The following is a 41403-nucleotide window of genomic DNA, read 5'->3' on the forward strand; positions in this document are numbered from 1 at the left end:
AAGCCGCGGCGTCATCAAGAACCGTCAGGTCAGCGGCCAGCGGCGTCTTCACCGCCCGCCGGTAAAAGTCGACCGTCGCTCCCCGGTCCGTCAGCTGGTTAAATAAACGCTGCTGCTTGCTGAACGGTACTAAGACATGGACGCCTTGCAGTGGCCACTGAACGTTCAATTGGGCACTCAACTTCACGACATCCCCGACCACGATCAGGGCCGGCGAGGAAAGGTGCTGTTCTTCAACAATTTGATTGATGGTCGTCAGGTCACCGATCGCCATCCTTTGCCGCCATTGCGTCGCCCATTGAATAATCGCCACCGGAGTCTGCGGGTCTTTACCATGCGCCACCAGCTGCTGACAGATCGTCGGGAACTGGGCCATCCCCATCAAGAAGACCAGCGTGCCCTCCTGGTGGGCAATGTTTTCCCAGTCAAGCTGCTTTTGACCATCTTGTTTGTGATGACCGGTAATGATGTGAAAGCTGGATGCAAAGTCCCGATGGGTGATCGGAATGCCGACCGCGGCCAAGCCCGCAATTGCACTCGTGATGCCGGGGATGACTTCAAAGTTGACACCCGCCTTTTCAAGGACCTGGGCCTCTTCGCCACCGCGGCCAAAGACATAGGGATCCCCGGCCTTGAGCCGGACCACCTTTTGACCTTGCTGGGCATAGTCTACCAGCATCCGGTTAATCTCTGATTGCTTAACCTTGTGGTGCTGGGGAAGCTTGCCGACATCGATCAGCTTGGCCTGGTCGTTGGTAAACGCCAGTAATGATGGGTCGATCAGACGATCATATAAGACAACATCGGCCTCACTTAAACGGCGGCGACCAATTAACGTCAACAATTCGGGATCGCCGGGACCGGCACCTAAAAGGGTTACTCTACCATTCATCGTTTTCCTCCAAGTAAGCTTTCAATTCTTCTAAACTAGAAACGACCTGCGGATAATCAATCTGGGGACGGCGAATAATCACGCACGGAATCGCGAGCTTTTCACAGGCCGCGATTTTTTCTTGCAAGCCGCCCCGCCGGCCACTTTCCTTCGTGACCACGATGTCCGCGCCGGCATGCCGAAACAGTTCAACATTCAGCGCTACCGAGAAGGGTCCCTGCAAGGCGTCAATCTGGGAGGCGACAAAGCCTGCCGCCGTCAAATTCGTCATTACCCGCGTGGTTGGCAAAACTCGGACGTGTAGCCGATCAACACCTAGGCTTTGGGCATAGTCAGGTGCGGTCTTGCTGCCGGTCGACAGGTAGACCTTTCCGGAAACCGTTTTGAGGTAGGCACAGGCTTCTGTCGTGGAGTCCACCATCTTCAAAGTGATCGCGGCCTTCAGCGCACTCGACCGTTCAAAGCGCAAATACGGGATCGCCAGTTTGCTGGCCTGATCAATTGCCAGCTGTGAAATCACCCGGGCAAAGGGGTGGGTCGCATCAAGGATCAGGTTAATCTGATGTTGACGACAAAAGGCAGGAAAATTCTCCTCAGTAAAGGTCGTCTTCACCACCGCTGGGGCGTGCTGCTTTGCCAACTCCTCCCCGTAGTCACTAATTACCGAAACGACAAAGGGAAGCTGGTGCTTGGCGAGAACATCTGCAACCGCCAGACTTTCGCTTGTCCCACCGAGCAATAAAATCATAGCGTGTAACCCCGCGGCGTGATCATCCGACCATCCTTAACGTAGGTGTTCTTGTTGCCGACAATAACGATCGAAGTCATGTTAATCTCGGTTTCGTCCAGGTCCTTGATGGTCGTAATCTTATCAATTTCCTTTGGCCGGGCAACATCCTTACCAATTCCTACAACCGTGTCTGGTGACTTGTACTTCAGGATAATGTCCAAGGCTTTCCGTAAGTGGTGCGGACGACCCTTGCTCCGTGGATTGTACAGGCAAATTACAAAATCAGCCTTTGCAGCGGCGTCCACCCGCTTCGTAATGACTTCCCAAGGCGTCATTAAGTCGCTCAGACTAATGTGGCAGAAGTCGTTCATCAACGGTGCACCGAGGTGCGCGGCAGCTGCAATGCTGGCCGTAACCCCCGGGATAACCTTGACATCCACGTGCTGGTCCATTTTGCCGGCCAGTTCGAGGATCAAGCCGGCCATGCCGTAGATTCCGGCGTCCCCACTGGAGATGATGGCCACGTCTTTGCCGGTTGCGGCAATTTCAAGGGCCTTCTTGCAGCGCTCGATTTCGCCCCGCATCCCGGTAACGATCAATTCTTTGCCTTCAATCATGTCTTCAATCAGCCGGACGTAGGTCGCATAGCCGACGATCGTGTGGGTGTCTTTAATCACCTGCCGGGCTTCTTCGGTCATTAATTCCTTGGATCCAGGTCCGAGTCCAACTACATATAACATTTGTTTTCCTCCTAAATTTCGTTCAAACGGCTCATCGCCATCGTAATTTCATGGTTCGCGTAACGCTTGGTCACCGTCCGCGCCCCGCTCGCAAAATCGGCGGCCGCGCAGGCAACGTTACCCACCCCAACTGTCTTCAAGACAAAGGGCGAGGCGGGATAATGGGTGCTGGCCTCCTGCAATTGCTGGGCGGTAAAGAATTCCAGCTCAGCGTTTAACGTTGTCGCCAGGTATTGGAGCGCGCCTTCCTTGCGTTTCAGCTCGATCGAAGCTAGCTGACCGATCGACCGCCATAAGAGCTGGTGTTCGGTACAAAATTCGGTCAGAGCCTGTTGCATCATTCCGTTGGTGACGCCCTTTCGGCAGCCCACCCCGAGGACATTGACCCGGGGAACAACCTGAACTGCATCCGCATTCTTGGCAAAGTGCGAATGATCGGAAACAATCACCAGGGGCGTGCCTACCTGATGTTGCGCGGGCGTCTCCAAGACCGTGAACCCCGCCAGCGAACCCACGTACTTGGTCAGGTAGGGTTCGATAAAGAGTTCCACCGGTTTCTTTTCCGCCAGCAGCCGATTAAAGCGTTTCGTGTTGATCTTAAAGTTGGGGTACCAGCCGTTTAGATGCTTGGCCAGCATGTCCAGCGACTGAACATGCTCCGTATCGGTCGCCGTCGTAATTACCGGCTCGGTCTGGAGCAGGCGTGCCACTAAGCGGGTCCATTCATTGGCCCCGCCGACGTGGCCGGAGAGCAGGCTAATCACGTGGTTAGCCTGTTCGTCCATCACGATCACCGCCGGATCAACCGTCTTATCGATAATCACCCCCGTCAGGGAACGCACGACAATCCCGGTCGCCATAATGCAGACTACACAGTCATATTCCTTAAACAGGCGGTGCATTGTCGCCGTAAATTCACCCCGTCGGTAGTAATTCTCGCCATTTTGCGCCAAACGCTGCGGAAAATATCGGTCTACCGTCAGCGGCTGGGCTTGCAGCGCCGTAGCCAGGCGGCGGGCAGTCGCGGCGCCCGTACTCGTTAGGGCAATAATCGCAAACCGTTTCATCGCTGACTACTTGCTCTTCTTCCGGAACATGGTGCTGAAGCCGGCATCGTAAAGGTGGGAGTAATTGTACTCGTCACCCAGGAATTTGCCGACCATGATCAGGGCCGTCCGCCGAATATCGGCATCGTGAACTTTTTCGGCAATGTCCTTCAGCGTTCCCCGAACTTCTTTTTCATCCGGCCAGGTAGCCTTGTAGATAACTGCTGCGGGGGTATCTTCTGGGTAGCCCCCCTCTTCCAGCTGTTCCACAACCTTCTTGATTCCCTGAACGGACAGGAAGATGACCATTGAGGTCTGGTGTTGGGCCAGGGACTTCAGGGATTCCTTTTCTGGAACCGGGGTCCGGCCGGCCATCCGGGTAATGATGACACTCTGGGCAACTTCGGGCACGGTGTATTCAACCCCCATGCTGGAAGCGGCGCCTAAGAAGGAGCTGACACCGGGAACGCACTGGTATTCAATTCCCCGCTTCTTCATTTCCTCAATCTGTTCACGAATCGAACCGTAGATTGAGAAGTCACCGGTCTGCAAACGAACCACGGACTTATCTGCCTTGACCGCTTCTTCCATCCGGTCAACGATGTCATCCAAAGTCATCTTGGCACTGTCGTATAATTCGGCGCCCTCCTTGCAGTAGTTCAGCAGATCCTTGTTGATCAATGAACCGGCATAGATCACAACGTCGGCCTCGGCCAGCAGCTTGTAACCCTTCAACGTAATTAAATCTGTTTCACCAGGACCTGCACCTACAAAACTTACAATTGCCATTTTAATCATCCTTTCTATTTACTAGCACTAACAATAATGGTGGGATTGTTGGGCTTGAAGAAGTGCCCCTTCCCGAGCTGGTGCCATCTCAAGACACCAACTTCAACCATTTCAATCTGCTTAAAATTGGCTTTTTCTAACAACTCTTCAACCTGCATGGCGTTTTCAAACAGGATAAAGTTCAACACGATCGTTCCGCCCGCCGTTAAGTGTTCACTGGCATAATCAATGATCTGCTCAAGTTGCGAGCCGCTGCCCCCAACAAAGATGGCATCAAACTTGCGATCCGGGAGGTCAGCGGGGGCCATTCCCTTAATCAGTTCAATATTGGTTAAACCAAACTTCGCGATGTTTTGCTTGATAATGTCAATCCCGTCTGGATTCATTTCAATTGCCGTAACCGCCAAGTCATGAAAATCGTGGGCCGCTTGGACGCTAATGCTTCCCGTGCCCGCGCCGACGTCTAAAAAGGTCTGCTTATTTGCCAGGCCCAGCTTGTCGATGCTGATTGCCCGCACTTCAGCCTTGGTCATCGGGACTTTATTTCGTAAAAATTCTTCATCACGCATTAGTAATAATCACCACGTTCATTCCGTAATCCCGGTTTTCCACCGTTTGTTCATCATACTTACTGATCCGCTCATCGGGATAGCTGAGGTGCTCGCCAACGTAGATGTGCCGATGCTGGCCACGTTTGCGAATCTCCTGAGCGATTTCATACGGTCCCAAGTACCGATCAGTCACCATCCCGACCTTCTCATGGCGCAGCAGAAAATCGAAATCCGGCTGGCGGCCGTGGCTGCTGGTCAGGTAGCAGTCGTTCATCGACAGCTGCAGTTGGTGAAAGAGGTACTGGATCGAACTGATACCCGGAATAATCTTGACCTGGTCAGCAGGAAAGTGCTTGCTGACCCAGGTGCCGATCCCATAGAGCAAGGGATCACCCGAGGCGAGCAGGACAATCTGCTTGGTCATATTGGCTTGCAAATAATCCTGTAGTTCTGTCAAGTGCGGCAGGACCTTTTTCTTTGCCTGGGGCACCTGCGGAAAGGCTGCGAGCTGGCGGGTGGACCCGATCACAGTATCGGCCCGCTCGATGTATTTTTCAGTCCCCGCCAGTCGCAGTGCGGAATCGCCGGGACCAATCCCAACCACAATAATCATTGCCATTCACCTTTCAGTTCTTCTAAGGGTTTGCTTGCGGCCAGGAAGCCGTTCTCCCGGGAGAAAATGACTGCATCAATCTCGACGTGCGGTTCCCGGTGTGCCAGGAGCTTTTCCGTCCGCAGCTTAATCTTGTCGACAATCATCTGGTAGACCTTTTGGTAGCCGGCTTCGTTGATCAGCTTAATCATCGAAATCGTCGTCAGGCAGCCATAGATCTTGCGCAGAAACTCCGTCGGTACGCCACCCATCAAGGCCAGGTTGGCAACCATGATTTCCGCCCGAGCGTCCGCATCCTTGCTGTGGGTCGAAAAGATCCCGCCGGAAACCTTGATCATCTTGCCGAGGTCACCGACGATCAAAACCCGGGTGAATTGCAGCCGCTGGGCTTCGTGCAGGACGTAACCAACAAAATTACTCATCTGAACAATTTGATCGGCTGGAATCCCCATCTCATCCTTGGCGAAGTCCTCACCGTAGTTGCCAGGAACGAGGACAATCGATTGATCGCCCCGCTTCCGGTGGATGTTCATCTCAATTGAAATCGAATGTTTCCAGCTCGATTCCGACATGGGGGTGACCACCCCGCTGGTACCGAGAATGGAAATTCCGCCGACGATTCCCAGCTTGGGGTTATAAGTCAGCTTGGCAATCCGTTCGCCATCCGGCACCGAAATCACAATGTCAGCGCCACGGTTCGGGCCGAGCTCCTTGCGCGCCGCTTCCTTGATAACGCGCCGAGGAGTCGGATTGATTGCCGGAGTGCCAGGCTTGTTGGCCAAGCCGGCCTGCGTGACCCGCCCGACGCCCTTGCCGCCGTCAAGGTGAATCTCATTGTCTGGACGTAACTGGACCGTGGAAAAGATCAGTGCACCGTCCGTGGCATCCTGGTCGTCACCACCATCCTTTTTGATCGCACAGCTAGCCTTTTCTTTCGTAAAGTCAGTCTGCTCGACGTCAAAGATTGCTACTTTGCCGTTGGCGGCGTGAACGGTCACTGTTTCCTGTGCCTCCTGGTTGAGCAAGGTCCGGATTGCGGCTACCGTCGCTGCGGTTGCCGTGGTGCCGGTGGTAAAGCCCTTGCGCAGCTTCCGGCCGTTGTAGTAGACGAAGTTGTCTTCCGACTCGTTATTTGGTGTGACGGCCATACTCATCACCTAGTTTCTCAATGTCCATGTTGTACATCACCGCATTGATCAGGGCTGCCGCCAGGTTGCTACCGCCCTTTCGACCGAGGGCAACGATGGCTGGGATGTTGGACTCGTAAAGAGCTTGCTTGCTCTCCGCAGCTTCAACAAAGCCCACCGGTACACCAATCACGGCCGCAACCTGCAACCGATCTTCCTTTACCATTTCAAGAATCTTGCAAAGGGCGGTTGGCGCGTTGCCGATAATGAATACTTTTTCGGGTGCGTCCTCCTGGGCGGCAACCTCAACGGCAGCCATTGACCGCGTGATGCCCTTTTCCTGCGCCATTTCGATTACCCGCGGGTCCCGAATCAAGCAGTGGTAGCTAACCCCGAGTTTGTCCAACCGCCGTTTGTTGATCCCGGAAAGGGCCATCGTCGTATCGGTGTAGATCGTCCCGTGGTTTTCCAGTGCATGCTTCAACTTGTCTAAGACGCCATGGGTAAACTTCAAGTTCTGCAGGTAGTCAAAGTCGGCCGTGGTGTGGATTGCCCGCTTCATGACTGCCTCTTGGAGGGGACTTTCAAATTGGTAGTTGGGATCGATCTTGTCGATTTCTTCCTGGATAATTTGAAAACTGCGATCCGTAATTTGATGTGGAACGGTAATGTAATCTTTTTTTGCCATATTCTTACTCCCAAACGATTAATAAACGAATTAGTTCAAAAATAACGAGGCCCAATACCGATGACATATAAAGCATCGTGATCGTGCGGCGCAGGTGCCAATTAGCCGCCACAACGAGGTGGTCGTTGCCAATGTAAGGCTTCTTCATCAGCTGGCCGAAATAATAGTGCGGGCCACCAAGCTGAAGGTGGAGGGCACCGGCAACCACGGCTTCGCTAAAGGCACTGTTCGGGCTCAGGTGCTTTTCGCGGTCACGCTCGCCAACGGCAATCGCTTCTCGCGTGTCATCGTGCAGAAGCCAGCTGCTAATGATTAACAGCACCCAGGTAATCCGGGCCGGAATGTAGTTGGCCAGATCATCGACCTTGGCAGAAAATTCACCAAAGGCCCGGTACTTTTCGTTGCGATAACCAATCATCGAATCCAAGGTGTTGATAGCCTTGTACATCATCCCAAGCACCGGGCCGCCGATGACCAGGAAAAAGAGCGGGGCAATAACGCCGTCGCTGGTGTTCTCCGCCACCGTTTCGATGGTTGCCTTGGTCACCCCTTCCGCACTCAGCTGGTCCGTATCCCGGCCAACAATCATGCCAACCTGTCGGCGCGCCTTATCTAGGTCGTTGTCCTTAAGGCTCTTCATAATTTTTTCCGCCTCAATCGCCAGTTGGCGGGCAGACAGACACGTGTAGCACAGGTAAGTACCCACGATCATGTAGAGATAGTCGTTGATGGAAGCAATCCACATGATCAATGCTACGACCAGTCCCGAACCGCCAACCGTGATCAGCCAGGTTAAAACACCGAGCATTTTCCTTTTCCGCACAGAATATTCCGGCTTGTTAAACTTTTTCGTCAGCCAGCCAATCAAACGACCGATCAACTTGATCGGGTGCGGCCACGAATGCGGGTCCCCAAGCAAGAAGTCGAGGACGAATGCCAGAGCCACCATAATTACAATTTTCATTGCCGCTCAGCCCCCAATTTCTGCAAGAACTGAGTAAAGAGCTGCTGGTCTTGATAGAAATGAACGTGCAGGTAGCTCGCAAAGGTCTGCCGGACCTGATAACCACCGGTCCAGGTATCAACTACCTGCTGGTCGCGAACCTTCTTCATCGTCAGCACCGGCTGCAAATCATCACCGAGCGGTTCAAAGGTTGAGTGGTGAAATTCATGACCGACAATCGGCTGCCCCTTTTGGCCGAGCAGGGTTTCTTTTTGGGGAATCGCCACACAATAGCCAAATTTCCGCAACCGGGGCGTCATCGCGCTCTCACCATCAAAAATGCCCACCATTGGGTAACGCTTCTGATCTGCACGCAGATACTTGCCCAGGTACATCAACCCGCCACACTCCGCATAAATTGGTCGATTGGCAAGCGAGAATTTTCTGATGGCCGCCTTGAGCTCCTCATTGGCCGCCAACTGGTCCGCAAATTCTTCCGGATAGCCGCCGCCAAAGTAAAACGCATCGACGGCCGGCAGTTTGTGATCCGTGAGCGGGCTAAACGGTACCAGGGTCACGCCAACCTTCTTGAGGAGTTTCAGGTTGTCGGCATAGTAAAAGCTGAAGGCTTCATCCTGTGCAATCCCGAGCCGCAGTTTGACTGGTGGCACATCAAAGGGATCCTTTTCCTTCACCGTCACCGTTTTAGCCAACGTCACTAGTTGGTCCAAGTTAACGTGCTGCTTGACTTCTTCGGCAATCAGCGCAATTTTTTCATCAACTCCGGCGAGTTCGTCATCTGGAACCAACCCAAGTTGACGGGATGGCAGTGCCACCTTTGGATTGTGCGGAAGGTATCCCAACACCGGCACGTCCAGGTAACGGCGGATGGCGCCAGCAACTAATTGATAATGGTTTGCACTCATGACGTTATTGATGATGACGCCACAAATCGGTACCTGTGGATCGAAATCAAGGAAGCCCTTGAGAATCGCCGCGGCGGACGTCGAGGTCGCCCGGGCATTGATCACCAAGACGACCGGAATGTCAAGCTGCTTGGCGATGCTGGCGGTTGAATAGGCGTCCTTGTCGGTCCCCAGGCCGTCGTATAATCCCATCACGCCCTCGACGATCCCGAGGTCAACGTCAGCAGTATCGGCGGTAAAGAGATAGCTCAGCGTCTGCTTATCAGGAATCAGGTAGTTATCAAGGTTGCGTGCCGGGCGTCCCGTAATCCGGGTGTGAAATTTTGTGTCGACATAGTCAGGCCCGACCTTATAAGACTGGATGCGATATTTTCCCTGAAGAGCCTTGAGGATTCCCAAGACAGCCGTGGTCTTGCCGGAACCACTCGTGACCCCTGCAATCATGATTTTTTTCATTGTTCTTCACTGCCCAAGATTTCTTTCAATGCGTTCACCAGCATCACGTTATCCTGAGGGCCCTTGACCGCGACCCGGTAATAATCCGGTCCGAGGCCAACGTAATCGTCACATTGCCGAATCATGATGTGCTTTTTCAGCAGCTTTTCCCGCAATGCCGGATCAGCGCACTTAAAGAGGAAGAAGTTCGTCGTACTTGGGAAGACCTTGATCCCTTTCACCTGTTGTAATGCCTTATAGAGTGCCGGTTGCTGAACGTTTAGCCAGTCATGGGTCAATTGAATATATTTCTTGGCCCGGAACATGTTCTGACCAAAGACATCCGCAATGCCGTTGACCGACCAGGTGTCTTCTTGGAATGCCAATTGCTGCTTCAGCTTTTGATTTTTCGTCACGCAGTAGCCGAGCCGCAAGCCTGGAATGGCAAAGAACTTCGTCGCCGCCCGAATGATGTAAACCTGATCATCGGTGGTCAGCTCGCTGATAAAGCTCTTCTGCTGGCCGACGGTGAGGTCGATAAACGATTCGTCCAGAATCAGTAGTCGATGATGCTTGTTGCAAAAGTCGGTTAGCTTGCGCAGGTCCCGCGAAGAGATCAATTGCCCCGTTGGGTTGTTTGGATTAGTTAGGCAAACAACCTTGATCTCGTGGTGCTCCTTTAAGAAGTCGATCAGCGAAGTCATTTCAAAGGCAAAGTCGTCTGCTTCCTGCAAACGATAGTGATGAACACGGGTCCCCTGCCGGCTGAATAAGCGTTCATATTCGCCAAAGGTTGGGGCCAGGATTAAGGCATCCGTCGCCTTGACCGCACAGATTGCCTCGTCCAACACCTGGGTCGCACCATTGCCAACAAAAACATCGACTGGATCAATTGCGAGATGCTCGGCAATCGCCTTTTTTAACTCTGGATAGTCTGGATCAGGATAAACCTCAATGTTTGCAAAGGATTGAACCAAGACGTTCCACAGATCAGAAGGAAAACCTAAGGGGTTGATATTGGCACTGAAGTCGTTGACCTCTTCCACCGGGATTCCCAACTTTTCCGCTGCTTGTTCGATATTGCCACCATGGTGTATTTCTTTTTCCAACAATCTCACCTACTTATTCTGATTAGAAAACGTTTTCTCACATATAATAAATTACGATTTTCACCAACTAAGTGCAATGGTGTTTGCCACATTCGACAATTTAGCGTTATTAGTTGGCAAATTAGCCAAAAATAAAACGATCGCAATTTTTCGATGCGCCATTTTAGCATTTTCTTGTCTTCTTTGTGTTTTTTCTGATATTTTAGACTATTCTAGTGAATAAGTCTTTCGATCCGGCGACGTAAAATTGTAATATCCATTGTTAGCTAACAATATCTTGTTGTATTTCGTTAAAACGAACATTTGTGATCCTGGATGAGTGTAAACTTAGGGCAAAATAGTGAAAGGAACTGTGACAATGAAAATCTACACAAAAACTGGTGACAAAGGACAGACCCGGATCATTGGCAAGCAAATCCGCTACAAGAGCGATCCGCGGGTCAAAGCCTACGGTGAAATCGATGAGCTCAATTCGTGGGTCGGCTACACCCGCTCGCTGATCGACCAGCAAACGGCCGTCTTGGCAGACGAACTCGAAGAAATCCAGCAGCTACTGTTTGACTGTGGAACCGACCTGGCCACCCCGGCCGAAGATGAGCGCCACCACTTCATCTTTGAAAAGGAGCAGCCCACTGCTTGGCTTGAAAAAAAGATTGATGCCTACACCAGTGCCGTTCCTGCCGTTAAAAAGTTTATTCTCCCTGGCGGCACCCAGTTAGCGTCCGCCCTGCACTATGCCCGGACCATCACGCGGCGAGCCGAACGCCAAATCGTTTCCCTAAAGCAACAGGAAGCGATCAACGAAGACGTTCTCGCCTTTATCAACCGGCTCTCCGACTACTTCTTCGCCGCTGCCCGCTACGCTAATTACCTCGCCAAAGAGAATGACGTCCTTTACCGCAACAGCAAAGACATTTTTCGTTAAACGCAAAAAGGAACCCCAGTCGGCCAAGCAATCTTGGCTGCTGGAGTTCCTTTTCCTTTCCGCTTCTTAAAGTAAGAAGTTCTTAAACTGTGGATGGGTTTCAAAGTAGTGCTTAGCAAACTGGCAATGGGCCTCGACCTGACAGTCGGCCCCTTCGACCAGCCACATAAACATCGTCATGATCTTGTTTGCCATTCCCTGGCCCCGGTAGTTTTCACTAACCGAAACCTCTTCGATCGAGACCACGTTGCCGTTCAGGCTCTTGATGGCCACCGTCGCGATCTTGTCGCCATTATCGTTTAGCAAGGCAAGCTCCTTGCCTGGTTGATAACTAAAGTGATCGTGGAGGTCGATGCAGGCCTCGGCCGGCAAATTAGTCTCGGTAATAAAGCGTTCAAAGTCGCGGATGTCCTGCTTTAATTGCTGGGCCAAGTGGGGATCATGATTTTGACCGTCCTTGAAGACCGACTGGACATTGCCGATCGCAATCGTGCAGTTCATTACTCGCATCCCCAAGTAACGAAGAATTTGATGGAGGTGGGCGTTGGCGATAATGCCACCCTTCTCACCCGCGGAATCGGTCATTGCCAGGACTGGCTTGCCCATCAAATGCTGGTTGGGGGACGGAACGGAGAGCACGTCCAGCGCGTTCTTAAGGCCGCCAGGAATTGAGTAGTTATATTCCTGCGTTACAATCATCAAGGCATCGACACTATCAACAGCCTTACGGAAGGCTTGCCATTCCATCGGCGTGTTCGTCCGTTCAAAGTCCGGATTGTAGAGTGGCAGGATGGAATAATTTAACTCCACAAAGGTTAAATTACTCGGCAGGGAAGTAAAATAATTGGCCACCTTCCTGCTATACGAGTCCTTGCTCAGACTACCGATTAAAACCCCAACACTCGTCATTTTAAATCATCCTTTCAAGCCGACAGATGCTTAGCCGTTTCCACTAAGCCATCGGCAAACTTATTTAGTCGTTCAACATCTTCTTCGTACGGTTCCAAATCAATCTTGACCTTCTCGGCGCCCGCGGTTGCCCCGGCTTCCTTGAAGGCTTCGTCAAAGTGATCGACCGTGGCGTTGAAAAATTCACCGTAGAACTTATCACCAGAACCGGCAACCCCGTAGACCTTTCCCCGAAGGTCGGCATCCTGCAGGTCATCATAAAAATCAAGGCCCTCTTCTGGCATGGCACCCTCATCGTACGTATATGCGCAGACAACCAAAATATCGGCCTGCACAAAGTCATCGATATCCGTCTGGGAAATCTCCGTCTCGGTAACCTGAACGTCATGTTTGGCGAGGGCGTCGCAAACGATCTTCGCCACTTCCTCGTTGTTCCCCGTCATCGTTGCATAAACCACGTGTGCTGTTAGCATAAATAAACTTCCTCACAATCTAATTATTAATGGCTATGTGTAACCGCTTTTATTATAATACATACTGAACGCAATAATTTGTAATAATTTGTAATAATTATTAATGGAGATGTTTTAGACATGAAGAGAACAATGTTTATTGGTGCAATTGGCTGTGGCAAGACCACCCTGACCCAGCGAATCGAAAACCACCAGATCAAGTACAACAAGACCCAGGCAATTGAATTTTCCTCAAACATTATCGACACACCGGGTGAATACATCGAACATCACAACATGATGAGCACGCTACGGGTCACCTCGATGGACGCGGATATCGTAGTCCTGCTCCAAAGCGTGATTGACAAGCGCCTAGTCTTCCCCGCCGGTTTCTGCTCAATGTTTAATAAACCCACGCTCGGTGTGGTCTCCAAAATTGACCTTGCCGCCGACCCACAGGACATTGAATATTCTAAGAAGCTGCTGCTGAGTGCCGGCGTAAAGAAGGTCATCCCCATCTCGGCGGTCAAAGATATCAACATCGATCAGCTGGAAAAGGAGTTAAATTAAGGCCCAAAGGTGGGGGAACAGGTGACTGCTCCAAATGATGTACAAACCCGCCAGAAAGTAGACGCCCCGGCTGCCGTATTCGCCATATTTTTCTAATAAGTAGGCGATCGACCGGGCATCCACAATCTGTTTTCCTAAAATAATCAGGAGGACGGCGCCAATTTCGAAAACGACGCCGATGTAGAGAACGTTCAACCAGCTGAGCTTCACTGCCCACGGAATGTAAACCGCGAGATTATCGCCGCCCAGGCTCAGGCAGAAGAGAAAGATCGAGGAGAAGTTCCCCTTGACCGTTCTTTGTTGCTCCCCGCCGCCAAAAAGGGCCAGCGCAATCAAGACAATTCCCATCAGACCGGTAATCCAATCCGGAAACAGGAGGGCGATCGTTTTTCCCAGCACAACCCCAAGGACCCAGAGGAGGATTGTCGCGGCGCTAAAACCCCAGATCGGAACGCGATAGTCATAGTTGTGCAAGATAAAGAGCAGGGCGATAAATGTATCAATGTTTAAGCCAATAAAGGCCAGCACAATTGTTGGCAAGCTCATTATCCACCATCAGCCTTCTTTAAAATCCGATTATAGTAACAGACTCTCCGCTTATCCGAGTCGCCATCGATGGTGATTTTGCTAATGCTCAGATTGCGCGGATTCTTAAAAGCGTCACCATTGCTATTCTCCAAGCAGAGGGCAACGATATTTTTAATGATCCACCCATGGGTTATGATTAGTACCGTTGCTTGTGGATGCTGGTGCGCCATCTCAGCGAGAAAGGATTGCAGCCTGCTTCGGGCATGGTCAAAACTTTCACCATTGCTAATTTGAACCGAGGACGGCCGAACGTCGTTAGTTTCCCGATCAAAGTAGTCGGCATACTGGCGCTTGAGCGTCGCAATCGCCATTCCGTTCCAATGACCATAGGAAATTTCGACGAGCCGTTCGTCAACGACCGCCGTCAATTCACTTTGGGCACAAATGATCTGACTGGTCTTGACCGCCCTTTTGAGGGGACTGGTATAGACACAGTCAAACCGCTGCCTTCGTAGTAAGTGTTGGTAGCGCTGCGCTTCAAACAAACCCTTGGCAGTCAATGCGGTCATCTCGTTGTCTAGTGTTCCTTGGAGATAGTCACAGCGATTGGCAAAAGTCTCCCCATGCCGAATTAAGAAAAAAGTTGTCATCTTCCATCACCCGTTTGAAATTTTCTTGAAGGCCGAACAGTCAATCCTTGTTCTTAAATTATACACGAAGCTCAATTGGAGTAAGCGAAACCAACTCCTCAAGAATCTTCCCGCCATGGAAGTAGACTAATCATAAGATGGGCAAAAGCCTAGCACTGATTGCTAAACTTTTGCCCATCTTTTTGTCTTTATCGGCAATGAGATTAAGCTACTTTTGCAAATACAGGTACTTGAGCTGCTCAATCATCGGCGTGCTAATCTGTAAAACGTCACGGAGATATGCTTGCATCCCCCCGTAATTGGCGTTGATCAACGAAAGCGCCTGATCATAGTAGTGCTTATTAGCCGTGGAAAGATCGTAAATCGAGCGAAGATAATTTTCACCAAGGCCGGCCTTGGCACCAAAGCGCAGCCGCTCCTTGATCCGCTTCACCGAAGCTCGGTTTGTCAAAATATAATCCTGATAAATCGTCTGCTCCGGAACCCCCAGAATGCTTAGCAGGTAGACCGCGGCCAAGCCGGTTCGATCCTTCCCCGCTGAGCAGTGGAAAATTACGCCACCCTTGGCTGAGACCGCACACAGCGTTTGCATGAAGCGGTGAAAGGCGCCCTGTGCCTGCTCGTCGATCACAAATTGGTGGTAGACATGCATCATCCGCTTAAAGCCCGCCTGAGGATCCTGTGAAAAGTGCTGACGAGTCTTGTTGATTTCCTCATCATTACTTTCGGTAATATCGTTATCAAAAACCGGGATCCGCAGGTATTTAATCCGGGCATCCAGCTGATCGGGATACAAGGCAACCTCCGAAGAAGACCGAAAGTCAATTACCGTCCGAATGCCATAATCATAGAGTGCCTGTTGCTCGGCTCGCTCAAAGTAAGCTAAATGGGCCGAACGCACCAGTTTGTGGTACGCGATTGTTTCATTGTTAGCGGTCTGATAACCGCCCAGTTCACGGAAATTAAAGCCGTCCTTAAACGTCAGTATCCGTTTGTGATCTGCCATCTTAGTTGTCGACCCTCCTTTCGAAAAAAATACATCCACCTACATAAATTAATAGTAAGTGAATGCATCTTTTGCTATGTTCGTGTAATTTCAGGAATATCAAACCCTAACAGAGTATGCAATTTATCAATAACATGCTTGAGAGCCGATGTTACTTCAGAAACCTCTCCTACAATTACAACGGATCCACTAAAACGATCGATGAATCCGAGGGTCACATTGCTCGACTTGGTCGCAATGTCACCAGCAATTATAGATGCTTCACTTGGCGTAATGGTTAGAATGCCAAGTGCATTCTTAGGAGCTTGAATTCCTAATTTTTCGTAGATATCAGGAGTCGGATTAGCGACAACGTGTGCTAATGTCACCTGTTTACCTGGAACATATTCTTGAATCGTTCTTTGGATGTTTTGTCGTTCCATAAACAACATCCTCCATCCTTTACTGCGCTTGTGTTACCTTCATAACATCGCGCGCAATAATGATTTCTTCATTAGTCGGAATAACGGCCACTTTGACTTTGCTATCCGGCGCCTCAATGCTCAATGCATTTTCTTTGTTCTTAGCTTCATCAATCTTGACTCCGAGGTAACCAAGGCGCTTGCAGATCTCACTGCGGATGAAAGCTGAGTGTTCACCAATCCCCGCCGTGAAGACAAGCGTATCAAGACCCTCCAGATCAGTGGTGTAGGCACCAATGTATTGCTGAATCGAGTGAACAAAGACGTCAAGCGCTAATTGTGCACGTTCATTCCCGTTCTTCGCTGCTTTTTCAACTTCACGCTCATCGTTCGAAACACCGGAAAGTCCTTTCAGACCAGAATCTTCGTTCATGATGCGCCGCATTTCATGAGAATCGATGTGGAGTTCTTCTTCCAGGAAAGGGATAATTTCAGGATCAATATCCCCACACCGGGTTCCCATAACAACCCCGGCAAGCGGTGTAAAGCCCATTGAGGAATTAACGGACTTGCCATCAAGAATTGCTGAGATACTAGCCCCGTTTCCAAGGTGACAGGTAATCATCCGTTTAGTCTGTTCAGGGCCAAACAGCTCACGTGCCTTTTCAGAAACATATTGATGGGAAGGAGCATGGAAACCGTATCTTCTAATATGATATTTTTCGTAGAATTCGTAAGGGAGAGCATACATATATGCCTTTTTTGGAATTGTATGGTGGAATGAATTATCAAAAGTAACTGTTTCCTTAGCATCAGGTAGGAACTTCTCAAATGCCTTGATTCCAATTAAACCATTTGGATTATGAAGTGGAGAGAGAACCTTTAACTCGTCAATTCGCTTTTCAACCTCTGGAGTGACCTCAACTGCATGTGTATAGTAATTACCACCGTGGGAAATCCGGTGTCCAACACCGTAGATTTCAGACCGATCCTTGACAACCCCACTGGTCTCAAGAATCTCAATGATCTGTTGAATCCCTTCTGAATGGTCTTTGATTGGTAATTGCCTAGTTTCACTAGCTTTATCAGTCTTGTAAGAAAATTGACTATCGGAAGCTCCCAAATTATCAACGGCACCACTAATTAAAACTTTTTCTTCTGGCATTAAATAAAGCTTGAACTTAATTGATGAACTACCAGAATTAATTGCAAGTATCTTTTTTGACATCAAATCACTCCAAATAAAGGTAAATTAACGAATAACAGATTCATAGACTTTCTTCAAATCATCGTCTGATGGAACCACTGGATTACCAGGGAACGTTGCATCCTTCTTGGCATTTGCGATGATCGTGTCAGTCAGCTCTTCAGCCTTCGCTGGATCAACGCCAAATGCCTTCAGAGTCATTGGACAGTTCATTTGACGAGCCATCTCACGAATCTTGGCGATCAGACGCTTAACGGCAACCCGGTCACCCATCCCTGGTGAGGCAATCCCAGCCTTCTTCGCTGCAATCGCAAAGCGGTGCAGGGCTGGTTCACATTGGCCAGCGTTGTAAGCAACAACGTATGGCAACAGCATCGTGTTTGCCAGGCCGTGCGGAACGTGGAAATTAGCACCTAATTGGTGAGCAATTGAGTGGCAAATTCCCAGGCCGGCAATGTTGAAGGCCGTCCCGGCAATGTTGGATGCTTCATGAACGATCTTCCGTGCTTCCACGTTGTCACCGTGACGGTAGCATTCAACCAAGTTACTGGTAATCGCATCAATCGCTTCTTCGGACAGCGCAATCGTAAATAAGTTGGCGTCCTTAGCAACTAATGATTCCAGAGCATGGGTCAAAACGTCCATCCCTGAGAAGGCAGTAACGCTCTTTGGAGCAGTCATTACCAGCTTTGGATCCAGCAAGGCACAATCCGGCGTTAAGTAGTCTTCCATTACTGGAACCTTCCGGTGTTCCTTGGTATCGGAAATAACAGCCGTATTGGTAACTTCTGAACCAGTTCCAGAAGTCGTTGGAATGGCAATGTACTTGTCGATTTGGTACTTGCCCAGCTTTTCACCGAAGAAGCGGATCCCCTTCCCGGTGTCCATTGCTGAACCACCACCGATACCGATGACAATGGTTGGCTTCAGCTTCAAGAATTGTTGAACACCTTCCATAATCTTGTCTAGCGGTGGATCAGGAACAACGTCGGAAAAGATTTCACACTTGTTGTCACTCTTGATGTGACTCTGGATTTCCTTAAGCGTATCACTGCCTGGTAAAAATGAGTCGCAAACCATCAGGATTCGTTCATTGTGGAGCGTTTCCAGCTCGTTCAAGCTGTCCGTTCCTGAATAAATCCGGGTTGGCATACTAAATTTTTCCATTAATTACGCCTCCCATTAGTACATGTTACGTACTGAGAATCCTTGTGGTGAGTTTAACCGAACACGACGCGTGAAGGTCTTGGCGGTACAAGTACCTTCACCAGTTGGTGTAGCGATGGTCAATGCGGAAGCACCTGAGTGAGCACCGTTGTCGGCAACACCAGTACCAACGTAAGATGGGCCGTTAACAACGAAGATTGAGCATTGCATCCGATGAGCAGCGTTGTTGATGTGCTTCAGGTTGTTGGAGTGAATAGTAGCAGTGTGGTGGTTGCCCTTTTCAACTTCAACCGCAGTCTGCAGAACATCATCAAAGGTTGGGCAAGAAACAACTGGCAGGATTGGCATCAGCATTTCAGTCATAACCAGTGGGTGTTCCTTTGGCAGTTCACAGATAATTTCTACTGGGTGACCAGTGTATGGGATGTTAGCTTGGTCAAGAATGTAAGTAGCATCCTTACCAACAAACTTCCGGTCTGGCGTACCGTTGTCTTGGATGCACATGTCGGCTAACTTGTCAGCTTGTTCACGGCTAACAACGAAGGCCCCTTCACCCTGCATCTTGCGGATCAGTTCGTCCTTAATGCTGCTCTCGGCAACAACTTCCTTTTCAGCGGTACATAAGATATCGTTGTCAAATGAAGCAGAAGCAATAATGTTGTGCGCAGCTAAGTCAATGTCAGCCGTTGCATCAACCATTGCCGGTGGGTTACCTGGGCCGGCACCAACGGCCTTCTTACCACTGATCAGAGCCTGGTGAACAACGCCAGGGCCACCAGTAACGGCCAGCATGGCGATGTCTGGGTGCTTCATCATCTTTTGAACGGATTCAATCGTTGGTGCTTCAATACTTACAACCAGGTTATGAAGGCCAGTTGCATCAGCGATGAAGTCGTTCATCTTTTCAATCGTCCAACGGGTAATGTTCTTTGCACCAGGGTGAGCACCGAAGTAAAGGGTGTTCCCACCGGCCAGCATCATAATGGCGTTGGCAATTACCGTTTCAGAAGGGTTCGTACTTGGACCAACGGCACCGATAACACCGTATGGCAGCCGTTCGTACATTACCATCCCACCGTCACCGTTTTCAACAACTGGTTGCAGGATTTCAGGGCCTGGGGTGTTGTATAAGGCGTTGTGCAACTTAGCGATCTTGGCCTGAACAGTCCCCATACCAGTTTCTTCCTTGATGTCCTTAGCCATCTTTTCAATGTAAGGACGGAAGCCTTCCTTGATTGCGTCAATTACTTGCTGACGAACAGCGATTGGCTTGTCGCGGTAAACTTCTTGGGCAGCCTTTGCGGCAGCGATAGCGTCATCAACGTTTGAGAAAATACCATGGTGACCGTCGTCATGACTTACTGCGGCGCCAGTTGAAGAATTAGCATTGCTTAATTCTTCAGCCAGAATTTTACGTACTGCAGCTTCGATTTGTTCATTCTGCATATTACTTACTCTCCTTTAAGAACTCTGCGACAGCGGCTTCACAAATTGATTGGTCTTCTTCAACCAATCCACCACTGACACCAATTGCACCAATAATTTCGTCGTTAATCTTCAATGGAATACCGCCGGCAAATGATGCTAAGCGTCCATCAAGCATGGTTTCCATCTGGTATAAACCAGCACCTGGCTGAATGTCCTTGCTAATGTCCTTAGTAGGTTCCTTCATTGCCAGAGCCGACCATGCCTTCTTGGGAGCAAGCGTGCAGCTTACCAAGTTAGCATTTGGCATATGGTAACTCATCTGTAATACTTGATCAGACTTCATAATTGCGATGGTTACGCCGACACCAATTTCATTGGCCCGGGCAACGGCCGCATCAATTACCTTTTCCATCTTGTGACGATCAAATAAATTCTTAGCATGGTTGCCGTTTACAACGCTCGCAACAATCTTGCTAATTTGTTCTTCGTTCATTCCTATCGCACATCCTTTTTAGCCTGATAACGTTGATAGATCTTCAAGACATTATCAGTTACGTTATTTAATAAATCTTCATAGTCTTCATCACGAGCAATAATATATAAGAAATCGGATAAACGATTGATATATCGCTCAAGCTCCGGGCGGAATTCAACGTCTTTCGACAGTCTGACGAAAAGCCGTTCTGCCCGGCGGCATACAGTCCGACAAACATGAAGTTGTGCACCGGCAGTACTTGAGCCTGGTAAGATAAAGCTATTAACAGGAGGCAATTTGGCAGTATACTCATCAATCACGCTTTCCAGTTGATGGGTATCAGCATCAGTAATAATTTTGCTGTTATCAATGAAATGCTGTCGCTTCTCTGTAGCTATCTCACCTTGGAGGAAAAACATCTTATATTCAATTTGCTGCAGGAGTTTCTTATTTCTTTTGCTTTCACAAAACTTATCAGCCAAGCTAATGTTGGCGTTTAATTCATCAAAGGTTCCGTAGGTCTCAACCCGTAATGAATCTTTTGAAACTCGCGTGCCGTCATATAAGCTTGTTTTCCCTTTGTCACCGCCCTTTGTGTAAATAGCCATCCTGATTCCTCCAATGCACTATTTGTCAAAACGGTCAATTATTCCAACAATTGTACAGTCGTTAACATCCCTGTCCTGACCATTGTCGCGTCCTTTGTCGGCCCGCCGCGCACCAGCACCACGCACGATCAGAACGTTGTCGCCGATTCCGGCATTCACCGTATCAGCGGCCACCTGTTCGTACCGCACTGGTTGTTGGTCGGAATTAATTTGTTGAACAATCATTAATTTTTTTCCGACTAAGGATGGATCCTTTTGTGTTGCAACAACACTACCTACTACTCTCGCCATATACAATTTTCTTCAGTCCTAATCTTTATTTTAATTTGTTTATAGTTACAGATATCAACGGCCTCATCAGTAATGAGCTGTTTTTGGTATCTGACAAGAATTGATTTATCTGGGTGAACAGCAACATCATTTCTTGTAATAACCCGATTATGACTGGCAATCACCGGCGATTCGTTATCAACAACAAATAAGATCGGCCAGTCTAAAATCATCATCCGTGGAATGAAATTTACCATCTGCTCAGTAATTAAGAAATAAAACTTCACATCAAAGGCAATTCCTTCGAGTACCCAGTTAACCCAGGCACTTTCTTTGTCCATCGAATATAAATCTTTAATTAAACGAATCGAGACATTTCTCAGAACAACTTTGCCGTTTTTTAAGAAGACTTGTTCATTAGGTGGGGTTACTTGAGGGTTAAATGATACTTCCGTGCTTGTCTGTTCACGTTCCTTTAACCGTTGCATAACCTGTTTTAATAGGTCATCCATTAATCCACCCCCTTAACTTTTCTTGAACGACTAGTTCTTCTTTTTAATGATCACTTTGCCGTAAGAATTGTTACCTAATCCAACGTTAGCAGCGTTTGCTTCGTCGGTATCGATATGCATTTCAAGAACAAAGTCTTCCCGCGGACGGGCAACAACGTCGTCGAAAATCGTCTTCCGACCGCCATCGCCATCAACTTCAACCTGCATTGGATCACCAAGCTTAACACCGAAACGCTTAGCATCTTCAAGGCTCATGTGAATGTGCCGCTTAGCAACAATCACCCCTTGAATTTCGATTTCAGCATATGGTGAGCGAACTTTGATGGTTGGTGTGCCATCAAGGTCACCAGACATTCTGATTGGTGCATCAATGCCTAAGGTAAAGTTTTCGGACCGCGCAATTTCGACTTGAGAATGCTTACGATAAGGACCCATCAGCCGAACATTCTTAATTGTTCCACTTGGTCCAACCAAGTCGACCGTCTGCTTGGCAGCAAAGTCGGCGTGTTGACGCAGCTTCTTCAGCATTTCAATCTTTTGACCAGGGAATAATGTTTGAAAATCTTCTTCACTCAGGTGAACGTGGTGGTTAGAAACACCAATCGGCACCAGATTAGGGTTCAAGGTTTCCTTAATAATTGCCCGGATAAGAGTTCTTAAATGTTCTTCATCCATAAACTTATCTTCCTTACTAAATTAGATTTTTAAATATTACTCTGCGTCGCTCTTGGTTGGCAGAATCTTTTCAACTTCTTCGTGAGGACGAGGAATTACGTAAGATGATACGACTTCCCCAACGCCTTCAGCAGCCTGAACACCGGCATCAACGGCGGCCTTAACGGCACCAACATCACCACGGATCATAACAGTTACCAGTCCGCTACCAATCTTTTCTTGACCGGTCAGCGTAACGTTAGCTGCCTTTACCATTTGATCGGCGGCTTCGATTGATGCAACTAACCCTTTGGTTTCAATCATTCCTAAAGCGTTGTTCATAATAAGTTCCTCCTATTTTTTCTTTAATTCGTTGTAATGGATGCACTTCTTGTGTGATTCACCGAGTTTTCTTGGGCACTTCGGGTCGCCACACAGGTTGCACGTGACCTTTTCATCAGCAGCGGTCGTCTTCTGTTCCTTCTTAGAATCAGTAACTTTTTGCGTATCCGCAGCCGCAGTTGATGCTGGCGCTTCTGAAGACTTCTCACTGACTTCTGTCGTCGGTTGTTCGTCTTCAGCAGGTGCTGCACTTGTTGTTTCTGCAACTGGCTTGACGTCAGCCTGTTCGCTTGGCTGTTCACTTACTTCTTTATCAACGCTGTCTTCAACAGGGGCAGACTTGGCAACCGCGGCTTTAGCCGGGGCTGGCTTGCTTGCCTTTTGTTCTGAAGCTGGCTTTAATAAATCGGTTTTTCCTAAAGTATCTAATCCTGAAGCAGGACGACCAATGACGGTCGAAGTTACATACACGTTTGGTAGCCCTTCCTTTACTGCCTGAACAGCAACCGAAACGGCAGAAAGTTCACCAGAAACTTGTAGTGTCACCCAACCATTACCTTTCGTATTTTGAATACTACTCAGTTTGACATCCGCAGTCTTTAACATTCGATCAGCAGCAACAATAGCACCAGATAATCCATTACATTCTACATAGCCTAAAGACTCCATAATTAAATCACCTGTTTACCATTTTCTTAAAGGGAATTTCCTTTACTAACCGCGCTGCATTTGCTCCTAAGATTCGCAATTGCGTTCCATCATGAATGGTCTCATCAAATAATGGCCGGTCTTCTTTCAGGTTTTTGTAGTGAACAATGAAGCGATCACCGTCAAAAGCAATTCCGACCGATAGCCGTGAAGCAAGAGCTGATTGATAGGCTCTGCTAACGACATCATCAATATCAATTGTTCTGACTGCCACCGGAATTTGTTCTTCTTCAATCCCATTGAATAATGGTTTTGCTGAATCAGGAACGGTTGCTCCCTCCCTGATGCCAACAACGATCGAAGGACGTTCTGAATCATTGTTCATACTGTTTCCTTCTTTCTTCACCATATCTGAGGATTAACCCTGTTGCGACCGCGTTCCGTGGCCCTTCAATTCCCCGAACGTTCCCACGTCCGGCAACCAAGTTAAAGTGAGATAATTCATCGGTAACCTGTTGTGGAATTTCAAAGTCCAGGGCGGAACCACCAACAATGACAACGAATGGAATATCACGAATATTTCCTGTTGGACTGACGTATCGAAGGGCCCGCAGTGCGTTGGTAACGAAGACCCGTTTCTTCGCGCTCTGCCGAACGAGCTTAATCTTTTCAATGCTTGGGTTACCAGAAACTGGTTCATAGCCGTCTGGCTTGATTACGACAACCCGTGCAAACAATTCAGATGGTAATGGTTCTTCAAAGAATTGAACGGAACCATCCTCGTGACGAATTTGGAACAGATTTTCAACCTTAGCCAGTGGGTACCGCTTGATATCCTCGGCCAGGTGAATATCATGTAGGCCTAATTCAGAATTGATGATCATGGTGACCATATCACCGGCACCAGCCAGGTGAATGGCAACCGTCTGATTTTCCTTGTTAATAATTGACGCATCGGTTGAACCGGCACCCAGGTCAAGGATTGCAATTGGCTTGTCGGTCCCTGGCGTCGTTAAGGCCCCACGGATGGCTGACTCAACTTCAGCACCACCAATTTCAACCTTGGTATTGAATTCTTGTTCAATCAACTTCGCAATTACTTCCATTTGCAGGTGGTCAGATTTAACCATCGCGGCAATGCCGACAGCTGATTCGTTTGAGAACTCACCAGCCAAACCACCACGAACTTCAACAGGGACTTGTGTATCAACCGCAAGCAAGTCTTGGATTGCGATATCACTATTTTGCTTTCCCGTCAGGTCCGCCATCGTTTGACGAACGTTCTCTAACATTCCGCCGACGTTGGTCCCAGACTCACCAGTAATATCATTAATGTTCCGGAAGCTGGAAACCTTCTTCATGATGGCTGTAGCACCTTCGGAAACACCAACTTCTTCTTTACCGGTATCACCATCGATGATGATTTTACCTGCTGGGATTACCCGGGCCTTAACATCCCCAGCCGGAGTCTTAATAACAACGGCTGAACGGTTCCCAATCAGCGCCCGCGAAACAGGAACGATATTCTTGGTTTCTTCTGAATTCAAGTTGAACAGGGTGGCAATGCCGTATGGGTTAGACAGTTGAGAAATAACCTGCCCTGGGCCCGCCACTTCAACAGCTGCCAGCATATTCAACGGCACCTTGTCAATCATAGCAACTTCGTCAACAATCGGAATCTTCTTGTTCAGCCGGTTGTCAACAAGCACCCCGTCGTCATTCTTCATGATTGCAGCGGTAATTTTGTAACCAGAGGCCACGTAAGCATTGATCAGCTTAGCGACGTCTTCAAAGTCAATATCCTTTGGAACAACCACAATGTAGCTCTTGCTCTTATCGGTTTGCTTAACGAGGTCAAGCAGCCGGACGGTAATCCCCGCACCAGTTCCAAGGCCACCCGGCGTATCCGGGTTGTGTCCAATCATTGTTGATTCGGTAACAACCGTTTCGGTGATCGTTTCCATCGCAACGTCACCAATTACCGGGGTCGCCTCGTTAATCCGGATAAGATCAATATCGCTAATCGTTAAGTTGGACTTGTTTAAGACTTGATTGATTGCGTCCCGAATACCGATTAGGTTTTGCTTCGTACCCTTGATACCTGTAGTAGGGGCAATTCCTGAGTTAATAAAGTGAACCGCTCCGTTGTCAGCGACATCAGCCAATGCCACTTCAGTGGAGGAATTCCCGATATCAACACCAATTACTTTTTCAGTTGACATACACAAAACTCCCTACTTCATTCAAAATATTAATTGTCGCCCTTAAGCTTCTTCCGACTTTCATAGTAGTCAGCCGCTTCTTCGAACCAAGCAGCACAAACATTGGCGTTGTACTTGTCACGAAGTTCCTTCGCAATGTCCAATAATTCTTGCTTAGTGGAACGGAATGGACGTAATGCGTTGTACATTTGAAGGACACGATCATCGGGAACCCGCGTTAATTCAGCGGCCCGCTGAAGGTTCTTTTGAATTGCTGGACGGCCAGCGCTGGCAGCAATTTCACCTTGCAGCTTCAAGGCTTCAGGAGTAATCCGCAGTTCCTTTGGGTCAACCTGGTCGTTTACAACCTTTTCCAGGGTAATGTCATCAAGGCTCTTACCCTTTGGTGTCTTTACTAAGTCACGGTGCTTTTGGTAAAGAGGGTAATCCTTAGCGGTCATTTCTTTACTAGTTGAAGCAGAACTAGTTGAACTAGTAGAAGCCGCGTTACCCATTTGGGCCATGATCTTTGCTACTAAGTCATCAACTTCACTCATCATTATGCCTCCTTAAAACGTAACCTTGATCTCTTCTTCAGGCTTACCAACAACAACTTGGTGAGTTTCACGAATGTGCATGATTGCTGAAATAGCTTGGTAGTGAATACGAGCAAGTTGATCATTCTTCGCTGGGACAGGTTCTGGAGATTCACCCTTTGCATACATTGCGGCGTTCTTACCAATTGCCCGGAATGTTTCTGGGGTCAGCACTGGAGCCTGTGGGAACAATTCAAGGTTTGACAGTGGGTCTTGATCCTTCTGGTGAATAACCGTCGTCCCCTTGGACTGAATACCAATGGCGATTCCGGAGCCAGATAAGTGGTCACCTTGAACGGCAATGAAGGCAACGTCTGAAGAACGGTAAACCTTAACTACCCGTGCCTTCAGGCCCTCTTCTTCGATCCCGGCAATTACTTGACGAAGAACTTCCTTGTGCGGAATCCCCGTTTCAGTCTTGTCAAGGACAGTTGCAAAGGCAGGTCCAACTGCAATTACAACTTCATCCTTGGAGTAACCTGGCTTGGCTTCACCAACGGATTGGAACCAATCAACCTTCTTTTCAGGAACAGCCTTGCTGTTTGGTTGTTGTTCTTCGGTGGATGAGGCACTGTCATTTTTATCAAAGTTTATTTTTGTGTCAATTTGGTTAGTTTCGCTTAAAACTTCTTGAACAATTTTACGTAATAAGTTTTCATCAACATCAGCCATAACCGACTACCTCCTCTCTACAGTTCCAAGTGTTCTGGATCAAGTGCGAATGGAAGATCCTTAATCCGATCCCATTCTTCCTTGTCTTCGTAAAGACGGTATCCAGTACCTGGGCCTTGGTAATCATTTCCGTCATTGACGGCAGAAGTGATGTTCCAGTCTTTATCAAAGATTGATGAGGTCTGGAGGTAATCACCAACCACTTTTTGCTTCTGCAGGTTCAGAACGGCTTGAGCAACATCCTTGAAGCCGTGGTTGTACAGAGCCTTGATAATGTCAACGGCAGTGATGCCACGGTCCATCATGTCTTGAGCAGCCTTCATATCTGCAACCATGTCACGTTTTGGCATGTCGTCGTGCGTGTTAGCATAGGTTGCGGCTTCAACTTCTTCGTCCGTGATCTTTGGCAGACCAAGATCTTCGAAGACAGCTTGCAGAGCCTTAGCAGCCTTGTTACGAGCCTTAATGATATCCTCTTCCTTAACTGGGTGAATACCATAGTATTGACCCAGGTCACGTTCCATGACGTACATGTCATCGTAGTCCATTGCGTCAGTGTTTGAACCAGCGAACGTGTTATCGTAGTTAGGAGTGGATGAGTAACCGGAGTTGATGTAGTCAGTACCGGCGATGAACTGACCGATAAACCGTTCAGTCCGCCGCATGTCTGAGTGGGAGTATGCCTGGTCACAACCAGAAGCACATTCGATGTCGCACATCATACATAAGAGGTTTTCACCAAGAACTTCACGGATACCATCAGGAACGGCACCTGGAATTTCGATACAACTTACGGCACCGTTCTGCAGACCTTGAACACCGGAAGCCTTGGTAAGCAGGATACAACGTGCTTCAAGGTAGAGCATGGACTTTCCTTCTGGGTAACCCATCAGAACTTCTGAACCGGCACCAGAAGTGAACCGCATCTTCAAACCACGAGATGCGTAACATGAAGCCAGGAACCCTTTCGACCATGGCGTGTCATCACCATCGGTAAATACCCGGTCGGTCCCGTAAACAGAAATCGTTTCAGCGTAGGCAGTAAATCCACGCATCCCCAGTTGCAGTTCAGTAGCTTCTTCGACGGAGCACTGAGTAAGAACACCTGGACGACCAGTTTGGGCACCAATCAGAATTGAAATAGCGTTGAACGGTGCATAACGAGCAACGGCAGTCGTAGTTTCTTGTTCTGGGAAGCCACGCAGCGCTGCATCGGCGGCATCGGAAGCAATTTGAACAGGGTTATCAACCGTGTTCGTAACGTGACACTGGTTGTCTGGCCGACGACGCGGACGCATCTTCTTGATGGCCATGATCATTTCACCAAAGTCAAGCTTACTAATAATTTCTTCGGCCTTTGCTGGGGTTAATGCTGAGGTGATCTTGATGATGTCACTCCGGGAAACGTTCGGGTCAACTAACATCCGAGCGATCTTGGTTGAGTCCATCTTGGTAACTTCTTCAACCCGATTAACATCAATTCCATACTTGGCAATGTATAGGTCAATTAAGTCAAAGTCTTCCAGCTTCTTGCCATCCATTTCGACAATCTTGCCATCTTCAACCTTAACGCTTGGCTTTGGGTCGTTTGGACCCATCATTGCTACGAAACCTTCTTCAGGCCATTCTTTAACAAATGTATCCTGGTGAATTGGACGTTTTTCTAGTTCTTCAAAACGCTTTTGACGCTTCATAAAGTAGTCCTCCTTTCAGATCTACTTAATGTACGGTGGAAAATCACTAACTGGTTCTTCGCCAAGTTCTGCTAACAACTTCAAGCCAATTTCACGACCAGCCATTACAGCTTGCCGAACAGCACCTGAATCACCGGTAATGGTCAGACAACCTTCGTTTGAGAAGCTTGTACCGTGACTTGGTGAAGTGAAATTCAATGGTTCAACACCAGCGGTCTTTAAGGCCTTATCTCCCATTACGACACCAATCCCTGAAGGACAACCACAAATCAATCCAAATGCCTTGCCTTCAACTGCACCGAGGCCAACGTGGGCCGCGTTAGAAGCACGGGCAGTAAACTGGAATTCCAAGTGACCAGCCTTAGAGCTGTAAACATCACCGAATGTCCGGTTCAGATTGTCTAAGGCAACACGAACAGCCTGACGTGCATCGGCTGGGTCATCACCACCAACGATGATCAAGCAACCGTGGCCACCGCCACCCTTGGTATCACGTGGCCATTCAACATCGATACAATCCATGTTTGTGGCTTTGACACCTTCGTCCATTGCCATGATTTGTGGACCGGCACCGTTACGGTCACTTAAGATCCCTAAGGTCTTGTATTGCTTTGTAACGTGTAATTTGTCTAACAGTTGTTGGTCAACGCTTGGAATTACCATTCCAATCGTGTCACCGATTTCACTAGCCCCGACAAATTCTGGAACGGAACTAGTAGAGTTCAGAAAGTCATTCATTCTTTTAGCCTCCTGCTTTGTTAAAGCTCCTAATAATAAAGCTCTTAACACAGATAATTACCTTATTACCTGTATAAGGGCTTTATCTCGTTAAAACTAATCCTTGTTTGGCAAGAGAGTTTCGACTTCAGATTGAGGACGTGGAATTACGTAGTTAGATACAACTTCCCCAATGTTTTCGGCAGCTTGTACACCAGCGTCAACTGATGCCTTAACAGCACCAACATCACCACGAACCATAACAGTTACCAGTCCGTGACCGATCTTTTCTTGACCAATCAGCTTAACATTAGCAGCCTTAACCATTGCATCGGCAGCTTCGATTGAAGCTACAAGTCCTTCGGTTTCAATTAAACCAAGTGCTTCTTGTCCCATAAAAATGCCTCCTAAAAGATAAACAGTGATTCCTAGAAATCGCTTACAATTTTGTACATTTTTATTCTATTACACAATGTTTGTGATATTTTATCTTAAATATCGCTTACAAGGTTAAAATAACAACAAACAGCAATTATATATAATAATAGCAAGTTCAAAAGCTTCTTTTTGCACGAATGTATGTTAATATATTATCAAATTAACCCTTTTTAAGAGCCAATCGAGGTTATTTATGTACGAATATTCATCTAAATTTCTCAACAATATCCAAAAAGTTACCAAGTTATTCACAAAAATCACAAGCATTGACATCATTTTCGTTGGTATTACCGGTGCAGTTGTCGACAGTAATACCTTCCTTTTTGACTCCAACGTTGCAATTAACTATTTACGTAAATTGGAGTTAAAAAAGTATATTATTTACCCCTTGGCCATCGATGAATCACTGAGTGGCTTCTTTATTCTGGATATTTCACAGCTTGACACAGAATCAATTAAACTTTGCCGCAAGTATATTGAAGTTTCGGTTAGCGACGTACTAGATAGTAAAACAGCCACTATTCAAATCCTCAATCAGCTGGAAACGCCTAAAATCAACTCACTCTTGAAGGTCTTTAACGGTATCCTCGGCATCTCTGAAGAAGAGAATATGGCGGCGGCCCTTTCAAAGATGACGATCAATGGTGCTGATGATGACGCGGCACCAAACGATATCGAAAAGAATATTATGATGGCCCTCAAATACATTCACTCCAATCTCGAAAAGTCGTTGACGCTAGAAAGTGTTTCGCAAAAGATTTACCTTTCGCCTTCTTATTTAAGTCGGATCTTCAAAAACTACTTTAATGATAATTTTATCAACTACATCAACCTACAAAAGATTGCGTTAGCGCAAGAAAAGCTAGTTTTCTCAAGCACGCCGATTAATAAGTTAGCTCGGCAAATTGGATTTTCACAGGCGAGTTACTTTACCAAGATTTTTAAGCAAAAAGTCGGAATGACACCGTCTAAGTACCGAAAATACAATTCCGCAATTCAAAAGATTTACACCATTCCAAGAGATTTAACATGGCGCTCAAATAAGTCTGTTTACGAAATTTCAAAAGACTTTTTCAATCAAAATGGTATTTCATTTAAAGCACGGGACGTAAATGGTTATCCTTATATTCATTCGATTGACGATTTAAATGACGTTGCCCAGCAAGCGGGTTGGGTTTATACCGTTGATTGTGCACAACCGATCACACCGGCCAGTGAGATCAATGTCTTCGATAAGTCCGTTATTCAATGGATTTATACAGAAAAAATCTACTAAATACTAAATAACAACAGCCTGAGAGCAAGAGGAAAATTCTCCGTTCTCAGGCTGTTGTTTTATTATTGCTTCCTTAATTAATCAGCAGAATCTTTATACAATCCTGTGCAAGCCCAAAATGAACTTTTAAAATTTTGCGTTCGAGAAAAAAGATAAATGATTCAAAAGAGCGCTAGTTCATCAAATTTATATAGCAAAATAACATTATTTGGTTGAATGATTTAACAGATTATTGCGCTTGATGGGCAAATAATATTATCAAGACAATAAAAGACATAGTGAGTATGTTAACATAAAAATCGAATAGAAAGCGCATACAATTTTGTAACTAAATCATAAAAGGTCGGTGTTTTTAACATGCATGGATTTATAGGTGAATTTTTAGGCACAATGGTCCTGATTTTATTAGGTGCCGGTTGTTGTGCTGGTAATAGTTTGAACAAGACCTATGGTAAGCAAAGCGGCTGGTGGTACATCTGTATCTCCTGGGGACTCGCTGTTACCATGGGGGTTTACGTTGCTAGTTTCTTTGGCTCACTCGGTCACCTGAACCCAGCTGTAACCATTCCGTACGCAATCTTTGGGCTTTTCCCGTGGAGCGATGTTATTCCATACCTGCTTGGTCAGTTCTTAGGTGCATTTGTCGGTGCCGCATTAGTAATTATTCAATTCTATCCACAATTCAAGGCAACCAAAACTGAAGAAGAAGGTAACAACGTCGGAATCTTTGCTACCCGTCCTGCAATCAAGAGTCCAGTTTTCAACTTCTTCTCAGAAGTAATTGCAACTTTTGCATTTATCTTCATTCTGCTGAACCTTGGTGACTTCAGCAAGGGCTTAAAGCCACTGGTTGTTGGTCTGGTCATTGCGGTTGTTGGTACCTGCCTGGGGACGACCACCGGATTCGCGTTGAACCCTGCCCGTGACTGGGCACCACGTTTTGCCTACACTATTCTGCCGGTTCCTAACAAGAGCGGTGCTGAATGGTGGTACGCTTGGGTTCCAATGGTTGGCCCAATCGTCGGCGGGATCATCGCTTGTGCCTTGCAAGAAGCAATTGCATAATCAAATGATTGGTTTAGGAGGCTGGGATGTTCCTCAGCCTTCTTTTACGTTTAAAAGCAAATAGTAAGGATGTGGAGATAATGGGGGACAAAATATTAGCAAACAGCAACAAGCAATTGAAACGTTTTGAATCAATTGTTAATAGTGACAAAGCGCTGAAAAAGGTGAAGGAAGGCGACAAGCTAAAGGTTGGCGTTGACCTTGGGACCTCCTCAATTGTTTTAACCGTTTTAGATAAGGACGACAACATCGTTTACGGCGCATACGAATATGACCACGCCGTCCAGGACGGGATCGTTGTTAACTTCATGGAATCGGTCAACATTCTCCGGCGCTTAAAGGCCAAGGCCGAAGAGGTGCTGGGCGTGGAATTAAAGACCGCGTGCGGAGCCATCCCACCGAAGACCGGTGAAAAGAGTGCCAAAGTCGTCGCCAATGTCATCGAGGAAACCGGAATGCTGTGCACCGGTGTAGAAGACGAACCGACCGCCGCGGCCAAATTCCTGCGGCTCAAGACCGGTACCGTTGTTGATATTGGTGGTGGAACCACCGGGATCAGTATTTTCCAAAACGGTAAGTTAACGCACGTCATCGATGAGGCCACCGGTGGCTTCCACATGACCCTTGTCCTAGGTGGCCGATACAAGATCAAAAATGAAGAGGCTGAAAAGCTCAAGCGGAACAAGGACAAGGAAGAAGAGGTTTACTCCGTTATCAAGCCAGTCGTTGAAAAGATGGCCGCCATTGTTCAAAACATGGGGTCCGAAGTCAACGACCCCGTCATCGTCGTTGGTGGTGCAACCAACTTTGACGAATTTACAAAAACTTTTAGCAAGGTCCTGAAGAGAAAGGTTTATAAGCCGCTCTACCCACAATTTGTAACGCCACTGGGCATTGCAATGTTTGATAACTAGAAGGTGACAAAATGGAATTTGATCGTGTCGTTACTGGCCGGCATTCGGTCAGGGAATTTAGTGAGCGCTCCATCTCCCACAGCAAGCTGCGCCAAATTGTTAAATTGGCACAATGGGCGCCATCGTGGGTAAATTCACAGCCCTGGAAGGTTTACATTGCGACCGGGAAACACTTGGAAGACATCAAGGCCATGTTCCAGCAAAAGGATGCGGCCCATACCAAAAGCAATCCTGATCTAGCCGTGATGAGCCGCACCCAATGGAACGAGCGCACCCAGGCCAACATGAAAAAATGGCGACATGACATTGTTGCCCACTTCAGCACTTTCGACGAAGCCCATTCAAAGATGACCCGGGCAATGAACACGCTGAACAGTGCCGCAGCAATTGCCTACATCACCATTCCGACCCAAACGCCGGACTGGTCAATTCTCGACTCTGGTGCCTTTGCCCAAACGTTGATGCTGGCCGCCAAAGACCTGGGAATCGATTCGATCCCGACCTACAACTCGGTTCGCTTCCCGGACGAAATCCGTTCCATTCTAGGCATTCCAACAACGGAACGACTAATGGTTGGAATTGAATTAGGCTACGCAACCAATTCACACATCAATCACTATCGCTCGGACCGTGTTCCGGTCGATGAAATTCTAAAAATTGAAGACTAATAAATAAGCGACTGGGGAATTCTCCCTAGTCGCTCATTTATTTTACCCGAAGCCGTCTGGCAGAGTTGAACTGCCGTGTCACCCTTACCATGGATGTGCTCTACCTATCTGAGCTAAGACGGCGTTTAAAGTATAACCGAAAGGCGCCGTTCAAGGCAAATTGCAAAAATAGCACCCGATAAATCTGCAGGTTTATCGGGTGCTATTTGCTTAATTTCTCTCTTACCAACCCAACTCGTCGGCATTTTGCGGCAGCAACAATTTCCCCGCCGCCAGCTCGCTGAAGGCCTGGTCAATCATGGCAAAGGCCTGATCCAACTGCTCTTCGGTGATAACCAACGGCGGCTGGAAGCGCAGAATGTTGCCCCGCAGGCTAATAATGATGGCACCGAGCTCAAAGATCCGGTACATCAGCTTGGTGGTGGCCTCTACGTCACCCTTGCCGGTAGCTGGATCGACGATGTCAATTCCGCCGTCGAGGCCGTACATCCGCACGCCCCCGATGAAGTCAAATTTCGCCTTCTCCTGGTTAAAGAAGTCCGCGGCCTTCTTGCCCAACCGGGTCGAACGTTCCAGCAGGTGCTCGTCTTGGATAACGTCCAAAGTGGCGTTGGCAGCCGCCGTCGTAACCGGGTTCCCGGCCGTCGTGTAAACGTTGGCGGCGGAACCGAGGGACTCCATGATTTCCTTGCGGCCGATGATTGCGCTGAGCGGCATCCCGGAAGCCAGGGACTTGCCGACGGACATCAGGTCTGGCTCGATCCCTGGGAAGTTCTGGATGGACCACCATTTCCCGGTCCGTCCCATCCCCTGGTTAACCTCGTCGATGGCGAAGAGGATGCCGTGCTCCTTAGCGAAGTCATAGATCTTCTGCATGTAGGCCGGTGGCGTCTTGACGATCCCCCCGTCCCCCTGGATTGGTTCGATGATGATCGCCGCCGTTTCCTCGGCCGGCAAGTAGGTTTCAAACGGCTGCTTGAAGGCCTTAAACATCCGCTCGACAAACTGGTCCTCGGTTTCGTCCGGCAGACGATCCCACGGTGACGGGAATGGCACCTTGACCACGTCCGGCAAGAGCGGCGACATCTTGCGGCTCATGTTTAAGGTGACGGACGAAAGGGTCATGGAACCATAGGTGGAGCCGTGGTAGGCCCCGGTGAAGGAAACCATGTAGGGCCGCCCGGTGTAGGCCCGGGCAAATTTAATGATGGCGTCGTTGGCATCAGAGCCCGAGTTTCCCCAGGCAATTTCGACCGGACCGGACATCGGTGCCAATTCTGCCAAGCGTGGTGCCAGCCGGGCTGCCTGGGAGTTGGCAAAGTAGGCCGGCGTGTACTGGATAATCTTGGCTGCCTGGTCGGCAATCGCCTTGACGATCCGTGGGTGGGCATGACCGGTGTTGGTCGAACTGGCGCTGGCCAAGAGATCAATGTAGTCGTTGCCCTCGACATCGGTGATGATCGCCCCGTGCCCGTGGTCGATCACGATGTCGTAGTATTTAATCCGTGCGGCACTGGAGAAGGCCGCCTGTTCTTTTCTTAAGATTTCGCGATTACTTGGTTTGTCCATCCTCATTCGCTTCCTTTTTACTTAAGTAGGAGTGCTTCATACCGTATGCAAAGTAAATTACCAGACCGATTAAGAACCAAATCCCAGCATAGAGCTTGGCCTCGTAATCCAGTCCGAGGAAGACAAACAAGGAGGCCAAGAAGCCTAAGGCAGGCAGGACCGGGTAGAACGGCACCTTGAAGGCCGGATCCGGAATGTCCTTACCTTCACGCTTCCGCAGGGCGTAAATACCGAGGGAAACGAACATGAAGGCGATCAGGGTCCCGGCAGAAATCAGCTGGGACAGGAAGGAGAATGGGAAGAAGGCCCCGATGAGGATTCCCCCAAGCGTCAGGGTCCACAGTGCGCGGTTTGGCCGCTGGTTCTTGTCCAGGCCACCGAGCCACTTCGGCAGCATCCCGTCACGACCGAAGGAGTAGATCAGCCGAGAACCGGCCATGCTCATCCCGATCAAGGCGGTAAACATCCCCACGACGGCGATACTCTGAACGACGGTTGCCACGCCACCGTGACCGGCCGCCCGCAGCGCCAGGCCGACTGGTTCGGCGCTGTTGGCGTACTTTTGGTATGGCAGCATGCCGACGAGGACCAGACTAACTGCAACGAAGAGGACCACGGCGATGGCCAGAGAACCCAGGATCCCCCGCGGCATCGTCTTTTGCGGGTTGATCGCTTCAGCCGAGTTGGCAGCGATGGAGTCAAAACCGATGTATGATAAGAAAATCATTGAGACACCGGCGTAGATCCCCTGCCAGCCACCGAAGGCCCCGTTGGCCGTTTCACGATACTTCGGAATAAACGGCACGTAGTTAGAAGCGTGCAGAGCGAAGAGGCCGACTACGATGAAGAGCAGGACGGCGAAAACCTTTAAGACCACCAGGATGTTTTCCACCCGGGCTGCCCGGGACACCCCGAAGGAAATCAGGAGGGCAACCGCAGCAATGACGACCACGGAGATCAGGTCAACCACCCCGCCGTCGGTCCCAAAGGCGTTGGAGAGTGAAGCCGGCAGCTTCCAGCCAAGTGGGGCAATCAATGCCCGAAAGTTGGCCGAGAGCCCGGAGCCAACGAAGGCCAGAGCGATAAAGTATTCGGCCAAGAGGGCCCAACCGGCCACCCAACCGAAGAATTCACCAAAGACAACGTTGATCCAGGAATAAGCCGAACCAGCAAAGGGCATTGCCGCCGCCATCTCGGCGTAGGCAAAGGCCACCAGACCGGCAACAATGGCCGCAACCAGGAACGAAATTGAAACCGCTGGCCCGGTATGCATTGCCGCAACTTCACCGGGAAGAGTGAAAATTGAGGTCGACACAATGGTTCCGACACCCAGTGCTAGAAAGTCACGCACCCGCAGTGATCGGACCAAGTGGCCGTCTTTGTTTGCATAAACACGCGGATCTTCTTTACGCGTGATCGTTTTCCAAAAACTCATAACTCTTCCTCCTTTATTAGATATTTATTAGAATCATAAGAAAAACTTTAATTTATTCTACCAAGTGGGCCTGCCGAGGTCAAACGTTAATTTAATTAATTTGGCGGCCCTAGTTTGTTCAAATATCAACAATAAGCGTTTTCATTTCTTAGCTTACGGCATTTGTCATTTGTCGGTGGATCTGAGATTAAAATTAAAATTCTTTAATTTTGCAATTTGTGCAACTTGACTTCCATCCTGCAAGTCGCGAAAATCAAGCTAGTAGAACCATTAACAGAAAGAAGTGCTCACTCATGCTTACCGATCAAGAAATCCGTCAGGCCATTCAAACCATGCGCCAGGCCTTCCCGGATGCCGGCACCACCCTGAAGGCCGACACCACTTTTCATTTTCTGCTCGCCACCATTCTCAGCGCCCAGGCCACCGACAAGTCCGTCAACCTCACCACCCCGGCACTCTTCCAGCGTTTCCCGGGACCCAAAGACCTGGCCGCCGTCGAACCCGAGGCGGTGGAGCCCTACATCAAGCAGCTCGGCCTCTACCGCAAAAAGGCCAAGTACCTCGTCAATTGCTCCCGAGCGACTCTCACCGATTTTAACGGCCAGGTTCCGCAGACACGCAAGGAACTGATGACCCTGCCCGGCGTCGGACGCAAGGTCGCCGACGTGGTTCTGGCCGAATGCTTCAATATCCCCGCCTTCCCGGTCGACACCCACGTCAGCCGGGTCGCCCGCCGTCTGGCAATGGTCGCCCCTAAGGCCACCCTGTTGCAAATTGAGAAACGCCTGATGGCCGCCGTCCCAGAAGACAAGTGGCTGGATGCCCACCACAGCATGATTTTCTGGGGCCGTTACCAGTGCACGGCCCGTAATCCCAAGTGCGACCACTGCCCCCTGCTGGCAATGTGCAAGTACGGCCAAGACAATGTAATGTAGGCAATTGCATTTTGATTCCGGATCCCTTAGAATATTCACAATAAGATTAATTACGATAGCGGTCAGCAGTCGCGAGGAATGATTCCTCCACCATGCTCTGACCGCTTTTTTAGAGGAGTTTTTTCGATGGATGAACTATTTTCCACGGCACCGGTGAAACGAGTCTACTTCAAGCTCGCCCTGCCGGTGGTCCTGGGCATGATTACAACGATGATCTACAACCTCGCCGACACGATGTTCGTGGCCAAGACCGGCGATCCGCGGCTAGTGGCCGGGGTGACGCTCGGGGCCCCACTCTTCATGTTCATGCTGGCGGTCTCGGATATCTTCGGCCTCGGTGGCAGCTCCGTTGTTTCCCGCCTGCTCGGTGAAAAAAAGCCAGACCTGGCCAAGCGGGTCAGCAGTTTCTGCATGTACGGCGGAATCGTTGCGGGACTTTTATTGACGGTGATCCTGTTGGTCTTCGAACACCCAATCCTTAATTTACTGGGGGCCAAGCCGGCAACCTACGACGCGGCCGCCGCCTTTTACCGTGTCCTCAGTCTAGGAGCCGTCTTTATCGTCTTTTCGATCATCCCCCAGAACCTGATCCGAACCGAGGGACTGGCCAGCCAAGCGATGATTGCGTCGATGGCCGGCACCATTTTGGCGATCATCCTGGACCCAATCTTCCTCTTCGTTTTCAAATGGGGCGCGGCGGGAGTCGGTCTGGCTAACGTCATTGGCTATGTTCTTACCGATCTCCTGCTCGTCTACTTTGTTACCAAACGGGCCCGCGTTATTAACATGGACATACATCGGGCCCGCATCGACGGTCGAACAACCCGGGACGTCATCGCCATCGGGATCCCCGGCTCCATCACCAATTTTGCCCAAACCTTTGGCATGGCCCTGCTTAACTCATCGCTAGCGATCTACGGGACCGACATGGTAGCCGCGATGGGAATTACCCAGAAGATTTACGGGATCGTCACCATGGTGATCGTCGGCTTTGCTTTTGGCTCCCAGCCGCTCGTCGGCTATAACTACGGGGCGCGGCAGTGGAAACGGCTGCGAGAGATCCTGCGCTTCGACTTTTTGGTCCAGGTCTGCTACGCACTGGTCGTCGGCAGCGTCCTGCTGATCTTTGCCCGGCCGCTGACCGCCCTCTTCATGAACCAGCCGGCGATCGTCAACGCCGGCAGCTACATGCTGTTAGCGACCCTGGTCACAACCCCGCTGGTGGGCCTCATCCTGGTCTACACCACCGTTTTCCAGTCGATCGGCAACGCCCTCGGCGCCTTCATCATGTCGATCTCACGCCAGGGAATCATCTACTGGATCGCCCTGGAGCTGTTCAAGCACAACTTTGGCTACCACGGAATCGTCTGGGCCCAGGCGGCCAGCGACATTGTCACCTGCCTGATTGGCTACGGCCTGTACCGGGCCAGCCTGGACTGGAAGCACCGGCTGAAGGAATAAGCCATTTAAAATTAAACAAGGGGCACGGAAAAGCTGCATTTTTCCGTGCCCCTGATTTAATTTTCACTAATCTTTAACCATTACGTGCCGCATCCGGTATGTAATAACGAACGAAACCAGGAGGAAGCCAATCACGATCCAGTACGGGTACTGGTAATTCATATCCAGCAGGGCACCAGAGATCAGCGGCCCAATGATGTTGCCGACACTGGTCAGCGACATGTTGATACCGTTCAGCAATCCCTGATTGTCGGCGCTCATCTTGGTCAAGAGGGTCGTGATCGTGGGCCGCAGAAGGTCAAAGGCCTCGAAGACCACCAGGGTAGCGATGACCAACTGCCAGTGCGAATGGTCATAAATCACAAAGGCCGTCCCGATTGCACCTAAAATAAAACTATAACGCATTAGCCGCACTTCACCCAGCCAACGCACCAGGGCCTCGAAACAGAAGACCTGGAGGATCAGGGAAATGATCCCATTCAAGGTTAGAACAAGGGCAATCGTCGCTAGGTCAAAGTGGTGGACCTCATTGACATAAAGGCTGTAGATGCTCTCAAAGCCGGCGAGACCAAAGGCGGCCACAAAAATCATCGCAAAGAGCGTGATCAAGGCGGGCGTCAAGATCCCCTTGACCTGGGACCAGGTGCTGCCCATCAGTTGCTTCTCCGGTCGTTTGGTCGTGCTTTGGAAACGCTCGTCCTGGTCACTCGGCAGCAAGATCCAAGCAACAGTCGTGCTGATTAGGCCGAGCACCCCGGCAACCCAAAACGGAAATTTATAGGAGACATTGGCAAGCAGGCCGCCCAAGCCGGGTCCTAGAATCAGGCCCCCGCTGAAGGAAGCCGAGAGCCAGCCGATCACCTTTGCCCGGTCCCGGGGCGTCGTCAGGTCCGCCGCCAACGCCATTGAAGTCGGTACGAACATCGCCGCAGAAAGGCCGTCAACGGCACGCGACAGGTCGAAAGCCCAGAGATGCTGGGCAATCGCAAATAAAAATTCCGCCAGGGAAAAAATCACCAGGCCCCAGACAAGCATCGGTTTCCGGCCGATCTTGTCAGAAATGCGCCCGACCACCGGCGAAGTGACGAATTGGACCAAGGCGAACAGTGATGACATCATCCCCATCTCAAAAGCGGAAAAATGATATTCATTTTTAATAAACGGGATCACCGGGAACACCAGGCTCATCCCCAGACAGATCAAGAATTCGCAGAGAATCACAACCAGGATGATGCGCTTTACTTCTTTGGTCATTTCATTTAACCTCTCTTTCCACACTAAAAAGGACCACAACTCTCGTCATAGTCCCTTGCTTAGATCTAGTTTAGCATGGAAAGGCGCATTTCGCTATTTTCCGGTGGCAGCCAGACTTTCCGTGTACTTTTGCTTGATGAAATCGGCGGAGGTTTGCAGTTTCTGCAGTTCTTCCTTCGTCAGATCCAGCTGGGCCTGAGCTACGATCCCGTCACGCCCCACCACGGCCGGGTATGACAGGTAAACCCCATATTCCGCGCGGTAGTTGGAGACCGGCAGCTCAGTCAGGGAGTTGGACAGGATGACGTTGACCAGGCGAACCGCGGCGGTGGCGACCCCGTAACTGGTGTACTTCTTACCCTTGAAGACGGTCCAGCCACCCATCTTGGCCTCCTTATCCAGCTCGTCTAAGTTCAGCCCCTTGTCCGCTGCTAGCTTGGCAATCGGCTGGTCAAGAACCTTGACCGTCGACCAAGCAGTGAACTGGGAGTTCCCGTGTTCGCCGAGGTTATAGCCCGCCACGGAGCGTGGATCCACGTGGAGACGCTCGGCCACGGCGCGCTTCATTCGGGCGGAATCGAGCAAGGTCCCGGTCCCAATCACATGGCCCTTTGGCAGGCCGGTAATTTCTTGATACAGGGAGGTAATCACGTCGACCGGGTTGGTGATGACGACCAGTTTACCGTTAAAGCCGCTGTCCTTGATCTGCTGGGCCACGCCGGCAACGGCCTTCCGGGTAAATGGCAGTTCGGCGAAGCGATCCGCGTTAGGGTTGTCCTGCAGCTTGATGTTCCCCAGGGCGGACACGATCACGTCGGCGTCCTTTAATTCCGCATAGTCGTTGACCACGATGTTAGTGTGAAAGGGCAGGTTGGCCATCGCGTCCCGGAAGTCCAGGGCGTCCGCTTGGGCCTTGGCCTCGTTAGTGTCGATCAGGACCAGGTCGTCCGCAAAGCCGTTGGCAACAATATAGTGGGCCACTGTTGAACCAACGTGCCCCATTCCGATTACGGCAACTTTTCGTGTCATGATAAAATCCTCCTCGTATTCTATAAATATATCCTTTCGGATTTTGCTACTATACAACTTGTTTTCTGGTCACCGCATGATAACCTCTAATTATCATTGGCTTTGGTCAACTGGTATAGGTTAAATTCTCCTGTAGTT

Annotated in this window: 47 protein-coding genes and 1 tRNA gene (1 of these 48 only partly in view); 8 read left to right on the forward strand and 40 right to left on the reverse strand. The window is 49.3% G+C overall.

The features are described from left to right. The 12 genes in view from cobA to cobD are tightly spaced (at most 14 nt apart) and all read right to left on the reverse strand, a layout consistent with a single transcriptional unit that may run on beyond the window. Positions 1 to 892, reverse strand: the 5' portion of a protein-coding gene (gene cobA / locus OCT58_RS01555) for a uroporphyrinogen-III C-methyltransferase (RefSeq protein ID WP_267201075.1). 506 nt of this gene lie to the left of the window's left edge; only the first 892 of its 1398 coding nucleotides appear in the window; its start codon is at positions 890 to 892; the stop codon falls past the left edge of the window. Then, positions 882 to 1640, reverse strand: a complete 759-nt coding sequence (gene cobK, locus OCT58_RS01560; RefSeq protein WP_267201076.1) for a precorrin-6A reductase — start codon at positions 1638 to 1640, stop codon at positions 882 to 884. The genes cobA and cobK overlap by 11 nt, the downstream gene beginning before the upstream one ends. Beyond that, the gene (cobJ, locus tag OCT58_RS01565) at positions 1637 to 2362 is read right to left on the reverse strand and encodes a precorrin-3B C(17)-methyltransferase (RefSeq protein ID WP_267201077.1); all 726 of its coding nucleotides are present in this window, start codon (positions 2360 to 2362) and stop codon (positions 1637 to 1639) included. The genes cobK and cobJ overlap by 4 nt, the downstream gene beginning before the upstream one ends. A gap of 11 nt (positions 2363 to 2373) precedes the next feature. Then, a complete protein-coding gene (locus OCT58_RS01570; RefSeq protein ID WP_267201078.1) occupies positions 2374 to 3429 on the reverse strand; it encodes a cobalt-precorrin 5A hydrolase in 1056 nt (351 codons plus the stop codon). A gap of 6 nt (positions 3430 to 3435) precedes the next feature. Then, positions 3436 to 4197 (reverse strand): cobalt-precorrin-4 methyltransferase, encoded by a 762-nt coding sequence (locus OCT58_RS01575; RefSeq protein ID WP_267201079.1) that lies wholly within the window; start codon positions 4195 to 4197, stop codon positions 3436 to 3438. 14 nt (positions 4198 to 4211) lie between these two features. After that, positions 4212 to 4766, reverse strand: a complete 555-nt coding sequence (locus OCT58_RS01580) for a decarboxylating cobalt-precorrin-6B (C(15))-methyltransferase (RefSeq protein WP_267201080.1) — start codon at positions 4764 to 4766, stop codon at positions 4212 to 4214. After that, positions 4759 to 5361, reverse strand: coding sequence for a cobalt-precorrin-7 (C(5))-methyltransferase (locus OCT58_RS01585; RefSeq protein WP_267201123.1), 603 nt, complete (start codon positions 5359 to 5361; stop codon positions 4759 to 4761). Before OCT58_RS01585 ends, OCT58_RS01580 begins: the two co-directional genes overlap by 8 nt. After that, entirely contained in the window at positions 5358 to 6509 is a 1152-nt protein-coding gene (gene cbiD, locus OCT58_RS01590) for a cobalt-precorrin-5B (C(1))-methyltransferase CbiD (RefSeq protein WP_267201125.1), read from the reverse strand. The genes OCT58_RS01585 and cbiD overlap by 4 nt, the downstream gene beginning before the upstream one ends. Then, positions 6490 to 7176: a cobalt-precorrin-8 methylmutase gene (locus OCT58_RS01595; RefSeq protein WP_267201081.1), complete on the reverse strand. Its 687-nt coding sequence runs from the start codon at positions 7174 to 7176 to the stop codon at positions 6490 to 6492. Before OCT58_RS01595 ends, cbiD begins: the two co-directional genes overlap by 20 nt. A 4-nt stretch (positions 7177 to 7180) precedes the next feature. After that, on the reverse strand, positions 7181 to 8140 hold the full coding sequence (cbiB, locus tag OCT58_RS01600) for an adenosylcobinamide-phosphate synthase CbiB (RefSeq protein WP_267201082.1): 960 nt from the start codon (positions 8138 to 8140) through the stop codon (positions 7181 to 7183). Continuing rightward, positions 8137 to 9501: a cobyrinic acid a,c-diamide synthase CobB gene (locus tag OCT58_RS01605; protein ID WP_267201083.1), complete on the reverse strand. Its 1365-nt coding sequence runs from the start codon at positions 9499 to 9501 to the stop codon at positions 8137 to 8139. Before OCT58_RS01605 ends, cbiB begins: the two co-directional genes overlap by 4 nt. Continuing rightward, positions 9498 to 10589: a threonine-phosphate decarboxylase CobD gene (gene cobD, locus OCT58_RS01610; protein WP_267201084.1), complete on the reverse strand. Its 1092-nt coding sequence runs from the start codon at positions 10587 to 10589 to the stop codon at positions 9498 to 9500. Before cobD ends, OCT58_RS01605 begins: the two co-directional genes overlap by 4 nt. A 358-nt stretch (positions 10590 to 10947) precedes the next feature. On the opposite strand from cobD, the gene OCT58_RS01615 reads away from it, so the two are divergent. Then, a complete protein-coding gene (locus OCT58_RS01615) occupies positions 10948 to 11514 on the forward strand; it encodes a cob(I)yrinic acid a,c-diamide adenosyltransferase (RefSeq protein ID WP_267201085.1) in 567 nt (188 codons plus the stop codon). A 66-nt stretch (positions 11515 to 11580) separates the two neighbouring features. Here the strand turns inward: OCT58_RS01615 and OCT58_RS01620 are convergent, their stop codons facing one another. Further along, positions 11581 to 12423: a GNAT family N-acetyltransferase gene (locus OCT58_RS01620; protein WP_267201087.1), complete on the reverse strand. Its 843-nt coding sequence runs from the start codon at positions 12421 to 12423 to the stop codon at positions 11581 to 11583. A gap of 14 nt (positions 12424 to 12437) precedes the next feature. Beyond that, positions 12438 to 12896 (reverse strand): flavodoxin, encoded by a 459-nt coding sequence (locus OCT58_RS01625; RefSeq protein ID WP_267201088.1) that lies wholly within the window; start codon positions 12894 to 12896, stop codon positions 12438 to 12440. Positions 12897 to 13016: 120 nt separating this feature from the next. Here OCT58_RS01625 and OCT58_RS01630 point away from each other — a divergent pair, with 120 nt between their 5' ends. Beyond that, positions 13017 to 13445: a EutP/PduV family microcompartment system protein gene (locus OCT58_RS01630; RefSeq protein ID WP_267201089.1), complete on the forward strand. Its 429-nt coding sequence runs from the start codon at positions 13017 to 13019 to the stop codon at positions 13443 to 13445. Here OCT58_RS01630 and OCT58_RS01635 read toward each other — a convergent pair. From OCT58_RS01635 to OCT58_RS01735, 21 genes are all read right to left on the reverse strand, one after another. Further along, positions 13437 to 13991 carry a cadmium resistance transporter gene (locus OCT58_RS01635; protein ID WP_267201090.1) on the reverse strand — a complete coding sequence of 185 codons (555 nt, stop codon included), beginning with the start codon at positions 13989 to 13991 and terminating at the stop codon, positions 13437 to 13439. The genes OCT58_RS01630 and OCT58_RS01635 overlap by 9 nt on opposite strands. Next, positions 13991 to 14623, reverse strand: a complete 633-nt coding sequence (locus OCT58_RS01640) for a histidine phosphatase family protein (RefSeq protein WP_267201091.1) — start codon at positions 14621 to 14623, stop codon at positions 13991 to 13993. The genes OCT58_RS01635 and OCT58_RS01640 overlap by 1 nt, the downstream gene beginning before the upstream one ends. 208 nt (positions 14624 to 14831) lie before the next feature. After that, positions 14832 to 15629 (reverse strand): tyrosine-protein phosphatase, encoded by a 798-nt coding sequence (locus OCT58_RS01645; RefSeq protein WP_267201092.1) that lies wholly within the window; start codon positions 15627 to 15629, stop codon positions 14832 to 14834. Between the two features lie 74 nt (positions 15630 to 15703). Beyond that, positions 15704 to 16051 carry a BMC domain-containing protein gene (locus OCT58_RS01650; protein WP_267201093.1) on the reverse strand — a complete coding sequence of 116 codons (348 nt, stop codon included), beginning with the start codon at positions 16049 to 16051 and terminating at the stop codon, positions 15704 to 15706. Positions 16052 to 16070: 19 nt separating this feature from the next. Beyond that, complete coding sequence (locus OCT58_RS01655) at positions 16071 to 17258, reverse strand: acetate/propionate family kinase (protein WP_267201094.1); 1188 nt, start codon at positions 17256 to 17258, stop codon at positions 16071 to 16073. Positions 17259 to 17282: 24 nt separating this feature from the next. Then, positions 17283 to 18404: a 1-propanol dehydrogenase PduQ gene (locus OCT58_RS01660; RefSeq protein ID WP_267201095.1), complete on the reverse strand. Its 1122-nt coding sequence runs from the start codon at positions 18402 to 18404 to the stop codon at positions 17283 to 17285. A 15-nt stretch (positions 18405 to 18419) separates the two neighbouring features. Continuing rightward, positions 18420 to 19850 (reverse strand): CoA-acylating propionaldehyde dehydrogenase PduP, encoded by a 1431-nt coding sequence (gene pduP / locus OCT58_RS01665; RefSeq protein ID WP_267201096.1) that lies wholly within the window; start codon positions 19848 to 19850, stop codon positions 18420 to 18422. A gap of 1 nt (position 19851) precedes the next feature. Further along, entirely contained in the window at positions 19852 to 20325 is a 474-nt protein-coding gene (locus OCT58_RS01670) for a GlcG/HbpS family heme-binding protein (protein ID WP_267201097.1), read from the reverse strand. A 2-nt stretch (positions 20326 to 20327) separates the two neighbouring features. Next, positions 20328 to 20915, reverse strand: coding sequence for a cob(I)yrinic acid a,c-diamide adenosyltransferase (locus OCT58_RS01675; RefSeq protein WP_267201098.1), 588 nt, complete (start codon positions 20913 to 20915; stop codon positions 20328 to 20330). 18 nt (positions 20916 to 20933) lie between these two features. Next, on the reverse strand, positions 20934 to 21212 hold the full coding sequence (locus OCT58_RS01680) for a EutN/CcmL family microcompartment protein (protein ID WP_497529869.1): 279 nt from the start codon (positions 21210 to 21212) through the stop codon (positions 20934 to 20936). Then, positions 21194 to 21697, reverse strand: coding sequence for a PduM family microcompartment protein (gene pduM / locus OCT58_RS01685; RefSeq protein ID WP_267201100.1), 504 nt, complete (start codon positions 21695 to 21697; stop codon positions 21194 to 21196). Before pduM ends, OCT58_RS01680 begins: the two co-directional genes overlap by 19 nt. 30 nt (positions 21698 to 21727) lie before the next feature. Beyond that, entirely contained in the window at positions 21728 to 22372 is a 645-nt protein-coding gene (locus OCT58_RS01690; protein WP_267201101.1) for a phosphate propanoyltransferase, read from the reverse strand. A gap of 36 nt (positions 22373 to 22408) precedes the next feature. After that, entirely contained in the window at positions 22409 to 22696 is a 288-nt protein-coding gene (locus OCT58_RS01695; RefSeq protein ID WP_438361105.1) for a BMC domain-containing protein, read from the reverse strand. A 9-nt stretch (positions 22697 to 22705) separates the two neighbouring features. Beyond that, positions 22706 to 23362, reverse strand: coding sequence for a BMC domain-containing protein (locus OCT58_RS01700; RefSeq protein WP_267201103.1), 657 nt, complete (start codon positions 23360 to 23362; stop codon positions 22706 to 22708). 7 nt (positions 23363 to 23369) lie between these two features. Next, positions 23370 to 23750, reverse strand: a complete 381-nt coding sequence (locus tag OCT58_RS01705; RefSeq protein WP_267201104.1) for a glycerol dehydratase reactivase beta/small subunit family protein — start codon at positions 23748 to 23750, stop codon at positions 23370 to 23372. Then, the gene (locus tag OCT58_RS01710; RefSeq protein ID WP_267201105.1) at positions 23716 to 25563 is read right to left on the reverse strand and encodes a diol dehydratase reactivase subunit alpha; all 1848 of its coding nucleotides are present in this window, start codon (positions 25561 to 25563) and stop codon (positions 23716 to 23718) included. The genes OCT58_RS01705 and OCT58_RS01710 overlap by 35 nt, the downstream gene beginning before the upstream one ends. A gap of 29 nt (positions 25564 to 25592) precedes the next feature. Then, positions 25593 to 26099, reverse strand: a complete 507-nt coding sequence (locus tag OCT58_RS01715) for a diol dehydratase small subunit (RefSeq protein WP_267201106.1) — start codon at positions 26097 to 26099, stop codon at positions 25593 to 25595. A 12-nt stretch (positions 26100 to 26111) separates the two neighbouring features. After that, complete coding sequence (locus tag OCT58_RS01720) at positions 26112 to 26810, reverse strand: propanediol/glycerol family dehydratase medium subunit (RefSeq protein WP_267201107.1); 699 nt, start codon at positions 26808 to 26810, stop codon at positions 26112 to 26114. A 17-nt stretch (positions 26811 to 26827) separates the two neighbouring features. Next, complete coding sequence (locus OCT58_RS01725) at positions 26828 to 28504, reverse strand: propanediol/glycerol family dehydratase large subunit (protein WP_267201108.1); 1677 nt, start codon at positions 28502 to 28504, stop codon at positions 26828 to 26830. A gap of 21 nt (positions 28505 to 28525) precedes the next feature. Next, on the reverse strand, positions 28526 to 29293 hold the full coding sequence (gene pduB, locus OCT58_RS01730) for a propanediol utilization microcompartment protein PduB (protein ID WP_267201109.1): 768 nt from the start codon (positions 29291 to 29293) through the stop codon (positions 28526 to 28528). Positions 29294 to 29338: 45 nt separating this feature from the next. Continuing rightward, positions 29339 to 29617: a BMC domain-containing protein gene (locus OCT58_RS01735; RefSeq protein ID WP_267201110.1), complete on the reverse strand. Its 279-nt coding sequence runs from the start codon at positions 29615 to 29617 to the stop codon at positions 29339 to 29341. A 235-nt stretch (positions 29618 to 29852) separates the two neighbouring features. Here OCT58_RS01735 and OCT58_RS01740 point away from each other — a divergent pair, with 235 nt between their 5' ends. The 4 genes from OCT58_RS01740 (at position 29853) to OCT58_RS01755 (ending at position 33582) form a co-directional block, all read left to right on the forward strand. Next, positions 29853 to 30935: a helix-turn-helix domain-containing protein gene (locus OCT58_RS01740; protein WP_267201111.1), complete on the forward strand. Its 1083-nt coding sequence runs from the start codon at positions 29853 to 29855 to the stop codon at positions 30933 to 30935. Between the two features lie 357 nt (positions 30936 to 31292). Next, positions 31293 to 32000 carry an MIP/aquaporin family protein gene (locus OCT58_RS01745; protein ID WP_267201112.1) on the forward strand — a complete coding sequence of 236 codons (708 nt, stop codon included), beginning with the start codon at positions 31293 to 31295 and terminating at the stop codon, positions 31998 to 32000. Between the two features lie 80 nt (positions 32001 to 32080). Beyond that, the gene (gene eutJ, locus OCT58_RS01750; RefSeq protein WP_267201113.1) at positions 32081 to 32914 is read left to right on the forward strand and encodes an ethanolamine utilization protein EutJ; all 834 of its coding nucleotides are present in this window, start codon (positions 32081 to 32083) and stop codon (positions 32912 to 32914) included. Between the two features lie 11 nt (positions 32915 to 32925). Further along, entirely contained in the window at positions 32926 to 33582 is a 657-nt protein-coding gene (locus OCT58_RS01755) for a nitroreductase (RefSeq protein ID WP_267201114.1), read from the forward strand. A 50-nt stretch (positions 33583 to 33632) separates the two neighbouring features. On the opposite strand, the gene OCT58_RS01760 is transcribed toward OCT58_RS01755, so the two are convergent. From OCT58_RS01760 to OCT58_RS01770, 3 genes are all read right to left on the reverse strand, one after another. Then, positions 33633 to 33705, reverse strand: a tRNA-Thr gene (locus tag OCT58_RS01760). Between the two features lie 99 nt (positions 33706 to 33804). After that, positions 33805 to 35151 carry an aspartate aminotransferase family protein gene (locus tag OCT58_RS01765; RefSeq protein ID WP_267201115.1) on the reverse strand — a complete coding sequence of 449 codons (1347 nt, stop codon included), beginning with the start codon at positions 35149 to 35151 and terminating at the stop codon, positions 33805 to 33807. Beyond that, entirely contained in the window at positions 35135 to 36586 is a 1452-nt protein-coding gene (locus tag OCT58_RS01770) for an APC family permease (RefSeq protein WP_267201116.1), read from the reverse strand. The genes OCT58_RS01765 and OCT58_RS01770 overlap by 17 nt, the downstream gene beginning before the upstream one ends. A 293-nt stretch (positions 36587 to 36879) precedes the next feature. On the opposite strand from OCT58_RS01770, the gene nth reads away from it, so the two are divergent. Beyond that, positions 36880 to 37521, forward strand: a complete 642-nt coding sequence (nth, locus tag OCT58_RS01775; RefSeq protein WP_267201117.1) for an endonuclease III — start codon at positions 36880 to 36882, stop codon at positions 37519 to 37521. A 126-nt stretch (positions 37522 to 37647) separates the two neighbouring features. After that, positions 37648 to 38982, forward strand: a complete 1335-nt coding sequence (locus OCT58_RS01780) for an MATE family efflux transporter (RefSeq protein WP_267201118.1) — start codon at positions 37648 to 37650, stop codon at positions 38980 to 38982. Between the two features lie 66 nt (positions 38983 to 39048). Here the strand turns inward: OCT58_RS01780 and OCT58_RS01785 are convergent, their stop codons facing one another. Beyond that, positions 39049 to 40236 (reverse strand): MFS transporter, encoded by a 1188-nt coding sequence (locus OCT58_RS01785; RefSeq protein WP_267201119.1) that lies wholly within the window; start codon positions 40234 to 40236, stop codon positions 39049 to 39051. Positions 40237 to 40329: 93 nt separating this feature from the next. Beyond that, a complete protein-coding gene (locus OCT58_RS01790) occupies positions 40330 to 41265 on the reverse strand; it encodes an L-lactate dehydrogenase (RefSeq protein WP_267201120.1) in 936 nt (311 codons plus the stop codon). Positions 41266 to 41403: the final 138 nt, after the last annotated feature.

Source organism: Limosilactobacillus kribbianus (assembly GCF_026413145.1).
In the GTDB taxonomy this organism is placed as follows: domain Bacteria; phylum Bacillota; class Bacilli; order Lactobacillales; family Lactobacillaceae; genus Limosilactobacillus; species Limosilactobacillus kribbianus.

Excerpts from the sequence above, each read along its gene's own strand:
- OCT58_RS01785 (WP_267201119.1), bottom strand. The coding sequence starts at position 40,236 with ATGACCAAAGAAGTAAAGCGCATCATCCTGGTTGTGATTCTCTGCGAA.
- OCT58_RS01675 (WP_267201098.1), bottom strand. The coding sequence starts at position 20,915 with ATGGCTATTTACACAAAGGGCGGTGACAAAGGGAAAACAAGCTTATAT.
- OCT58_RS01580 (WP_267201080.1), bottom strand. The coding sequence starts at position 4,766 with ATGCGTGATGAAGAATTTTTACGAAATAAAGTCCCGATGACCAAGGCT.
- OCT58_RS01670 (WP_267201097.1), bottom strand. The coding sequence starts at position 20,325 with ATGAACGAAGAACAAATTAGCAAGATTGTTGCGAGCGTTGTAAACGGC.
- cbiB (WP_267201082.1), bottom strand. The coding sequence starts at position 8,140 with ATGAAAATTGTAATTATGGTGGCTCTGGCATTCGTCCTCGACTTCTTG.
- OCT58_RS01715 (WP_267201106.1), bottom strand. The coding sequence starts at position 26,099 with ATGAGTGAAGTTGATGACTTAGTAGCAAAGATCATGGCCCAAATGGGT.
- OCT58_RS01620 (WP_267201087.1), bottom strand. The coding sequence starts at position 12,423 with ATGACGAGTGTTGGGGTTTTAATCGGTAGTCTGAGCAAGGACTCGTAT.
- OCT58_RS01625 (WP_267201088.1), bottom strand. The coding sequence starts at position 12,896 with ATGCTAACAGCACACGTGGTTTATGCAACGATGACGGGGAACAACGAG.
- cbiD (WP_267201125.1), bottom strand. The coding sequence starts at position 6,509 with ATGGCCGTCACACCAAATAACGAGTCGGAAGACAACTTCGTCTACTAC.
- OCT58_RS01700 (WP_267201103.1), bottom strand. The coding sequence starts at position 23,362 with ATGGAGTCTTTAGGCTATGTAGAATGTAATGGATTATCTGGTGCTATT.
- OCT58_RS01640 (WP_267201091.1), bottom strand. The coding sequence starts at position 14,623 with ATGACAACTTTTTTCTTAATTCGGCATGGGGAGACTTTTGCCAATCGC.
- OCT58_RS01635 (WP_267201090.1), bottom strand. The coding sequence starts at position 13,991 with ATGAGCTTGCCAACAATTGTGCTGGCCTTTATTGGCTTAAACATTGAT.
- pduP (WP_267201096.1), bottom strand. The coding sequence starts at position 19,850 with ATGCAGAATGAACAAATCGAAGCTGCAGTACGTAAAATTCTGGCTGAA.
- OCT58_RS01615 (WP_267201085.1), top strand. The coding sequence starts at position 10,948 with ATGAAAATCTACACAAAAACTGGTGACAAAGGACAGACCCGGATCATT.
- OCT58_RS01605 (WP_267201083.1), bottom strand. The coding sequence starts at position 9,501 with ATGAAAAAAATCATGATTGCAGGGGTCACGAGTGGTTCCGGCAAGACC.
- OCT58_RS01745 (WP_267201112.1), top strand. The coding sequence starts at position 31,293 with ATGCATGGATTTATAGGTGAATTTTTAGGCACAATGGTCCTGATTTTA.
- OCT58_RS01780 (WP_267201118.1), top strand. The coding sequence starts at position 37,648 with ATGGATGAACTATTTTCCACGGCACCGGTGAAACGAGTCTACTTCAAG.
- OCT58_RS01660 (WP_267201095.1), bottom strand. The coding sequence starts at position 18,404 with ATGGAAAAATTTAGTATGCCAACCCGGATTTATTCAGGAACGGACAGC.
- cobK (WP_267201076.1), bottom strand. The coding sequence starts at position 1,640 with ATGATTTTATTGCTCGGTGGGACAAGCGAAAGTCTGGCGGTTGCAGAT.
- OCT58_RS01595 (WP_267201081.1), bottom strand. The coding sequence starts at position 7,176 with ATGGCAAAAAAAGATTACATTACCGTTCCACATCAAATTACGGATCGC.
- OCT58_RS01735 (WP_267201110.1), bottom strand. The coding sequence starts at position 29,617 with ATGGGACAAGAAGCACTTGGTTTAATTGAAACCGAAGGACTTGTAGCT.
- pduM (WP_267201100.1), bottom strand. The coding sequence starts at position 21,697 with ATGGATGACCTATTAAAACAGGTTATGCAACGGTTAAAGGAACGTGAA.
- OCT58_RS01575 (WP_267201079.1), bottom strand. The coding sequence starts at position 4,197 with ATGGCAATTGTAAGTTTTGTAGGTGCAGGTCCTGGTGAAACAGATTTA.
- OCT58_RS01650 (WP_267201093.1), bottom strand. The coding sequence starts at position 16,051 with ATGGAACGACAAAACATCCAAAGAACGATTCAAGAATATGTTCCAGGT.
- nth (WP_267201117.1), top strand. The coding sequence starts at position 36,880 with ATGCTTACCGATCAAGAAATCCGTCAGGCCATTCAAACCATGCGCCAG.
- OCT58_RS01710 (WP_267201105.1), bottom strand. The coding sequence starts at position 25,563 with ATGTCAACTGAAAAAGTAATTGGTGTTGATATCGGGAATTCCTCCACT.
- OCT58_RS01770 (WP_267201116.1), bottom strand. The coding sequence starts at position 36,586 with ATGAGTTTTTGGAAAACGATCACGCGTAAAGAAGATCCGCGTGTTTAT.
- OCT58_RS01740 (WP_267201111.1), top strand. The coding sequence starts at position 29,853 with ATGTACGAATATTCATCTAAATTTCTCAACAATATCCAAAAAGTTACC.
- eutJ (WP_267201113.1), top strand. The coding sequence starts at position 32,081 with ATGGGGGACAAAATATTAGCAAACAGCAACAAGCAATTGAAACGTTTT.
- OCT58_RS01755 (WP_267201114.1), top strand. The coding sequence starts at position 32,926 with ATGGAATTTGATCGTGTCGTTACTGGCCGGCATTCGGTCAGGGAATTT.
- OCT58_RS01765 (WP_267201115.1), bottom strand. The coding sequence starts at position 35,151 with ATGGACAAACCAAGTAATCGCGAAATCTTAAGAAAAGAACAGGCGGCC.
- OCT58_RS01585 (WP_267201123.1), bottom strand. The coding sequence starts at position 5,361 with ATGATTATTGTGGTTGGGATTGGTCCCGGCGATTCCGCACTGCGACTG.
- OCT58_RS01720 (WP_267201107.1), bottom strand. The coding sequence starts at position 26,810 with ATGGCTGATGTTGATGAAAACTTATTACGTAAAATTGTTCAAGAAGTT.
- OCT58_RS01725 (WP_267201108.1), bottom strand. The coding sequence starts at position 28,504 with ATGAAGCGTCAAAAGCGTTTTGAAGAACTAGAAAAACGTCCAATTCAC.
- OCT58_RS01645 (WP_267201092.1), bottom strand. The coding sequence starts at position 15,629 with ATGGCAGATCACAAACGGATACTGACGTTTAAGGACGGCTTTAATTTC.
- cobJ (WP_267201077.1), bottom strand. The coding sequence starts at position 2,362 with ATGTTATATGTAGTTGGACTCGGACCTGGATCCAAGGAATTAATGACC.
- OCT58_RS01630 (WP_267201089.1), top strand. The coding sequence starts at position 13,017 with ATGAAGAGAACAATGTTTATTGGTGCAATTGGCTGTGGCAAGACCACC.
- OCT58_RS01690 (WP_267201101.1), bottom strand. The coding sequence starts at position 22,372 with ATGGATGAAGAACATTTAAGAACTCTTATCCGGGCAATTATTAAGGAA.
- OCT58_RS01790 (WP_267201120.1), bottom strand. The coding sequence starts at position 41,265 with ATGACACGAAAAGTTGCCGTAATCGGAATGGGGCACGTTGGTTCAACA.
- OCT58_RS01655 (WP_267201094.1), bottom strand. The coding sequence starts at position 17,258 with ATGTCAAAAAAGATACTTGCAATTAATTCTGGTAGTTCATCAATTAAG.
- OCT58_RS01570 (WP_267201078.1), bottom strand. The coding sequence starts at position 3,429 with ATGAAACGGTTTGCGATTATTGCCCTAACGAGTACGGGCGCCGCGACT.
- OCT58_RS01705 (WP_267201104.1), bottom strand. The coding sequence starts at position 23,750 with ATGGTGAAGAAAGAAGGAAACAGTATGAACAATGATTCAGAACGTCCT.